This is a genomic window from Paenibacillus sp. FSL K6-1330, from assembly GCF_037976825.1.
Taxonomy (GTDB): Bacteria; Bacillota; Bacilli; order Paenibacillales; family Paenibacillaceae; genus Paenibacillus_AQ.
In genome coordinates, this window is record NZ_CP150269.1 from 721713 (window position 1) to 779383 (window position 57671).

General features: G+C 50.9%; 53 protein-coding genes, 1 pseudogene and 1 riboswitch (2 of these 55 cut by a window edge). Of the genes and pseudogenes, 23 read left to right on the plus strand and 31 right to left on the minus strand.

Translation table 11 applies throughout. The annotated features are described in order from the left end of the window. Positions 1–964: the beginning of a UvrD-helicase domain-containing protein gene (locus NYE54_RS03145; RefSeq protein ID WP_339269960.1), read on the minus strand. 1499 nt of this gene lie to the left of the window's left edge; 964 of the gene's 2463 nt are visible here — the first part of the coding sequence; it begins with the start codon at positions 962–964; the stop codon falls past the left edge of the window. A 290-nt stretch (positions 965–1254) separates the two neighbouring features. Between NYE54_RS03145 and NYE54_RS03150 the strand changes: the two genes are divergently transcribed. Further along, positions 1255–1449 (plus strand): hypothetical protein, encoded by a 195-nt coding sequence (locus NYE54_RS03150; RefSeq protein WP_339269961.1) that lies wholly within the window; start codon positions 1255–1257, stop codon positions 1447–1449. A 202-nt stretch (positions 1450–1651) separates the two neighbouring features. On the opposite strand, the gene NYE54_RS03155 is transcribed toward NYE54_RS03150, so the two are convergent. From NYE54_RS03155 to NYE54_RS03190, 8 genes are all read right to left on the minus strand, one after another. Continuing rightward, the gene (locus tag NYE54_RS03155) at positions 1652–2902 is read right to left on the minus strand and encodes an anti-sigma factor (RefSeq protein ID WP_339269962.1); all 1251 of its coding nucleotides are present in this window, start codon (positions 2900–2902) and stop codon (positions 1652–1654) included. Continuing rightward, positions 2899–3300, minus strand: a complete 402-nt coding sequence (locus tag NYE54_RS03160) for a sigma-70 family RNA polymerase sigma factor (protein ID WP_339273378.1) — start codon at positions 3298–3300, stop codon at positions 2899–2901. Before NYE54_RS03160 ends, NYE54_RS03155 begins: the two co-directional genes overlap by 4 nt. A gap of 303 nt (positions 3301–3603) precedes the next feature. After that, entirely contained in the window at positions 3604–4365 is a 762-nt protein-coding gene (locus tag NYE54_RS03165) for a stalk domain-containing protein (protein WP_339269963.1), read from the minus strand. 55 nt (positions 4366–4420) lie between these two features. After that, the gene (locus tag NYE54_RS03170; RefSeq protein WP_339269965.1) at positions 4421–5047 is read right to left on the minus strand and encodes a hypothetical protein; all 627 of its coding nucleotides are present in this window, start codon (positions 5045–5047) and stop codon (positions 4421–4423) included. Between the two features lie 170 nt (positions 5048–5217). Continuing rightward, entirely contained in the window at positions 5218–6345 is a 1128-nt protein-coding gene (locus NYE54_RS03175) for a glycosyltransferase family 39 protein (RefSeq protein WP_339269967.1), read from the minus strand. A 151-nt stretch (positions 6346–6496) separates the two neighbouring features. Further along, entirely contained in the window at positions 6497–6727 is a 231-nt protein-coding gene (locus tag NYE54_RS03180) for a hypothetical protein (protein ID WP_098741711.1), read from the minus strand. 99 nt (positions 6728–6826) lie between these two features. Then, positions 6827–8683, minus strand: coding sequence for a diguanylate cyclase (locus NYE54_RS03185; protein ID WP_339269969.1), 1857 nt, complete (start codon positions 8681–8683; stop codon positions 6827–6829). A 265-nt stretch (positions 8684–8948) separates the two neighbouring features. Next, complete coding sequence (locus NYE54_RS03190; RefSeq protein WP_076322309.1) at positions 8949–9566, minus strand: DUF5317 domain-containing protein; 618 nt, start codon at positions 9564–9566, stop codon at positions 8949–8951. A gap of 297 nt (positions 9567–9863) precedes the next feature. On the opposite strand from NYE54_RS03190, the gene NYE54_RS03195 reads away from it, so the two are divergent. Then, positions 9864–10067 (plus strand): cation transporter, encoded by a 204-nt coding sequence (locus NYE54_RS03195; RefSeq protein WP_076322308.1) that lies wholly within the window; start codon positions 9864–9866, stop codon positions 10065–10067. Between the two features lie 187 nt (positions 10068–10254). Then, positions 10255–10995, plus strand: coding sequence for an oxygen-insensitive NADPH nitroreductase (gene nfsA, locus NYE54_RS03200; protein WP_339269971.1), 741 nt, complete (start codon positions 10255–10257; stop codon positions 10993–10995). 102 nt (positions 10996–11097) lie between these two features. Here nfsA and NYE54_RS03205 read toward each other — a convergent pair whose 3' ends face one another. Together NYE54_RS03205 and NYE54_RS03210 are read right to left on the minus strand one after the other, a co-directional pair. Further along, complete coding sequence (locus tag NYE54_RS03205; protein WP_339269972.1) at positions 11098–11574, minus strand: hypothetical protein; 477 nt, start codon at positions 11572–11574, stop codon at positions 11098–11100. A 248-nt stretch (positions 11575–11822) separates the two neighbouring features. Further along, complete coding sequence (locus NYE54_RS03210) at positions 11823–14141, minus strand: helix-turn-helix domain-containing protein (RefSeq protein WP_339269974.1); 2319 nt, start codon at positions 14139–14141, stop codon at positions 11823–11825. 377 nt (positions 14142–14518) lie between these two features. On the opposite strand from NYE54_RS03210, the gene NYE54_RS03215 reads away from it, so the two are divergent. The 4 genes from NYE54_RS03215 to NYE54_RS03230 all read left to right on the plus strand — a co-directional run bounded on the left by NYE54_RS03215 (position 14519) and on the right by NYE54_RS03230 (position 18369). After that, positions 14519–15499 carry an ABC transporter permease subunit gene (locus NYE54_RS03215; RefSeq protein ID WP_339269976.1) on the plus strand — a complete coding sequence of 327 codons (981 nt, stop codon included), beginning with the start codon at positions 14519–14521 and terminating at the stop codon, positions 15497–15499. Between the two features lie 32 nt (positions 15500–15531). Then, positions 15532–16416, plus strand: a complete 885-nt coding sequence (locus tag NYE54_RS03220; protein WP_076322305.1) for a carbohydrate ABC transporter permease — start codon at positions 15532–15534, stop codon at positions 16414–16416. Positions 16417–16484: 68 nt separating this feature from the next. Beyond that, positions 16485–18035 (plus strand): extracellular solute-binding protein, encoded by a 1551-nt coding sequence (locus tag NYE54_RS03225; RefSeq protein WP_339269978.1) that lies wholly within the window; start codon positions 16485–16487, stop codon positions 18033–18035. A 157-nt stretch (positions 18036–18192) separates the two neighbouring features. Then, the gene (locus NYE54_RS03230) at positions 18193–18369 is read left to right on the plus strand and encodes an aspartyl-phosphate phosphatase Spo0E family protein (protein WP_076322303.1); all 177 of its coding nucleotides are present in this window, start codon (positions 18193–18195) and stop codon (positions 18367–18369) included. Positions 18370–18401: 32 nt separating this feature from the next. Here the strand turns inward: NYE54_RS03230 and NYE54_RS03235 are convergent, their stop codons facing one another. The 6 genes from NYE54_RS03235 to NYE54_RS03260 all read right to left on the minus strand — a co-directional run bounded on the left by NYE54_RS03235 (position 18402) and on the right by NYE54_RS03260 (position 23134). Continuing rightward, positions 18402–19217 (minus strand): TatD family hydrolase, encoded by an 816-nt coding sequence (locus NYE54_RS03235; RefSeq protein ID WP_339269980.1) that lies wholly within the window; start codon positions 19215–19217, stop codon positions 18402–18404. Positions 19218–19296: 79 nt separating this feature from the next. Next, positions 19297–20130 carry an ABC transporter ATP-binding protein gene (locus NYE54_RS03240; protein ID WP_339269982.1) on the minus strand — a complete coding sequence of 278 codons (834 nt, stop codon included), beginning with the start codon at positions 20128–20130 and terminating at the stop codon, positions 19297–19299. Positions 20131–20184: 54 nt separating this feature from the next. Continuing rightward, positions 20185–20940 carry an ABC transporter permease gene (locus NYE54_RS03245; protein ID WP_339269984.1) on the minus strand — a complete coding sequence of 252 codons (756 nt, stop codon included), beginning with the start codon at positions 20938–20940 and terminating at the stop codon, positions 20185–20187. Next, complete coding sequence (locus tag NYE54_RS03250; protein WP_339269986.1) at positions 20937–21230, minus strand: MTH1187 family thiamine-binding protein; 294 nt, start codon at positions 21228–21230, stop codon at positions 20937–20939. Before NYE54_RS03250 ends, NYE54_RS03245 begins: the two co-directional genes overlap by 4 nt. A gap of 91 nt (positions 21231–21321) precedes the next feature. Further along, the gene (locus tag NYE54_RS03255) at positions 21322–22353 is read right to left on the minus strand and encodes an ABC transporter substrate-binding protein (RefSeq protein WP_339269988.1); all 1032 of its coding nucleotides are present in this window, start codon (positions 22351–22353) and stop codon (positions 21322–21324) included. A gap of 114 nt (positions 22354–22467) precedes the next feature. After that, positions 22468–22579: riboswitch (TPP riboswitch) on the minus strand. Positions 22580–22750: 171 nt separating this feature from the next. Further along, the gene (locus NYE54_RS03260; RefSeq protein WP_076322297.1) at positions 22751–23134 is read right to left on the minus strand and encodes a VOC family protein; all 384 of its coding nucleotides are present in this window, start codon (positions 23132–23134) and stop codon (positions 22751–22753) included. Between the two features lie 236 nt (positions 23135–23370). Here NYE54_RS03260 and NYE54_RS03265 point away from each other — a divergent pair, with 236 nt between their 5' ends. Together NYE54_RS03265 and NYE54_RS03270 are read left to right on the plus strand one after the other, a co-directional pair. After that, positions 23371–24909, plus strand: a complete 1539-nt coding sequence (locus tag NYE54_RS03265; protein WP_339269990.1) for a GGDEF domain-containing protein — start codon at positions 23371–23373, stop codon at positions 24907–24909. Positions 24910–25114: 205 nt separating this feature from the next. Next, on the plus strand, positions 25115–26149 hold the full coding sequence (locus NYE54_RS03270) for an EAL domain-containing protein (protein ID WP_076322295.1): 1035 nt from the start codon (positions 25115–25117) through the stop codon (positions 26147–26149). A gap of 251 nt (positions 26150–26400) precedes the next feature. Here NYE54_RS03270 and NYE54_RS03275 read toward each other — a convergent pair whose 3' ends face one another. From NYE54_RS03275 to NYE54_RS03285, 3 genes are all read right to left on the minus strand, one after another. Next, entirely contained in the window at positions 26401–28704 is a 2304-nt protein-coding gene (locus NYE54_RS03275) for a glycoside hydrolase family 65 protein (RefSeq protein ID WP_339269993.1), read from the minus strand. Between the two features lie 90 nt (positions 28705–28794). After that, positions 28795–29445 carry a beta-phosphoglucomutase gene (gene pgmB, locus NYE54_RS03280; protein WP_339269995.1) on the minus strand — a complete coding sequence of 217 codons (651 nt, stop codon included), beginning with the start codon at positions 29443–29445 and terminating at the stop codon, positions 28795–28797. A gap of 149 nt (positions 29446–29594) precedes the next feature. Further along, positions 29595–30629 (minus strand): LacI family DNA-binding transcriptional regulator, encoded by a 1035-nt coding sequence (locus NYE54_RS03285; protein WP_076322293.1) that lies wholly within the window; start codon positions 30627–30629, stop codon positions 29595–29597. Between the two features lie 616 nt (positions 30630–31245). Here NYE54_RS03285 and NYE54_RS03290 point away from each other — a divergent pair. Then, positions 31246–32943 (plus strand): alpha-amylase family glycosyl hydrolase, encoded by a 1698-nt coding sequence (locus NYE54_RS03290; protein WP_339269997.1) that lies wholly within the window; start codon positions 31246–31248, stop codon positions 32941–32943. 120 nt (positions 32944–33063) lie between these two features. Here the strand turns inward: NYE54_RS03290 and NYE54_RS03295 are convergent, their stop codons facing one another. After that, positions 33064–35328: an excinuclease ABC subunit UvrA gene (locus NYE54_RS03295; protein WP_339269998.1), complete on the minus strand. Its 2265-nt coding sequence runs from the start codon at positions 35326–35328 to the stop codon at positions 33064–33066. 102 nt (positions 35329–35430) lie between these two features. Here NYE54_RS03295 and NYE54_RS03300 point away from each other — a divergent pair, with 102 nt between their 5' ends. From NYE54_RS03300 to NYE54_RS03325, 6 genes are all read left to right on the plus strand, one after another. After that, entirely contained in the window at positions 35431–36375 is a 945-nt protein-coding gene (locus NYE54_RS03300; protein WP_339270000.1) for a YafY family protein, read from the plus strand. Positions 36376–36618: 243 nt separating this feature from the next. After that, positions 36619–37293: a response regulator transcription factor gene (locus NYE54_RS03305; protein ID WP_339270002.1), complete on the plus strand. Its 675-nt coding sequence runs from the start codon at positions 36619–36621 to the stop codon at positions 37291–37293. Next, a complete protein-coding gene (locus tag NYE54_RS03310) occupies positions 37290–38678 on the plus strand; it encodes a HAMP domain-containing sensor histidine kinase (protein WP_339270004.1) in 1389 nt (462 codons plus the stop codon). The genes NYE54_RS03305 and NYE54_RS03310 overlap by 4 nt, the downstream gene beginning before the upstream one ends. Before the next feature lie 550 nt (positions 38679–39228). Beyond that, complete coding sequence (locus tag NYE54_RS03315; protein ID WP_339273380.1) at positions 39229–40143, plus strand: ABC transporter ATP-binding protein; 915 nt, start codon at positions 39229–39231, stop codon at positions 40141–40143. Beyond that, entirely contained in the window at positions 40140–40856 is a 717-nt protein-coding gene (locus NYE54_RS03320; protein ID WP_339270006.1) for an ABC transporter permease, read from the plus strand. Before NYE54_RS03315 ends, NYE54_RS03320 begins: the two co-directional genes overlap by 4 nt. A gap of 1 nt (position 40857) precedes the next feature. Further along, a complete protein-coding gene (locus NYE54_RS03325; RefSeq protein ID WP_339270008.1) occupies positions 40858–41592 on the plus strand; it encodes an ABC transporter permease in 735 nt (244 codons plus the stop codon). Positions 41593–41705: 113 nt separating this feature from the next. Here the strand turns inward: NYE54_RS03325 and NYE54_RS03330 are convergent, their stop codons facing one another. From NYE54_RS03330 to NYE54_RS03355, 6 genes and pseudogenes are all read right to left on the minus strand, one after another. Then, positions 41706–42545: a hypothetical protein gene (locus tag NYE54_RS03330; RefSeq protein WP_339270010.1), complete on the minus strand. Its 840-nt coding sequence runs from the start codon at positions 42543–42545 to the stop codon at positions 41706–41708. A gap of 34 nt (positions 42546–42579) precedes the next feature. Next, positions 42580–43662 carry a Gfo/Idh/MocA family oxidoreductase gene (locus NYE54_RS03335; protein ID WP_339270012.1) on the minus strand — a complete coding sequence of 361 codons (1083 nt, stop codon included), beginning with the start codon at positions 43660–43662 and terminating at the stop codon, positions 42580–42582. A 150-nt stretch (positions 43663–43812) separates the two neighbouring features. Continuing rightward, positions 43813–44760 (minus strand): AraC family transcriptional regulator, encoded by a 948-nt coding sequence (locus NYE54_RS03340; protein ID WP_339270014.1) that lies wholly within the window; start codon positions 44758–44760, stop codon positions 43813–43815. Positions 44761–45017: 257 nt separating this feature from the next. Then, positions 45018–45602, minus strand: coding sequence for a TetR/AcrR family transcriptional regulator (locus tag NYE54_RS03345; RefSeq protein ID WP_076322282.1), 585 nt, complete (start codon positions 45600–45602; stop codon positions 45018–45020). 7 nt (positions 45603–45609) lie between these two features. After that, complete coding sequence (locus NYE54_RS03350) at positions 45610–45996, minus strand: hypothetical protein (RefSeq protein WP_339270016.1); 387 nt, start codon at positions 45994–45996, stop codon at positions 45610–45612. A gap of 257 nt (positions 45997–46253) precedes the next feature. Next, positions 46254–46544, minus strand: a pseudogene (locus NYE54_RS03355) (alpha/beta hydrolase); the annotation flags it as partial. A 220-nt stretch (positions 46545–46764) separates the two neighbouring features. Between NYE54_RS03355 and NYE54_RS03360 the strand changes: the two are divergent. From NYE54_RS03360 to NYE54_RS03370, 3 genes are all read left to right on the plus strand, one after another. Beyond that, positions 46765–48744: a U32 family peptidase gene (locus NYE54_RS03360; protein ID WP_339270018.1), complete on the plus strand. Its 1980-nt coding sequence runs from the start codon at positions 46765–46767 to the stop codon at positions 48742–48744. Between the two features lie 110 nt (positions 48745–48854). After that, entirely contained in the window at positions 48855–50153 is a 1299-nt protein-coding gene (locus NYE54_RS03365; RefSeq protein WP_339270019.1) for an aspartate aminotransferase family protein, read from the plus strand. A gap of 18 nt (positions 50154–50171) precedes the next feature. Then, positions 50172–51047: a UbiA-like polyprenyltransferase gene (locus tag NYE54_RS03370; RefSeq protein ID WP_339270021.1), complete on the plus strand. Its 876-nt coding sequence runs from the start codon at positions 50172–50174 to the stop codon at positions 51045–51047. A gap of 65 nt (positions 51048–51112) precedes the next feature. Here the strand turns inward: NYE54_RS03370 and NYE54_RS03375 are convergent, their stop codons facing one another. Next, entirely contained in the window at positions 51113–52861 is a 1749-nt protein-coding gene (locus tag NYE54_RS03375) for an alpha-glycosidase (protein ID WP_339270023.1), read from the minus strand. Between the two features lie 344 nt (positions 52862–53205). Between NYE54_RS03375 and NYE54_RS03380 the strand changes: the two genes are divergently transcribed. Together NYE54_RS03380 and NYE54_RS03385 are read left to right on the plus strand one after the other, a co-directional pair. Next, positions 53206–53466, plus strand: coding sequence for a metal-sensitive transcriptional regulator (locus NYE54_RS03380; protein ID WP_076322276.1), 261 nt, complete (start codon positions 53206–53208; stop codon positions 53464–53466). A gap of 224 nt (positions 53467–53690) precedes the next feature. After that, positions 53691–54704 carry an NADP-dependent oxidoreductase gene (locus NYE54_RS03385; RefSeq protein WP_339270024.1) on the plus strand — a complete coding sequence of 338 codons (1014 nt, stop codon included), beginning with the start codon at positions 53691–53693 and terminating at the stop codon, positions 54702–54704. Positions 54705–54997: 293 nt separating this feature from the next. Here the strand turns inward: NYE54_RS03385 and NYE54_RS03390 are convergent, their stop codons facing one another. The 3 genes from NYE54_RS03390 to NYE54_RS03400 form a co-directional block, all read right to left on the minus strand. Beyond that, positions 54998–55489 (minus strand): cytochrome c biogenesis protein CcdC, encoded by a 492-nt coding sequence (locus tag NYE54_RS03390; RefSeq protein WP_076322275.1) that lies wholly within the window; start codon positions 55487–55489, stop codon positions 54998–55000. A 126-nt stretch (positions 55490–55615) separates the two neighbouring features. Next, positions 55616–56176, minus strand: coding sequence for a WHG domain-containing protein (locus tag NYE54_RS03395; RefSeq protein ID WP_339270026.1), 561 nt, complete (start codon positions 56174–56176; stop codon positions 55616–55618). After that, positions 56173–56892, minus strand: a complete 720-nt coding sequence (locus tag NYE54_RS03400) for an MBL fold metallo-hydrolase (RefSeq protein ID WP_339270028.1) — start codon at positions 56890–56892, stop codon at positions 56173–56175. Before NYE54_RS03400 ends, NYE54_RS03395 begins: the two co-directional genes overlap by 4 nt. Before the next feature lie 229 nt (positions 56893–57121). On the opposite strand from NYE54_RS03400, the gene NYE54_RS03405 reads away from it, so the two are divergent. After that, the gene (locus NYE54_RS03405; protein ID WP_076322272.1) at positions 57122–57313 is read left to right on the plus strand and encodes a hypothetical protein; all 192 of its coding nucleotides are present in this window, start codon (positions 57122–57124) and stop codon (positions 57311–57313) included. A gap of 137 nt (positions 57314–57450) precedes the next feature. Continuing rightward, a protein-coding gene (locus NYE54_RS03410; RefSeq protein WP_339270030.1) for a sigma-70 family RNA polymerase sigma factor crosses the window boundary here: on the plus strand, positions 57451–57671 show its 5' end (the start). 310 nt of this gene lie beyond the right edge of the window; the window shows 221 of its 531 coding nt (coding positions 1–221); the start codon lies at positions 57451–57453; its stop codon lies off the right edge, out of view.

Genomic DNA, 57671 nt, shown 5'->3' on the forward strand with positions numbered 1-57671 from the left:
AATTGATATCGAGCGTCACGACCTTAGCCCCGGGAAACGTCTGGTCGAATTCCAGGATGAATTCGTTGCGTGCCCCGTTGAAGCCGTAAATGGTCTGGTCATCGTCACCTACAACCATTAAATTGCGGTGCGGGGCGACGATTTTTTTGAGCAGCTCATAAGGCAGCAGTCCCGTATCCTGGAACTCGTCGACCATGACATAACGGTACCGCCTTTGTAGGGAGGCCAGCAAACCGGGATCTTGAGACAGCAGACGGTGGGACATGACCAGAATATCATCAAAATCCATCTGGCCATGGTCTTCCTTCCACGCTTCATAACGGGTAAAAATTTGCCTTTGCTCGACTTCTGCAGGTGTTTTGACAGGCAGCTCGTCAAGTCCGGTCATACTCATTCGATGGGCAGACCAGAGCGATAGCAACGTCTCAGCTTCGTAGCTATCCTGCAAGCCCATTTCCCGCAGGATCCGCTTCATAATAAATTGCTGATGTCTGGAATTGCTTAGGATTTCCTGCCTGTAGCCGCGGGTACGCAGCAAGTATAAGAAGAAGGAGTGGAAGGTTCTTGCCGTTACTTTGGCGGTTTCGCTAGCCCGTAAGCCGGGAAGCGCCATGATGCGTTCCTTCATCTCGGCTGCCGCCTTGGATGAGAAGGTGACAAGCAGGATGGAAGACGGATCGATCTTCTTGGCCGCAATGAGGTAGCCTGTCCGGCTGACCAGCACGGAGGTCTTCCCGGAGCCGGCGCCTGCAAGCGTAAGCAGCGGTCCTTGGGTATGTCGTACAGCTTGGATTTGGGCGCGGTTCAGCAGCATTCCCCGGGATTCCAAGCCGCGAAAAAAAGCCGCATCCGGCGCGTCATCGCTGATCAGGTCCTGGCTGTTCTCGAAGGAAGCCAGCTTGGCAAACGGAATATCCTGACGCTCTCCGCCGTATGGGCGTTTATAGAAGGGTATGGATGTCATGAAATTCACCAATCATTTCGTATTTCGATTATCGTCCTACCAGTTTACCGGATTCTCGGAAGTCTGGCAAAGCGCAGGATATGGATAAGAACCCCGGGATGCGAACACTTATGAATTCATGATGTGAATTTCAGAGGCGCACGCCAGAATTGCACTGATTTGCTCCGACACGTTTAGCCTACTAGACACGCGGATACGAACCAACTTTACCCCTGAGGAAAGTGTTATATTATTTGGGAATGTTTTTAGAAGAGCAAAGAAGAGAAGGACCATGTTCAAGGAGGAATCCCATGCTGGTTGTTATTGCTATTCTGCAGCTTATTATGATCGGCATTTTGCTGAACATCAACGGCAAGCTGAAGCCGCGAGACTATATTGCTGAAGCGATGGAGAGGGACCGCCGAATCCGGGAGGAGCGGGAGAGGAAGCGGCAAATGGAGCCATGGTCACATGAGGCAAGTGCTGACAGCGCAGATCATTCATGACCTGAATCATTTATATGAATAACAGCTATCCCGGGCTCAAAATAGGGGAGTCCGGGATAGCTGTTGCCCTTATGTGATTTTGAACATCGTGAGCATGGCTTCCTGTGGTGCACGGTGCGTAGTCCGGGGGAGGCCTGGATGGCTGTTGACATTATTCATGTCAGCAAGCCTGTTGAAGTATACGGCATTCGCCAAAAGACCATCACTCGGTCCAATTCCACAGCCGCACTTCTCCGACCCGCAGGTCGCGGACCCAGGATACCTCACGCAGGGTCAACAGCTCCTTAACGGGGCCGGTAATGACAGCACCATAGAGACGAACGCCGTTCTTTTCCACGTAAGCTAACGAAGCATCTACGTCAACAAACGGAGCCACCCGGTCGGCAATCAGGTCATACTCTTGCAGCAGCCGCAGCGATTTGATGAAGTGTTCATTCCGCAGTTTACCGTCCCCATAGGTGTCTATTGAAGGGTAATGTCCGCCGCTGGATACGATTTTGCCAAACCAACCGCGTTTTTCCTCCTTATAGGAGGTCACTGTCAAATCGTCATGATGCCAGACGGGATAAGAAGGAAAGCCGACAGGATGGGAGATTACACCGTCTCCGCGGCCGAATCGGTCATCCGGCCCGGTATCGACGGCAAACCAGACGGCCTCCATATCCCGGTTCTCGAACTGCTTCAGCAACTCGTCGGTCGAGAAGAAGCGGTTAAACGATACATAAGCCTCGGCCACGGTACCCTCTGGGAGTTTTTCAAGCCTGGACCAATCACCGCTCTTGGCGGAAGAGGTGCTAGCGTTCTGTTTTTTTGACTGTTCTTTGGGATCTTCGTCTTGATTCGAGGAAGAAGTCTCCAATGGGCTATTCGGCCGGTAGAAAATCCGTGATGGACTAGTGCGTTCGTTCCAGTCCATGTCGACGGACGGCAGCCCGAACAAGAAGTTCACGGTATATTCGCCGACGGTCACTCGTTCTTCCCCTACTTTCTTGTCTATATCCCCATACATCTCCTGCATGAAGAAGACTTTGCCCTGACTGTTGAGTCGAACGTCGATGTTAGGCTGGGATATCGAGATAGCGGAAGCGATGGCATCCCGATATTTATCGTTTCGGCTTGGGTCGCCGACACCGTAGAATAACGCTGTACCAATTGAGCTAAGGATGGATACAACTAGAAACACAGAAATAACCGTCAGCGTATTCGAGATTCGGGCCTTCCATTTGCCCCTGCGCACGATTCGCTTTTCTTTCTTGGGCGAGAGGCCGGTCTGATCGTCAGCGCGCTTGTGCATAGCGCTATTAGAAATAGAGCTTGTGTTATCCATCATTTCATCCAGGTAAGCCTGGTATTCCTCCAGCTTTTCCATTTCCCGCTCTACTTCGATTTTTTCCTCGTCACTCAAATTGCCATCTGCGTAATCCTTCAGCCGCTGTTTAAATTCTTCGCTCATAGTGTCCCTTCCTTTCGTTTCATTTCCCGCAGCCGTTGCCTGGCCCGAAATAACGTGATTTTGATATGGGATAAGGTGATGCCCATAATATCCGCCGCCTCCTGGTAGGAGAATTGATGGAAATCCACCAAGATAACCGCCTGCCGCTGCTTCTCCGGAACATCCGTCAGCATTTGCCCGATTTCTCTTTGGGCTTCTTGCTGAAGCAGGATGTTCTCCGGGGTATTGCGGTCGATCATCTGATCGAAAAAACCAGCGTCCCTCACGATGCTGCGGCTGGCCTTCCGCTGATAATCCACATAAGCGTTATGGGCAACCCGAAATAGCCATGGCTTGATTCGTTCTTCCTTCCAATCCTCGAGGTACAGATATGCCCGGTAAAAGGTTTCCTGTACCAGGTCTTCCGCCGTATGGTGATCCTATGAGAGGGAGTACAAGTAACGATAAACGTCTTTCACGTAATATTGATAAATCGATTCCAGACTGTTCAGTTTCATGTCCTCCCCTCTGTGTAACACACGTTTAGCCAGAGCATAAAGTTACACTTTCGGCTATAAAGAAATTGAGTTCAGCGATTTAACCCCTAAACCGCAAAAAACAAAGCCCGCTAGATGAGCGGGCTTCCGATAGAATATGAAGTGCTGTAGAAAAGGGGGTTACCGTAAACGGTGGGACTCACGCGCCTCTGCAGCATTCGGAAATCACTTGCTATTCTTGTCTATATAGGCCGTCAGCGTTTTGTATTGCTTGCTGTCTTTTTCGGCATAGTCCAGCGCTGTTTTTCCGGACGCGTCTTGGATGGAGGCATCCACTTTGTGCTGGTTCAGCAGCTTGTCGATGAAAAAGTCATTCTTGTGGATGACAGCCAGATGAAGCGGTGTCTGACCATCGAAATTTGGCAGGTTGTAATCAAGCTCACCAGCTTTTCCGTCCATCTGTACAAACGGGTCGTAGAGGGAGGAATCGCCGTTTAGAATCAAATAGTGCAGCAGGCCGTTGCCGGTTGCTTCGTCTTGGGAATACAACTTCGCTTCACCGGCAGCGATAACAATATAAATCTTTTGCATATTCAATTCGCCGTTCACTTCGATCAGCTTGCCAAGGTTTTTCACCAAATGGCGTTCTTGAGCAGGTGCTCCTTCGGACTCGGAAGGCGTAGTCGGGCCAACCGGGATTGCCTCTCCATTCGAGGATTTGGGAATAATCCCGATCTGATCGGCACCAACAGAGCCGACCTGATATCCAAGCGCTTCCGAGAAGTCCCGGACAGGGACATAGAGCTTGTTCTGAATGACAACGGGGGACTCGGACAGCTTGGCCTCCGAACCGTTGACCAGGATCTTGGAATGGGACGGTACGGCCTTCAGATAAACGGCAGCGCCAACAACCGTACCTACTGTCAGTGCCACGCCGACGATTGCGCCGAGTGCAAAAGCAGGAATAGAAGAGAAACGTTTTTTCATAATATCCTCCCATGGCGGTATATGGACTTTTACACCATTATATACCAATACAGCGTTACCTCAATTGAATACTCGGATCCAACACGATAATTCGCTGTTCATTTAGCGCGGTGTGTAGCAGATCATCCTTCAGTTGCTGCGTGCTGGTTATGACCTCAGGCTGGTTTGTCTTGATATCCGTTGTTAGTTTGTTCACTAATCGTTCGATCGATAGCATATCCCGATATTCTGGCGGGGAGTAGTCTTCCCAGTACTGATCTTCGCTGATGCCCATCGTATCCAGAATGCGCGAGTGCTGTTCTTGCACCTGCTGCGGCTGGGTCTGGAGCGTCTTCCGAAGATCCTTGGCCCTTTGAATTCCATCTTCCAGACTCGCCGCAACGCCTTGTTCATCGGCCAATTGAAGCATTAATTCCTTTGTTGCCATTTCTTTAAGAAGCGCAGAGTCATCAGGAAGGGGCGCGGTGCTATGCGCGAGGTTATTCTTATAGGTCGTTAAATGGGTATGTGTGATGTAGGTGGAACCAACTTGAATCAGCGCCTGTCCGTTCATGTTGTCGTTCATGCGATGATTCCGGCCCGAGCGATTCGAAGCATCCGTAAAGAAGAGTATGATGCTTACCGTCAGGACGCTTGCCACAGCGATGCTGAGAATGGTGATATACTTACGGTTTATTTTCATACCTGACACCTCTCTTGGCAGGGATATATGAAAACGAAGATATATTATAGACGTTTCGTCAGCCTGAAAGGTTCTAGAAAAATGCAAAAAAACGCCTAAAGGCACAAGGTATAAGTGTTTTCAGGCGCAGAAGTTGCATGATGATGGAATGACAGGCTTCACGTTGAAACTTACTTACGAAGCAGTCGGGTTTTATGTGCATAGATAATCGCTTTGTCCGCGAGAAAGGCAGCGTAGAGGAGCAGGAAGACCGAATAAGGAAATCCGGTACCGTCGAGGCTCGGAACCAACCATTCGGCGGCAATAAAGTACAGCAGGGTCAACAGCACCGGGAGCTGCCGTTTCAGGTGGTATTTCCAAACCGACCAGATGACACCGGCAGTCCCGGCAAACAGCATGAGGAGACGGACGGCGTCCAATGCGGATTGCACGACCTTTCGGGCTTCCTCATTTCCGATCGCAGCCGCATATTTGGAGGTGCGGCCAGCAAATATGCTCCGGAAGAGATGAACCAAAGGGTTGCCTTCGATGTATCTCGATTCGAGCCACAGCGAGGCAAGGTTCCACGGACCGGACATATACATCAAACGATTGAAAAGCGGGATATTCAGCCACCATGGGGACAAGATGAGTAAATAACCCGCGCTAATAAGAATGAGCCCGCCGGTTACAATTTTGACCGGACTGCGGTACTTGACCCAAAAGGCAATGAACAATACCGGGTACAGCAGCGCCTGAAGGTTGTAGCAAGCCATAAGCGCCGTAAGCGCGCCAGCAGCCGCGTACCAGCTAGCCTGCTTCAATTCAAGCGCTCCGATGACGGCGCAGACCAGAAGAAGCATTAGGGTCTGCATGGTCGTATCCGGCAGGATCAGCCGGACAGCGCCGTAAGCCGGCCAGAATAGAGCGTAGATCATGCATGACAGAAAAGCGATTCGCGTATTAAACATGTAGCGGGACAGCACAAAAACCAAGTAGACGGAAAATGCATGGAAGAGACATTGGAGCAGCTGGTAGGCGATCAGGGCAGCATCCATGCTTCCGAACAAGGCGGTAAGTCCGGCAATCATAAGCGGCACACCGGGCATGACGCTGGAGGCATGTTCTTCCAGGTCTCCACCGGGGTGGCTGATCATGGCCGCACTTTGGATATATCGTTCTTCGATTACGCTGCTTATGCTCGGGGAACGTTCATGAAGACCGGTAAGAACCAGCAGACATGACATAACCAGAACGGCAGCAATCAGTACCAGCAGCATCCTTCGCTGCACACGGTTTAACGTCCATATGGAAAACAAAGGGTCCACTCCACTCTGTATATAATCTCTAGGGTTCAAATCAGAATTTATACCCTTATATATTAAAGAATAAACGGTGAAATAAAAAGGCTCCGCCAAAACGGAGCCCATAAGTTCAAGTTACGCTGCAGCGACAAGATCTGTCCCACGATTAAAAGCCGCTGTGATACTTATCGTTACTGGATGAACGATCCTTTGACGTCCCGTCCCGCTGCTTCTCTTCCTGGCGCTCCAGCCTGGCGTCTTCCATCGGAATCGGGTCCACATGCTGTTCACTCTCAAACTTATCGAACAGGCTTTCTTGTTCCGTCGGGTATTGTTCAGGGTGATCCATGTTGCCGGGACCGTTGTGAAGCGGAAGATCCTTTTTCTTGTCAGCCACCGTTTCTCACCTCATTTTATCGTTGTGATACTACCTTTATACCTTATTTGGGGAAGTATCAAACATGAAGAGGCGATAAAGGGGAGGGGATTGGTTTCTTTAAGATGTCTCCGAACTGGCTGCAGGCTGCTGCTGCGCTTCTGCCTTAATTCTTAAATAACGGATAAACAGCTCAACAAGCTCCGGATCGAATTGCGTGCCCGAGCAGCGGAGCAATTCTTCAATTCCCTCCTCGAAGGATTTCGTTTGCTGGTAAGGCCGTTCCGTTGTCATCGCGTCAAACGAATCGATAATGGTCAGCATCCGGCACAGCTTGGGGATTTGGCTGCCCTTGAAGCCGTGCGGATACCCACCGCCATCATATCTTTCATGGTGCAATTCGATGTAAGGAACCAGTTCCTTGAACTTCTCGTTCGTTTCTGCAATGCGTTTCCCCCAGCTGACATGCCGTTTGACGGTTTCCCATTCGCCGGCCGTGAGCTTGTCCCGTTTGTTCAAGATCCCCCAAGGAATCTCAAGCTTGCCGATATCGTGAATGAGTGCGCCGAGTACGAAATTGCGTCGCTCCACACTATCAAGCTCGAGCACTTCGCTGATATCCATGGCATAGCGGAATACCCGTTTGGAGTGTTTGAACGTATCCACATCTTTATACAAGAACAGCTTCAACTGCTGCTCGATATCGCGGACGTCTTCCGCGAAGTCGATCTCGGATTCTTTTTCGGCGCCGCTCCCGTATACATGCACATTATTCTTACCCTGCTTCTTGGCATAGTACAGCGCCTGATCGGCAAGCTCGACGAGTTGTGACTTGTCATGGATGTCAATCCGATAGGACGCAACACCAGCAGAGAATGAGAGACACCCCGAGGGAAAAATCTCGACGCCGTCAAAATAGGTATCGTTCAGTTTTTTGCGAAGCCTGTTAATGAAGGAGCGTGCTTTGTTGTCATCGTAACCCGGCATGAGAATCGTGAATTCCTCGCCGCCGAAACGGGAGGCTACCACCTCGGCCATTTCGGATTCTACCTTGAGGTAATTGCCGAGAAATCCGAGCAGCATGTCGCCTTTCAGGTGTCCGAATTGATCGTTGTATTTTTTGAAATCATCAATATCGATCATGGCCAGTGACAATGGCGTCTCATTGGTCTTGGCTTTCTTGATCTCGTCTTCCAGCAAATTTTCGAAATAACTGTGATTGTACAATCCGGTTCGTTGATCCTTGATGGCTTTCTCTTGTACCTGTTTATACATCGTGAAGAGCTGCTTGAAGGAATAGGATAGCATCACGCTGAGACCTATAAACAAGGTTAGTCCGAATACGCCGTTATGTACGATGAGTATGGAGAGAACCAGCGAAAGAATGAGCGTGCTGAGGTAAACTAGCAGTGTATCTTTCATGAAGGTTTTCAAAATATCATATAACGATCCCTTGTATAGAAGGTAGTAGTAGAAACCGACAAGGAAGACGTTGATAACAAAATAAACAACCAACGCTGCAACATACGCGCCAAATTGATTATTGTGAATAGGGCCTGCTTGTCCGCCTGCCATTTTGAAAATGAAGGAGGATCCGACGATCATCACGGTATACACGGAGAAATTAACAAAATGCTTCCAAAAGGGGATTTTTCTGTCGTAAAGCGCCATGGCAAGGGAGACGAGCAGGATGACGGACAGCGCAAAAGGTGCCCCATAGATAAAGATGCATGCCAGGTAAACAGAGGAATCCATGGACTGTAAATTACCCTCTGGCGGCAGCTGGAAGGTGAAGTAATTTAAGATGAGGGCGGCGCCTAACATCGCATAGACCCATACCCACTGTGAAGGAGTATAATGGAGAATTTCCCCTTGATGCACCAGCAGGAAGATGGAACAGCCCAGAAGAGAAAGAAAAACAAAATACAGCTGTCCCGCAAAGCCTTGAGAGAACCTAGGACGCTTAAATATGGACATAAATGATTTCTCCTCAATAAAAATCAATGGTGTATTCTCCACATTTTAAGGTATATTGCGATGCAAAACAACGAAAAAGATGTAAAAAAACAGGCTGAATTTTCCAGCCTGTTTCTTATGGAAGTCTATTATCCGAATCTGTAACCGGAAGTCAGAGCGACAACAACAGAAGCAACGATGATGGCATTCAATACGATGCGGGAATACTTGATTTTATCAGTTTTCTTCACAGTTCTCCCTCCTTTCCAGGTGGTATGATGTATGATTAATTTTGTGGTTCCACACGTTCATTGGTATCGGATTTGCGTATTAAGGTTTGAACAGGGGTATTCTTCCCGGAAGTCATTAGATGGACGATGTAGAAGAATATACCGACATTCATGATGATATCTCCGATACTGATCACCTGTGTTCTTGGGTACGGCGGGGATAACGGTATAATGTCTCCCAGGAACGGCAGGCGGGTAGAGGCGTCCATCAGATAGTGTTTGGTGATGACGGTGCTGTTGCTCAGCATGTCCACGTAATAAGGATCCAGAACGGAAGTGGCGCTCATCGATACGGGCATTCTGCCACCGTTCACTGCCATGACAAGGAAATTCAGAAAGACACCTGCCAAGATGCTGCCAAAACCTTTCTGATCCCGGTTTATCCAGAGAAAGATCATACCGGCAACGTAGATGAACATAAAGACGTAGCCACTTGCGGCTGCCAACCAATCAGAGTTCACTTGAAAGCGGAATATCAGCAGCTGCACAATCAGGAGTATGGGGAAGATTAAGCCGCCCTTCAGACGGATCTTACTGAATTGCTGCAGTCCATGACGGAGTCCGCCACGTATCAGTCCGACAATTAATCCGAGTATAATGCCGTCAAATACCATGATAGAATTCCTACTTTCATAGTTCATTATCTCTGTAATTAATAGTTCGACAGCGAATTGGTAATTCCTTCAACAAAAATCAAATTTTATGAAAAAAATTAGAAGGTCGGATGAAAAGCTTGTCCCTTCCTGTATGAATCTAATGATTTATGTATATTATAGCAGATAAAAAGGATAAATCTTCCTACTTTTTTCGTGTTTCTGTTGCAGAAAAGAGCAAATTATCGAACTTTACATACCTATGGGGGGTATAGTAAAGTTAAATGGTACAATATTATATGATAGGAGGACGACAGCATGAAACAAGTGACATTGACAGTGGAAGGCATGTCCTGCAACCATTGCGTGAACTCGGTGGAAGGCGCGCTGAAGAATGCGGGAGCTTCTGGTAAAGTCGATCTTGCATCCAATACAGTGGCCGTCGAATACGACGAAACCAAGGTCAGCCTTGAAGCATTGAAAGAAGCGATTGAAGAGCAAGGCTACGATATCGTGTCCTAACGAAAGATTCCCTGGAACAATCCAAAGCCGCGAGCTTTGGCTAAAATAGGAGCCGGCTGCTGAAGCGATCGACAGCAAGCCGGTTTTTTTGCGCTGCCAATCACCTTCCGCGTGAACTTGCACTGCTCAAGCCGAAGTTTCATAATAGATGAAACAATTCTTTCAGAGCCTAAGGAGTGGAAACTCGATGAATGATACCCTATCACTTCTGATGAACCATCGATCGATTCGTAAATATTCGGATCAGCCCGTGTCCGAGGAGCAGCTTAGGGCAGTTGTGGCAGCAGGTCAGATGGCATCAACCTCAAGCAACGTCCAGGCATACAGCGTGATTGCCGTTACCGATCCAGAGAAGAAGCAGCGGTTGGCCGCTTTAGCGGGAAATCAGGCGTATATTGTGGAATGCCCGGTATTTCTTGTGTGGTGCGCGGATCTGTATCGTTTGAAAAAAAGCACAGAGTCGCACGTGGTTGATCAAGAGACGTATGAAGATTCGACCGAGAATTTCATCGTGGCCACGGTGGATGCCGCTTTGGCTGCGCAGAATGCCGCGATCGCCGCGGAATCGCTCGGTCTTGGCATCGTGTATATAGGCGGGGTCCGCAACTCCATTGCCGAGTTCTCCGAGGCTTTGGAACTGCCGGAACTGGTCTATCCGGTATTTGGCATGTGCCTGGGCTACCCGGATCAGGAGCCGGGGCTTCGCCCTCGGCTTCCGGTGGAGGCTGTTTTGCACCGCGACAGCTATCATCGCGCGGCTACAGAGGAAGTGAAGAATTACGATCGAACCTCTTCCGAATATTTGTCTAAGCGTACCCATGGCAAAAATAACACGCCGTGGTCGGCGCTTATGGCTAAACGCCTGGCAGAGCCGGTAAGGCTGCACATGAAGGACTTCCTGAAAGGGAAGGGTTTCATGGGGCGTTAGACATGAATAGAGAAAGCCGGTACGGCGCTCTCGTAAATCAATAGAGAGAGGCGGGTACGGCTGCTCTCGTGGGAATACTCTTCGAGGGTACGGTGCTAGGAACTAAGCTCGGCCGCCTAACCGAACCCGGCCGCGGAACCAAGCCCGCCTCGGAACCAATCCCACGCCAGCGGGCTTTCGGAACCAAGCTCGGCTGGCGTGGGATTGGTGGAGTCGGAGACGCAGTGCACCGTAAGTTTGCACCGTAGCTTCCAAGCCGTGCAGTGCACCGTAAGTTTGCCGTAGCTTCCAAGCCGAGTAGTGCACCGTAAGTTTGCCGTAGCTTCCAAGCCGCAAGCCGGAACGAGTTACGGCCCGCCCGGCAGTAGCAGTATCGGACAGCAGATCCGTTATTTTCGCTATGGGCTCGTTTTTGCCGGATCTATCGGACACACGTTCCGTTAAGTAGGGTATAAGCCGAAATATGAGAGCCTTATTCGGTGAATAACGGACCTCATGTCCGCTACCATTCGAAAAATGGCGCTTTTGATCAAAATAAGGTCCGCTGAGTCCGCTAAATTGTGCAACTATTTTGTACATCGTGCGCACTGCTCCCTGTGCGCGATGCGTTGTTCGGGGCATGCTTGGATGACTGGTCGGCGCTAAACGTGCCGCCATGTACGACGCTTGAACGTAAGCTATAACACAGAAACGGGGCTGTCCCAAAAGGTCATGAAATACGGACCAAGGGACAGCCCTTTTTCAGTAGTCTCCTTTTATATGGAGATTACTGATCAGGATCATGTGTTGGCAAATCCATCTTCTCCGCATGCTGAACCCAGTCTGATCTATTTGCCAATGCCCTGCTGACGGTATTGTCCGGGCGTGATCCCTTCAAGCTTCTTGAACATTCGATTGAAGTAGGGAGGCTGATATCCTGCAGCTTCCGCAATCTCGTGAATGCGAAGATCCGTGGTCAGCAGCAATTCTTTACAGCGGTTCATGCGCACGGTTGTCAGATAGTCTATATAATTCGTGCCCGTCATCTGCTTAAACGCTTTGCTCAGCTGGGATACGCTGACACCGGCTTCCATGGCCATGGTATCCAGGGACAGGTCTTGCATCCCGTTTTGCTCGATTTGCTCCAGTACGTTTTCGACCAGCGATTTCATGGAGCTGTTGAAATTTTTTGTTAACTGATCGAGGTAGGGTTCGATGATTTCTTTCTGGAACCAGGTCACGCAGGCCTTCGGATCCCGAAGCAGGGAAAGCTGCTCCTGCAGATTGGAGAAATTGTACACCTGATATGGATTTAAGCCAGCCTGCAGCATAGACCGGTGAACGCTTGTGATTAACCGCATGAGGCCATGGTGGACATGCCACTCCGAACCTCCCCCGGCCTGAAGCGCCGTTACGAAGCGGCTTAGGGAACGCAGCGCATCTCCCTGAAGCCCAAGATTCAAGGTGTGAATGAAATCCTGCTCCAATTCCAGCGGAAAGTCGATCCAGTCGTTTTTCTGGGAAAGCACGGTTTCTGCCTCCAGCAGCTGACTGCCTGCATCAAATGATCGGTAATGCAGCGCCCGCTTGGCCTGTTCGAGAATATGGGGAACATCCGTCCAGGTTGAGCTTGGTCCTCCCAATACGATGGTTGCCGACATGCGGAGCGTATCGCGCAAAGCCCGCATGATCTGATCGCACAGCTCCTTCATCAAAAGCGACTGTTCATCGGCTTGATGGGAAGCCGGAACGATCAAGATGACGCCGAATGAGCCGTCGAAGAAATTGATGGGATGCATATACGCGCTTATGTCCTCTGCCAGCTCCTGGATCACGTTCAGGGCGGCATAGGTGAGAAGATGCTGATCGTTTTCCGTCAGAGGCGTCCGATCCTCCCCGTGGGTATGCTGCTGAAGCACGATGGCCGAGAACTGTTTATGGGTAATGTCAAGATCCATCTCTTGCAGCTTGAGCACGTATTCGGGCTCCGTCAGGTGGGCGGCTTGTCCACTCAAAAATTGATTGATATAAGCCTCCCTGATCGCGGGCAAGGACCGCTTCCATTGGCTTTGCAGCGTATCGTGCGAGAATCGGTACTGCTTCCACTCGTGTTCAATAAAATCAAGCTCATTGTATCGCAAGCTCGGTTTGGCCTGATCACCGCCAATCATATTCAGCATCTTGCTTATAGGACGATACATGCTCTTAGAGGCAAACCAGCTCACAGCCAGCGATGCCGCAAGCGCAAAAGCAAAGCAAATCAGAATGATATGGGTGTACGGCTTCGTTGGAGCAATGATCTTGGATTGCGGCGTGCCTGAAACATAGGTCCAATTTTGTTGCATTTTTTCAAATTGAACGGTGTTCACCAGCAACACATCCTGGTCCACCGGAACCTTCAACCGCAAATGATTCGCACTTCGGGCATTCTCCGGAAGCTTTAGCTGTTCCTGAATCGCGTTCATCGCTTTCGGCATGCTGCGGCTCATTCCCGACTCCCCGATGACGTGACCATGGTCGTCCAGCAGGAACGAGAGATTCTCGCTATTGCGAATGACGTGCAGCTTCGACGGATCAATATAGATGACGATCGCGCCATAGGGCGTATGACCGTTGAAGGGAAGTCGCATGACGAGCGCGTGGGAAGATTTATCCTTGTTAAAAGGCCGCTCCAGGTCATGGACCCAGAACATGTCCGAATCTCCTTCCATGAGCTTGTTGAAGCTTATCGCATCCTGTTCCTGATCCAGCGTCCGCAGGCCGAGATCAGGCTCCATGATTTTGTTTTGCTTTTTGATATACAGATAGACCTGATCTACCAAGGGATCGGCATTCCCCACTAGGTTGAGCGTACTGAACAGCTCGTTTGTCTCCTCGATATTCGATACAAAGTCCATATCCGACAACGAAGGCTTGAAATGGGGTTTCACCACCATATTGAGGGCGTAGTGGACCAACTGGGTAAATTGCTCGTCTACTTGTCTCGCAGCGTCAACCAGGGCTTCTTCGTTCCGCTGCTGATATTGGTTAATCATATGCTGGTTGCCCACATAAAGGTAAACGGCCGTAATGGCCGAGATGGGGAGGCATGTTAACAACACGGCCAGCGCGATGCTTCTCCAATACATAATACCTTTGAAAACGGATTCAGGATTCTGTTGCCTCATTACTTTAACCCCCTGTTGGCATAGACAAATCAAAGGCTTAATCAAAGCGAGCCGGTAAATGATTACTTCCTATCATAGCGAATGAGTGGATGAGTTGAAAAGATCATATCTTCCCAATTGAGGTTGGGACAACGTTATCGATTAACCGAAGCGGACGTTCATTCGTCGTGGAAAAAAAGTGCAATACAAGGAAACGAAAGGGTCCTCAATACCTTAGAGACCAAGCATTTCCCTGCGTTGTGCAGGAAGATACGGGTTATTGGAAACGGCGGAAAAAAAGTGGAATTGCAGGGAATGTTGCAAGCGTTTACATTAGAACTACATTCCGTGAACGGTATGTTGAACAAGATGACAAGGCTGAAAGTGAGGGAGTATCGATGAAAGCACAAGAAACCGTTCAGTCGGCAAAAGGAAGCGGGATCCCCCCCATTCCCATGAGATCCAAAACGAAGTGGGGGCGGATATGGTCGGATGTTTCGCGCGACAAATATTTGTACGTGCTGGCCTTGCCGGGTCTGATCTTTTTTATCATTTTCAAATATATTCCGATTACGAATCTCGTAATTGCCTTCCAGGAGTATTCTCCATACTTTGGGGTGCTCGGAAGCCCCTGGGTAGGGTTTGAGCATTTCACCCGGTTTTTCTCCAACCATGATTTCTGGATGCTGCTGCGTAATACGCTGGCGATCAGTTTTCTGAGCTTGATTTTCTTTTTTCCGGCACCGATCATTTTATCTTTGATGCTGAATGAAGTGCGGAACTCCTTCTATAAGCGGACCATTCAATCCCTGGTGTATATCCCCCATTTTTTATCCTGGGTATTGATCTACGGTCTAACCTACCTCATGTTCTCGCAATCGGAGGGCTTGTTTAATAAGTGGCTCATCTACATGGATTGGGAGACAATCGATATTCTCTCCAACCCGAACTATTTCTGGGGTATGCTGACGGGACAATCCATCTGGAAGGAAGTCGGGTGGGGGACGATCATCTTTCTCGCGGCTATCGCTGGAGTAGACCCGCAATTATATGAAGCAGCCGTCATGGATGGCGCGGGCCGTATGAGACGGATGTGGCATATTACCCTGCCGGCGATGCGCAACGTGATCCTGATTCTGTTGATTCTCCGTCTGGGAACGATTCTGGATACGGGATTCGAACAGATTTATCTGATGATGAATGCACCTGTCACCAATGTAGCCGAAGTGTTCGATACCTATGTATACCGGGTGGGGATTCGGCAGGGTGAGTTCAGCTACAGTACGGCCATCGGATTGTTCAAATCGATTGTCGGCGTCATCCTGGTGGTCACGGCCAACCGGTTGGCGAGACGGTACGGTCAAGAAAGCTTGTACTAAAGGATTGGCGAAGAGACAAGGAGGAGTAAAACATGCATGAGAAAGGATGGAAAACCAGGCTGTTCGGTTTTGTGAATAACGGATTGCTGCTGATCATCGGTTTGGCAACGATATTTCCGATTTACTATACCGTTATTTTGTCGTTTACCGATCCGGTGGAATATTATCAACGAAGCTTGATATTATGGCCGCGGGTTTGGACGCTGGATGCTTACAAGCATTTACTGTCCAACGGATTGTTTGTCACCTCGATTTCCGTGAGCGTGTTCCTGGCTACGGTTGGCACGCTGCTCAGCCTGCTTGTTACCGGGGGCTTGGCTTATGCGGTGTCCCGTAAACGCCTTCGATTTCGCAAGGCCATCATGATTATGATCCTAATCACCTTTCTCTTTACGCCGGGATTGGTGCCGCTGTATTTGGTCGTCCGCAATGTGGGACTCATTGACAGCGTCTGGTCGCTGATCCTGCCGAGCTTGACCAGCGCATGGTATGTGCTGCTCATGAAGGGATTCTTCGACAGCATTCCGGAAAGTCTGGAGGAAGCCGCGATGATCGACGGCTCGAATGATATCGGCGTATTCTGGCGAATCATTCTGCCGTTGTCGCTGCCGGCGTTGGTGGCGTTTGGATTGTTCTTTGCCGTCGGCTATTGGAATACGTACTTCAACGCACTGATGTTTATTAACGACCAGAAGATGTGGCCGCTGCAAGTATTGCTGCAAAATATGCTTGTGGACCCAACAACGATGGGATCGGGGAGCGGCGGCGGATTCGCCTTCCAAGTGAACCGTCCCGTCCCAACAGAAACGTTGAAGATGGCGGCGGTCGTGATTGCAACCGTTCCGATCATGTTAGTGTATCCATTCCTGCAGAAACACTTCGCCAAAGGGGCGATGGTAGGCTCTGTCAAGGAATGATCCGATATACGGTCTAACTGCCATCATGATCAGTCAGACGAGATGTAAATTAAAAGGGAGGTCTAATGATGAAAAAAAAGGAAACCAAGCCGGGCAAGTCGTTTTTAAAAATGTCGGGGGTGCTGCTCTTGGCAAGCTCACTCTTGCTTAGCGCATGCGGCAGCCGAGACGGAAGTGCACCGAGCGATAACGGAAGCGGAACAGACAGCAGTGAACCAACCAGCATTACGATACAGACCCTGAATTATGCCACCGAATTCATAGATAACACCAATGTACTATGGAAAGAGCTCGAGAAACGCACCAATACCAAGCTGAATATTACGTGGCTGTCGCCGTCCACGGCCGAAGAGAAGATCAATGTCATGCTTGCATCCGGCGATCTTCCGGAGGTTACTTTCGTGGAAACGATGCAGAACCCGCAGCTGCAGAAAATGCTGAAGCAGGGCGTCTTCTGGGATCTGACGCCGTTTCTTAAAGACTATCCGAATTTGAACCGCGAAGAACTGAAGGAAATGTGGGAAATCACCAAGGTGGATGGCAAGAACATCGTCATTCCTCGTTATTATCCTAGCTATGGCGGCGGAGTGTTCCCGATGATCCGCAAGGACTGGCTGGATGCCCTTAAGCTGGAAACGCCCAAAACGCTGGATGAGTTCCATAACGTGTTAAAGGCTTTTAAGGAACAGGATCCGAATGGTAATGGACAGGCCGATGAGATTCCATATGCCGCAAATCCGGGGGCTCTCGCTTATATTTACAATATATTTAATGAAACGCAAGGGTCCTGGAAGCTTCAACCCGATAATACCCTGACTCCGATTATGACGTCGGACGAGTCAAGGGAGGCCATGCTGTGGATCAAACAGGCTTATGACGAGGGCTTGTTCCCCAAAGACTTCGCGATCATGAAGTTCTCGCAGGTGATGGATACGATGCGAAGTGCCAAGGCAGGGGTAGGGGGCATGTCCATGAACCATGCCTGGGTGACCGGCGAAGCCGTGAAAGGCGTTGACCCCAAGGCGGATCTAATGCCGCTTGCTTACTTGGAGAATGCAAACGGGGTGAAGTATACGCCTTCAGGATCGCCGTACTATGGAGTGTACCTGATTCCGAAGAAAGTGCCGGAGGCGAAAGTGAAGAAAATCCTCGAGTTTTTCGATTACGGTTATAGTCAAGAAGGCAATGAGATGCTGACCTACGGAATCGAAGGTGTCCATTATAATGTGGAGAACGGGAAGAAGGTTGCAACGCCGCAGGCCGCCGTGGATAAGACGGGTGACGGCAACTTAAACAATATGATTCACCTCGTCAGCGACGATATGGCCATCAGCGCGGTAGGGATGCCGGATGAAGTTTATGAGCGAAACGTAGAGATTGTCACAGAGCGCAAGACGGTCAAGGTTCCGAATCCTTCAGGAGAGCTGTATTCGGAAGCCTATAACAAATACTATCCCGAGATTTCCAAGAAGGTGGAGGATATGCGGGTCATGGTCATCACGGGCAAAGAACCGGTTGAATCGTACGATAAACTGATCGAAACGATCAAGAGTGATCCGAAGATGAAGGAAATTACAGACGAGATGTCAAAGGCGTATCAGGAGAAGTACGTTAAATAATGGAATCCAATACCACAATGCTGCAACTTGCATTGTGGTTTTTTGGCGTGAATAACAGGAATAGCTCCTCCATGTTATATTTCTGATGTCTAATATTAAACATCCTATAATTTTACATTAAAGCATAAAATATTACATGAGGGGAGGATATAAAGTCATGGAAACGAAGGAAGGCATAAAGTTTAATATCGAGCAAGAACGGCATAAGCTTCATAAGATGAAGCAGCGGTATCGTGATTTTAATCATCCTAAAGTCCTCGGTCAATCGATCGTGCTTGATGAGTTGATTAATCAATATAACCGATTTCTTAAAGAAAACAAGCCGATTGCGTAAACAACCGACTTAAAGCTGAATGAAGATTCTTTTTATAGATCGTAAAGTCTCGCGGCGTTCTCATAAAAAATCCTGCGAGCCTCGGATATGGACAGCCCCTGAAGCTCCGCCCATGCCGCAGCCACAGCAGCCGTCATCCGAGGATGGGTCATCTGTCCGGTGAACGGACCTTCGAACGGCCAAGGACCATCGGTTTCGGTCATGACGAGATGATCCGGATACCTACATGCCATATCCCGAATTTCTTCCTCATAGAGGATGTCAGGCGTGAAGGAAATATAGTATCCGTTACCGGCCATCCGCTGCAAGGTGTCACGGGAGCCCTTGAACCAATGGAAATGGGCACGAGTGACGCCGTATTTTTCGAGCAAATCACATGCGATATCCGCATCTTCATATACAGCGTGCAGAATCACCGGTTTATGATGCTTTTTAGCAAATGCTATAAATTGCTCCAATAGATAGGCGTAAGGGCGGTTATCCCAAGGTCGGCCCTTCGATTCAGCCTCCAGCCTGGCGTAATAGGGGAGACCCACCTCTCCTACGGCGACCATCTCATCGGCATGCTCTGCCATCCAATCCAGCAGCTCTTCGGTTTCGTTCGTGGAAGGGAGGTGCTGCTCCGGATGATAACCGAAAGCCGGCCGCACCATCGGTCCGTACTGCCTGGCCAGCTCCAGGTTTCGCTTGCAGGAAGCCAGATGCATGGAGACGGAGATAACGGATTGAACCTCATGATGACGGATATCCGCGAGAATCGCTTGTTGATCGGATAACGAATAGCTGTCCAGATGAATATGAGTGTCCAACAGTGGTAAATTGGCTTCACTTTGCGTGAATGATTTCATCGTTACATAACCTCGCTTGTAAGCTTCCACGAAGCGCTTGGCTAATCATGGATGTATGTATTCCGCTGGCCTTAATCGGTCAGCGCTTATGCTGTTCTTCCCGCATGATGGCGGAAATTTCGGTTTTTAATGCGATGAAGGACGGATCCATCAGGATGTTTTCCCGGCGCGGGCGGGAGAAAGGGACTTCTACCCGTTTCAAGATGGTTCCGGGCCGGGCTGACAGGATATAGATGCTGTCCGAAAGGAGCAGTGCCTCCTCGATATGATGGGTAATCATCAGCACCGAACGGCGCGTATCCTCCCAGATATCGAGCAGCCAGCGCTGCATATCGCTGCGCGTCAGCGCATCCAATGCGCTGAACGGTTCATCCAGGCACATGACTTCCTGGGGACTCATTAGTGCGCGCAGAAAAGCCGCCCGCTGCTGCATTCCGCCTGAAAGGGTGTGCGGATACGCCTTCTCGAAGCCGGTGAGGCCGGCCCGTTCCATCCAGCTGCGGGCATGTTCCCTGGCAGCGGCTTTCGTGGTGCCTCTCAGCTCCTCGGGAAGGAGCACATTGTCCTCCACCGTACGCCAAGGGAACAGGGCTGGCTGTTGAGGCATATAGGCGATGCGGCCTTTTTCCCCGGTCACGTCCTGACCATCCATGAGGACCGAACCCGTATCCGGAGCGGTTAATCCCCCGATGATATGGAAGAGTGTGCTCTTTCCGCTGCCTGAAGGACCGATCAAGGAGACGAATTCCCCGGGTTGTACCTGAAGCGAAAGGCCATCCAGTACATGCACTTCGCTGCGCCGGTCGCGGAAGGTTTTCCGAAGGCTGCGAACCTCGAGGGCAGGTGCTGATGAGACCGACGCAGTGGACGGGTAAGCCCCGTCCTGCACAGGCAGGGATACTTGAGGTGTCATATCGATAAATGGCCTCTTTTCATATAAGATTCGAAATGTCTATTCACAAGGGGCTCAACCTTTTCGATTCCAGCGGATGAGCCGCTTCTCCAGCAGGGTGATCAGCAGCACCATCAGCAGGCTGAGCAAGACGATGACCAGGATGGCAACAAATACCCGATCCGTGCGGTAGCCGGATTTTTGCAGCATCATGTAGTAGCCGATTCCCCGGTCCGAGCCGATCCATTCCCCGATAACCGCCCCCATCACCGAATAGGTGGCCGCAATTCGAATCCCGGAGAAGATGGAGGGAAGGGCATGCGGCAGCTCCAGCTTGGTGAAAATTTGCCACGAGGTAGCCCCCGCCATCTGCATATAATTCATCATGGTGCGGTCGGTACGTGCGAGTCCATCCAGGGCCGCAACAGCGACAGGGAAGAAGCAGACCAGCGTAATCACGATAACCTTGGGCAGCATGCCGAAGCCGAACCAAATCATGAGAAGCGGGGCTAGGGCGATTGTCGGCACATTTTGGCTAAGAATAAGAAGCGGATAAAGGGCGGTTTTGAGAAAAGGCACCATGTGCAGTGCCAGCGAGATGATTAGACCGATTGCCGTACCGATTATAAAGCCGATCAGGGTTAATTGCAGGGTGGCCGCTGTATGCTGGAAGAGACCGGAAGCTCCAGTAACGGCCTCATGCCCGATGGCCGTCGGTGCAGGCAAAATAAAGGGTTCAATGTCGAACACGGATACTGCCGCCTGCCATACCACCAAAAAGAAGAGAACCGCCACAACGGGCGGCCAAACAGAACTCCACCAGCTTCTCATGGACGGTATTTCTCAGTCAGCTTATCCATGCTGATGCCGCTTGGATGATGCGCGATTTTGACCTGGGATATGATGCTGGGACTGCCCGCATTCACCAGCGCCTCGTGCATGCGCTCAACGATCCTGAGCAGCTCGGAGAGCTCTCCTTCCATGGTCGTTTCGAGTGCATGAACCTCGTATTTCACGCCTGATTCCTGAATAACCTTGATCGCTTCATCTACATAAGGGATGCTGTCGGTCCCGTTTGGCGTTCTCGGTATTACTTGAATGCTCAAGAGAGTATTCGCCATATAAACTCATCCTTTCGTGCAAGCTGTATTGTAATGGAAGAGAGGCGGCCTGCTGCAAAGGCCGTCTCTCTTCTTTAATATAGAAATAACCTTATGGCTTCTCCGGTAAAAATTCATTGGTAAATGCGCTGTCAGCGTCAAGCTCCTTCTCCAGCAGCTTGCGCTCAAACATCCAGTCTGCGTACCCCGACCATACTTCGGCTTTCTGTTCGCCCCAGCGGGATGCATCATCCTGATAACGGGGGCTCAGCCATTTCTGGCTGGCGAGAACCAGTTCGGCATCCAGGTCGGGAACAGCCTTCGTCAGCAGGGCTGCCGCATCTTCGGGATGTTGAATCGCATAGTCGTATCCTTTTGAAGTCGCCCGCATGAACGCTTTGACAAGCTCAGGGTCTTCCTGGATCTGCTTCTCGTTCGTTACGATCACCGGTGTGTAATAATCAAGCTGCTTGGAGTAGTCCTTCACATAAATCATGTCAAGCGGCTCATTGCGAAGCTCGGCTTCAATACCCGTCCAAGCATAGAAAATCCAGGCGAAATCAATGTCGCGTTTGACGGCCGTAAAATAATCGGCATCGCCCATATTGACCATATTCACCTTGCTGACATCGGCACCATCGATCTCCATGATGGACTTCATAACCGCTTCCTCCACAGGCGAACCCCAGCCGCCATAGGATTTCCCTTCAAAATCGCCTGCCTTCAAGATGCCTTTATCCTTGGGAGCCGCAAAGCCGGATGTATTATGCTGAATGATCGCTGCGATGGAAACGAGCGGCAATCCTTGGGTTCTGGCCAGCGTTACGCCTTCCTGATAGCTGATGCCAAACGGCACATTTCCGGATGCGACCAGCGTATCCGTTCCGCCTGCTCCCGGCTGGACGATCTGGACATTAAGCCCTTCTTCCTCATAATACCCAAGCTCCTTCGCTGCATACAGGCCGGTGTGATTCGTATTGGCAGACCAATCGAGCATCAGCTGTACGTCACGGAGCTTCCCGGAAGTCTGACTGTCCTCACCTGCGGCGCCTGTCTTCTTGTTCTCTCCGCTTGTACCGCATCCGGACGCAACCATCAGCAGGACGCAAGCGAGAAGCAGCGGAATCCATCTTCCCTTCTTCATCGTTTCTTCTCTCCTTTAAGTTCTCTTTCTATTACCTCGCAACTCCACAAAAAAAACGCCCTGATGATATCAGGACGCATGACGGCGTAAGTGTATACCACGGCAAATAAATAGCTGCCGCAAACATGGGCTTCCTACGCTGGCATTACCCAGATCAGGTGTAAGGGTCAGTATCATATCGGATACACTCTCAGCCGGCCAAATTCCAGCTCCCCCGGTATTTATGAAGTTTCGATCATTACATCCGCTATTATAGTCCTAACACAGCAGACCTGTCTAGTTCGAAGAGGCGCGAACGTGACAGGTCTTTGTTAGAACACTAATGCAATGGGAGAATTAATTGATGCTATGAACCTTTCACAAGGTAAAGTGTTTGAATACGGCTTCTACGCAGAGATTAGCGCTGGAAGAACTCAATCCATTCTCCTTCGGGACCGTGCACGAAGAAATAGCGGTACCCGTTCGGAAGCGTCACGATTTCCTCGTCCAAGTGAGGAACGTCAAGTCCCTGCACACGGGCATATTCCTCTTCAATGTTATCCGTGCTGACTGCAAAATGATGTACCGTTCCTTCCGAAGGCAGCGTGTCGCTGTATCCCTGAATAAGCTCGACTTCCGTCTCGTTGCTGCCGTTAAATCCTAGGAACGCCAGCTGGATGACGCCATTAGTATGGGTCAGGCGGTCCTTCAGCTCAAGTCCGACTACGGATGTATAGAAGGCGATTGTAGCTTCAAGGTCCCGGACAACAATACCAACATGATCCAATCGTTTCTGTGACATGGTTCAACACCCCTTCCGATTCATATAAGATATGACTGAAATATTATCATATAATTCCTATACGTCAAGTGGGTGTTATGTTGTTTGTGCACAGACTAATAAGATGATTTTTCTTTCATTTCCTCATCTTTACTTTTGGGTGGGCAAAAAGTATCATGAGAAATAGATATGTTAATTCAAAAGACCTAACACACTTAAAGTGAACCAGCGTACCTTTTGGCCGAGGAGGAATGCTTATGAGTCCAACTCCAGCAGATCATCTGTGGATTCGACTCGCCATAATATATGCATTCATTCAGATAATGATCGCTCTGTGGATGCCTGATGCTTTATCGCTTCAGCGTGTACTAGTCATTATTTCTCCTGCAGCCGCTTCCGTTTATTTAATGCGGATCCGTCGGCGTTTTGAGGTTCATCTTCGCAGGTTTTGGCTTATTGTGAGTCTCGGATTGATGGGGGAGGCAGTGGCCCGAACCCTCCACGCATGCAATATCTGGTTTGGAAAAGAGAACGCTTTCCTGCCAGTTCTAACCCATTTGTTCTGGGGGCTCGAACTTATCCTGTTCGCAAGTTCTCTCATTTATTTATTCCGGCATGTTCAGGGTTCGTTTCGGGGGCTGCGGTTTATGCTGGATATCCTGATTGTTGGCATAGCGGTCATGACGGTAGGATGGGAATATTTCATCAAGCCTGAGCTTCAGGGTCTGGTCCATGAGGCAGTATGGGGAAACCTTTGGGTGGACATGCTGTATCCACTGTGCGCAATGGTACTTATTTTTTTTACACTGGTGTTGTATTTTAATACCGGACAGTTAAGGAAATGGGCGGCCATCCTGTTATGTCTTGGCGGAAGTACATTTATTGCCGGAGATGTTCTGTACATCTATCTCGTTGATCTTTTGGATATCGAGGTTCGCTCCTACCTGTATCCACTCTATACGTTATCGGTATTTTTCATTAGTTTCGCAGGCGGACAGTCCGCTCCTGAAACCCGTAATCCATCTGTTGGCGAGCGGGAGCCTCGTTCAACCGGAAACCTGATCGTAAGGTACCTGCTTCCCTACAGCGTGCTCGGCGGGATGTTTGCCCTTATGGCGCAGCATTTTGGAGGGTGGACTGGACTGTTTACCGGCCTTTCCCTGTGCGTTATCCTGATCTTGTTCAGGCAGATTTTGATCCAGTTCGAGAACGACCGCTTGTTGGACCGACTGCATGAAAGTCTGATGCAGAGTGAATCCCTGGCACATCGCGATGATCTTACGGGGCTGTATAATCGTCGTTATTTTAATGCAAGGCTGTCAAGTTCGCTGAAGGAGGCGGACCGCACAGGTTCCCGTGTAGGCTTGCTGTATATGGATATGAATCGTTTCAAACGAGTCAATGACCGATACGGCCACCGTGCCGGCGATTTGTTGATACGAAAGGTTGCAGACCGGCTTCAATCACTCGAATCCAAGGGAGTTTTGGTTTCCCGTTTAGGAGGAGACGAATTCACAGTCATGATCCATCCGGCCGGTGATGATCAGGAGCTGATCTGGATGGCGGAGGAGATCTGGACGATGCTTAGTGAGCCGTACGAGCTGGAAGGGCATGAGGTCCGAACCACGCCGAGTATCGGTATTGCGGTTTATCCAGATCATGCCAGAAATGACCAGGAGCTGATTGGTCGTGCGGATGCAGCGATGTATGCGGCGAAGGAACGGAACGCCCCCTGGCATTTTGATGTAGAGCGGACGATGCTGCTGCAGCTTTTGGATCAAAAGGTGAGTAGATGAATGTATGACCATAGTATCGACAACAGGTTGTTAAAAGCAATATAAGTCGATTTTTGTAGAATTTGATGCAATCATTGCACGAATCTTGCGCATTTCTCTTAAAATAGGTCATAACTTCGATATAAAATCCATAAAATGCAAAGAAATCATATTCAAAATGCCGATAAGAAGCATAGTGAGAGCTAGCTTGCCAAGGAGGACGAACATGATTTGCGACAATTGCAGCACCTTTGAACCGATTGAGGACCAGGGGACCATTCATATGAAGCCTGCAAGTGGTGAGCTTATTCAGTTGCTGGCAGTGAACGGCTACACGGTACAAGAGAACAATGAGGGTTGTGCTGTGAACTACAAGGTACGTGCGGACCTGATCTCTATGATGAAGTGTCTGCAGCCCCTTCCGCTGAAGATTCGTCAAGAGCTGTCCTTCTGTGTTACCGGTGGAGAAGCTCCGCAAATCCGGCATTCGTGGACCCCTATGCAGAAGTTCGAACTGCAGATGGAGCATTACGATATGGTGAGTATCATTTTACATAAGCAGTTTACGAGCTACATGCAGCCCATCGTGGATACATCCGAGCAGATCGTGGCCTACGAATTTCTCCTTCGTCCGGTAGAGTGGGGAGCCAGATTCCAGCCGTATGAGCTGTTTGAGACAGCCCGTAAAACCGGATTGCATGCATTTCTGGACCGGGCAGCACGAACCAGTGCCATTGAGACCAGTGCCGAGTGGCTTCCTATCGGCGTGAAGCGATTCGTGAACTTCCTGCCATCCTCCATATATGATGCGGAGATGTGTCTAAGCCACACCTTTAATACCATAGACAGGCTCCATCTGGATCCGAGGGATTTCGTATTTGAGGTCGTGGAAACCGAGAAGATTGATGATGTTAAGCATTTGCAATCGATTTTCGAGGTTTATCGCAGTCATGGAATCTCGGTAGCCATGGATGACGTCGGCGCAGGGTATTCCACATTGGAACAGATGATTAAGCTTAAGCCGGATTATGTAAAGATCGACCGGAGTCTGATCGACCATTGCGATCGTAATCCCGCCCAGCAGAAGCAGCTCAAAATGATCACCAACATGGCTCATGATTTTGGGGCCATGGTGCTGGCTGAAGGCATTGAGAGACGGGAGGAGTTTCATTTTTGCCGAGAAATCGGGATCGAGCTCTCGCAGGGGTATTTGTTTGGGAAGCCATCTGAACGGCCTCCGCGTGACCTCATTCTCAACTAATCTATTCATAGCATACATAATCGGCAATTCCCCCGCCATCTTGATGCGGAGCTTTGGCATCTGATTGCCGCAGCCTTTGGCTGAGTTCAGACAATACAGATGCTTGGCATGGATGAAGACGGGTCCTTCAAGAAGGAGTAATGATGATGTCTGAAGGCCCGTTTTCTGTAAAAACAAGAGCCCTGGAGTGTTCTCCAGGGCTCTTGTTTTTATATAGTTCGGGGTAGCCATTGATTGAACAAGTTTGCTTGTTATCTTGCGGCTGTTACCTCTCCAAATCCGTTGATACTGTATTCCTTGCCATTCACGTTCAGGACAGCCGGCGTATCCGTTTCGTTCACGATGATGGTTTCCTTGCCTTTGACGTTGACCTTCAGGCGGGACCCGCGGAACATCACTTTGAAGGAGAAGGAAGACCAGTGGCCTGGAATGAATGGATTCAAATGCAATACACCATCCTTCACACGCAAGCCGCCGAAGCCATGCACAACGGACATCCAGGTTCCCGCCATGCTGGTTGTATGACAGCCGTCCTCGGTATCGTTGTTGTAGTTGTCCAGATCCAGGCGAGATGTACGGAGGTACATCTCGTACGCCTTCTCCTGGTACCCAAGCTCGCACGCGAGAATGGAGTGTACGCATGGCGAGAGGGAGGACTCATGTACCGTGAACGGTTCATAGAAGTCGAAGTTGCGTTTTTTCGTAGCCAAGTCGTACTGATCGCCAAGGAAGAACAATCCTTGCAGCACGTCAGCCTGCTTAATGTATACCGAACGCAGAATGCGGTCCCAGGACCAGTTCTGATTCAGGGGCAGGTGGGCTGGGTCCAATTGCTTCACCGGAACAAGCTCCTTGTTGAGGAATCCGTCCTGCTGCAGGAATACGCCGAGCTCCTCATCTATCGGGTAGTACATTTTGCTGATGATATCCTGCCATTTGGTTGTCTCGACATCCTGCAGCGCAAGCTTCGCCGTAAGCTCGGCATAGCGGGAATTCTCGTTCTCTTTCAAATATTCGAGCACGTCGAGCGTGTATTCCATCGTCCAGCTGGCAATCCGGTTTGTGTACCAGTTGTTGTTCACGTTGTTCTCATACTCGTTCGGACCGGTAACGCCGAGCATCATATACTGATCCTTCGCTGGCACGTAATTCACGCGCTCTTCCCAGAAACGGGAGATTTCCACGAGCACTTCCAGACCGTATTGGCCGAGGTAAGAGAAGTCGCCGGTATAGTTGACATAGTTGTAGATGGCATAGGCAATCGCCCCGTTACGGTGAATTTCCTCAAAGGTAATCTCCCACTCGTTATGACACTCTTCGCCGTTCATCGTCACCATAGGATAGAGAGCGCCTTTGGTAAAGCCGAGCTTCTTGGCGTTTTCCTTCGCTTTTTCCAGGTGCTTATAACGATAAATCAGCAAGTTGCGCGAGATGCTGGCATCCGCGGTGCTCAAGTAGAACGGCAGGCAATACGCCTCGGTATCCCAGTAGGTACTGCCGCCGTATTTTTCCCCGGTGAAGCCCTTCGGCCCGATATTCAGGCGGTCGTCTTCGCCGCTGTAGGTTTGGTTCAGTTGGAAGATGTTAAAGCGGATCGCTTGTTGGGCTGCTACATCGCCTTCAATGACGATATCACTTTCCTTCCATTTATCGCCCCATGCATCGGCCTGCTCCTTCAGCAGCAACTCAAATCCGGTCCGGGCCGCCGGCTCCAGCACAGCACGTGCAGCATCCACCAATTCGCCGAATCCATGATTGCGGGAAGTAACATTAGCCACATATTTATAGATGGCGATGACTTCACCTTCAGACACGGGTATGCCTACGCGGTTCCCCGCATATTTCTCTTTCTCCACCAGTTCCGCTTGAAGTTCCAGCTTCTCGCCGTTCTTTAAAATCGCATAAGACATGACGGAGGTTACATGGAAATCGAGCTTCTTGGTTTTTACAGTCAATGCGGCCGAACCTTGCGCAGCTTCCTTGAATACTTCAAGCCAGAATTTCTCGTCATAGTTGGAGTCCTTGTTCTTCACATCGCCATCGAGATAAGGGGTAATCGTAATCTCACCACTGAAATTGAGTGGGGTAACTGCATAACGGATGGCACCAATCTCATGGCGTACGATGCTGACAAAACGAACAGCTTCAACCTTGAGTTCTTTGCCGTCTTCCATGACAGCGGTGAAACTGCGGGAAAGGAAGCCTTCCTTCATGTTCAGCTCACGCACAAAATCCTTCACCGTGCTCTTGGCTAGATCAAGCGGCGCGCCGTCGATTTCAATGCCGATGCCAATCCAGTTAGTGCTGTTCAGCACTTTGGCGAAATATTCAGGATAACCGTTCTTCCACCAGCCTACACGGGTTTTATCCGGGTAATACACGCCGGCCATATAACTGCCTTGCAGGGAGGAGCCGCTGTAGGATTCCTCGAAGTTGGCGCGCTGGCCCATAAATCCATTCCCGATACTGAAGATACTCTCCGAGATCTCATGCGTGTGAGGATCAAAGCCCTCCTCAATAATTGACCATTCATCAAGCTTTAAATATTGTTTCACAATCATCGGCTCCTTTGTTTTTAGGAAAAATGGTTGCAGATCTATATGGGATGAAACTACCAGATGCCGTAAGCATGTGTACGCATTCGCTTACAACTCCTGTAGACGATCCACTGTGAATCCTTCCAGTGAGGGAAGAACGATGTTGGCCCGCCCTAAGGTTTCAGGGGAACCGATGCCGACGCTGCGCATTCCCGCGCGCGTGGCAGCTTCGATACCGGCTTCAGCATCCTCGAATACGACGCAGGCGTCAGGCCGGGCGCCAAGCTCATGAGCGCCCATCGTAAATACCTCTGGATCTGGTTTCGCTTGGGCAGTCTTCGTTCCATCGATAATGGCGTCGAAGTAAGGCGTGAGGCCGGTATTGTTCAGGATCAGCATGGCGTTTTTGCTGGCGGAGCCCAGCGCAACCTTGATGCCGCGGTCCTTCAGCGCTTGGATAAATTCGAGGGCTCCAGGTAAAATCTCGGATTCATCCATGTTGGAAATATACTCGACATACCAGGCGTTCTTCTTCTCGGCCAGTGCCAGCTTGGCGGCCTCATCCAGCTTCACTCCGCCAACCTCGAGCAGAATATCGAGGGAGGCCATGCGGCTTACTCCCTTCAGCCGTTCATTGTCCTGCTCCGTGAATTCAAAGCCGAGTTCCCCGGCAAGACGCTTCCAGGCAATGTAGTGATACTTGGCGGTATCCACCAGAACGCCGTCAAGATCAAATAAACAAGCGGATATGGATGACATGAACATCCTCCTTAACGAATTAGTGCAAACGTTTGAACCAAGCTGCAAAAATAAAGGAAGCATCACGATGCTTCTTTATTTTGAAATACTTCGTGTATCTTTCGCATTTTGGAAACACATTGTGTATCTTCCGCGATTCGATCCGGACCTTAAGATTTCGGCAGCGAAAACATCGAGGATTCGCGGATCATCAACCGGTGCGGAATGATATAACGGTGCGGCAGTATCGTGTTGTCATCGTTTCGAATGGTCTGGATCAGCGCTTGGGAAGCGGTATAACCCAGGTTATAAATCCCGATGTCCACACTGCTCAGCGGCGGGGTCGATAGTTCGGTCAAAGAGATATTGTTGAAACTGATAATGGATACATCTTCGGGTACCTTATACCCCAGCTCGTGCAGTCCCCGAAGCACGCCGAAAGATACAATATCATCAACAATGACAAGCGCCGTCGGACGTTCAGGCAGGTTCATGAAAAAGGACATGGCGCGATAGCCGCTCTCCTGAAGGAACTCGCCTTCCACAATCCACTCTTTTCTCATCTCCAGACCCGCATCGGCAAGCGCTTTGCCATAGCCTTTCATCCGGTCCTGAGATACGATCAGGTTTGGCGGGCCGCTGACAAAGCCAATCCGTTGATGTCCAAGGGAGATTAGATGCTTGGTTGCATCATAGGCAGCCTGCACATTATCGGTATCGACGGATAACAGATCCGGGTATTTCTCGCTCCGGCCGACAAGCACGAACGGATAGTTGTTGGACTTGAGAAAATCAACCACCTTATCGTCCTGCCTGGAGTATAGCAAAATGGCGCCGTCGACGCGGCGACCGTTAAGCAGCCGGGATACGGCTTCGACCTCTTCCTTCTCGTTGCCGCCCGAACTGAGAACGACGTCGTATCCGGAGCGGTTCGCTTGGGTGACGATACCGCGGATCAGTTCCATGAAGAATAAGTTGAGGAACAATTCCTCCGCAGGTTTCGGCAGAATGACACATATGCTTTCCGTCGTTTTGGAAACAAGGCTCTTGGCCATAATATTGGGATGGTAGCCCATTTCCTCCATGATCTCTTTCACCTTACGCGAGGTTTCGCGGCTGATTCTAGGATGATTGGAAAGCACCCGCGAGACGGTGGAGGGGGATACGCCCGCTCGTTTTGCGACATCTTTAATCGTTACAGACATAATAGGACCTCCAGTGGAACCGTTTGCGTTTTTTTGAAAATAAGAAAGCGACTACTGGAGTTCTCTCTTGCTTCAGAAGAGTAACTTCCGCTAATCGCGGACCGTTCTGCTTTATTTAATTGTGGGTCTGTCAGGCCCTGAGTATACATGATACCTATTGATCTAAAGCCATATTGATCCTGTAAGTTAAACGGTTTCACACTGCTATATTAACGTTAATCGATAGGCTTGTAAATACGTATCCAAGTCAGTCCAGCGCAATTATTTCACAAATGCATCAAAAAAGAAGCAAGGGTTAGAAAACTGGAGAAAGGCCGGTATTATGGCCAGAAAAGTCCGGAAAACAACTTAAAACGGCATTGTGCAAACGATTTAACAAAACAAAGAAGTGAGTTATGATATGGATGGATAAAAATGGGCCACCTATCGGAAGAACAAGATGGAATTCAAGTTGTACCACGAAATGTAACCGTTTTACTGGAAAACACTAGTGGCTTTAAATACAAACGTTTGCGCTTTCTCGGAATGCTGTAGAGATATGAAGAGATACATTTGAATACATAAATGCAGTAACTGGATGAACTTCTGCTGCTGCAGCGAACAGGAGGTAAATAATGTGATACGTTTTACATGGGGAAAACGCAGAGCTCTGCCTATATGGCTTGCCGCCATTACGCTTACCGGAAGTCTGCTGGCAGGCTGTAGCGGTACAGCGGCTCCACCGCAAGAGGAGGCCAAGCCGCCAGCGGCGCCGGAAACGAAAGAGTCGGATCCGAAAGCGCCTGCAACAGTGGAGACAGGGGAGGTGGATGAGCAGCCCTCCGACGTCTATTATGAAATTTTCGTGCGCTCATTCTATGATTCCGATGGGGATGGGATCGGTGATTTACAAGGCGTCATTGAGAAGCTGGATTATCTAAATGACGGAAATCCGGACACTACTGACGATCTTGGCGTGACGGGGATTTGGTTGATGCCGATCAATCCTTCGCCAAGCTATCACGGCTATGACGTGACCGACTATCGTTCCATCCATCCGGAGTACGGGACGCTTGATGACTTCAAGACGCTGCTTGCTGAAGCGGATAAGCGCGGGATCAAAATTATTATGGATTTGGTAGTCAATCACACAAGCACGGAGCATGCCTGGTTTAAGCAGGCTGCGAAAGACAAAGCTTCGGCGACCCGCGATTGGTACATCTGGGCCGAGGATCGAGGGAAGACCCCTTCGGGGGCCAGCGCGGCCGGCAGCGGCTCGCCTTGGCATGAGATGAACGGTGCCCATTACATGGGCACGTTCTGGGGGGGAATGCCCGATCTAAACTTCGATCATCCCAAGGTCCGCGAGGAGATGAAGGATATCGGGAAGTTCTGGCTGGAGCTCGGTGTCGATGGATTCCGGATCGATGCAGCCAAACATATTTATGAGGATCTGATGTCCGATAAGGGCGAGGCAACCACGGCCAAGAATACGGCCTGGTGGCAGGAATTCCGCGCCAGCATGAATGAGGTGAACCCGGACGCTTATATCGTAGGTGAGATTTGGGATAATTCCGCAGCGGTCATTGCCCCGTATCTCGATAAAGCGTTTGATTCCGGGTTCAATTTTAGCCTGGGCGAGAGCATCATCGGTGCTGCGATGAACGAGACGGATAACAACCTGGCCTTCACCCTGGAGCGGACTTATGGTTTGTTCAGCCAGGTATCAGGCGGCCAGTTTACGGATGCCGCATTCTTGACGAATCATGACATGAACCGTGTCATGTCGCAGCTGAAGGGCGATGAGAACCACGCCAAGATGGCCGCCGGCATTCTGTTGACCATGCCGGGCAATCCATTTATCTATTACGGAGAAGAGATCGGGATGAAGGGAGCGAAGCCGGACGAACAAATCCGCGAGCCGATGATCTGGTCCAATACGGGCAGCGATAAGGGTCAGGCGACCTGGGAGCCGCTTAAGCATAACCGGGGCGATCAGGTACAGGGCGTGGAGCAACAGACGGGCGACCCGGATTCTCTGTTATCCCGGTACCGCACGTTGATCCGCTGGCGGAATGATATGCCTGCGCTGAACAGCGGCACGATCGAATCCTATGCTTCCGGCAATGGGCAGGTGATGGCTTATATCCGCCGTACCCAGGACAACAAAGCCCTTGTTGTCCATAACCTGTCAGGCGAAGAGCAGACGGTCGATTTGGCGGCAAAGAGCGGGGAATCGCCATTCCAATCCTTGTCGAAAACAACGGATGATAGAGCGACAATAAACGGCAGCAGCTTAACGTTGCCGCCTTATACGACCGTCATATTGGAGTAGGTCGCAGCTTGTCTATTGCAGTGGAACACCCAAAGACCCCGAGCCCCTTGGAAGGAGGTGTGCTCGGGGTCTTTTTGACCGTTAGGATGCCCTCCGCATGAGCCTGGAAGGCGTAAATGTCTAGGCTTGAAACTGCCGTAAATATCTGGCTGTTAGGGAATTCGGGTTCTTCAGCAGATCGTCCGGTTTGCCAGAGAACAGGATATTCCCGCCGTCTTGCCCCGCGCCGGGTCCCATGTCAATAATCCAATCGGCCTGGCTGATGATATCCAGATTATGCTCGATCACAATGACCGTGCTGTTCAGACGGACAAGGCGGTTGATGATGGACATTAGCCGCTCGCAATCGGACAGATGGAGCCCGGTCGAGGGTTCGTCCAGTACATAAATTTCACCTTTCTTATCAAGCTCGGCCGCCAGCTTCACCCGCTGCCGTTCCCCTCCCGATAGCGTGCTTAAGGGCTGACCGAGCGTCAAGTAGCCCAGTCCAACATGCTGAATGCGCTGAAGCGCGGCCACGATTCCTTGTTCCGTGAAATAATCCAGCGCTTCGTCGGTGGTCATGGCGAGCACGTCATTGATGTTTTTACCGCGAAGTTGATAGCGCAGAACGTCATCATGAAAGCGGCGGCCTCGGCAGGCTTCGCAAACGGTAACCAGGCTGTCCATAAAAGCCAGATCCATCGTAATCGTGCCGGAGCCGTTGCACACCGGACAAGCCCCCTTGGCATTAAAGCTGAACAGGGATGGGCTTACCTGATTCTCGTCGGCGAACAGCTTGCGAATGGCATCAAAAATGCCGGTAAACGTAGCGATATTGGAGCGGTTGGATGCCTGAATCATGTCCTGATTAATAATGATGGCCTCCGGATAAACGTTTGGCAGCACCTGGTTAATGAGCGTGCTTTTGCCTGACCCGGCAACGCCTGTTACCACCGTCAGCACCCCGGCTGGAATGCTCACAGACACCTGCTTCAGATTGTGAAGGGAGGCGTCCTCAATGTGCAGCCATCCGGCCGGCTCCCGGACCGAGGACTTTAACCGGGCGCGTTGACTGAGATATTTACCTGTCAGTGTGTTGGCGTGCTGCAACCCTTCCGGATCCCCCTCATACACGATCGTACCGCCAGCGGAGCCGGCTCGGGGTCCCATATCTACAATATGATCCGCAATCCGGATGACGTCGGGATCATGCTCCACGATGATGACCGTGTTTCCCTTATCCCGAAGCTGTCGCAGCAGGCGGTTCATGTTGTGCACATCGTGCGGATGCAGGCCGATGCTGGGCTCGTCAAAAATATACGTTAAATCCGTCAAGCTGCTCCCCAGCTGGCGGACCATTTTGATGCGCTGGGACTCGCCGCCGGACAGGGTTGCGGTTTCCCGGTCCATCGTCAGGTAGCCGATCCCGACCAGAAGCAGCTGCTCCAGCCGAGTTATGCAGGTTTCCACGATGGTTGCTGCCGCCGGATCCTGGATTGTGTGCAAAAAGGCGATCAACTCATTGACCTGCATCCGTGCACAGTCGGCGATGGAGGTTCCGTTGATTTTGCAGGAGAGCACCTCCTGATTCAGTCTTCCGCCGTGGCATAACGGGCAGGCGGTCTCGGCCACCACTTGATCGATGGCTTCCCTATATGTCCTCGCATCCCGTGAATCCTTACTCAGGAATGTCCGCTCGAATCGGGGGATAATGCCTTCATAATACGAGGTGGGCGGCCATTCCTCCGTCGGGTTCGGCGGTTTAAAGCCGGTTTTGTACAGCAGCGTGTCCCATTCTTCCTCGGTGTAATCCTTCAGCTTCTTATCATTATCAAATAGGCCTGTGGCGACATAACGCTTCCAGCGGAACTCCCCCGGACGGAATGTCGGGAACCGGATGGGGCCTTCGTTCAGCGATTTCTCCTTATCGATCAAGTTCTCGATCCGAAAGCTGTTCACTTTGCCCAGTCCCTCGCAATGAGGGCACATGCCTTGCGGGTTGTTAAAGGAAAATACGTCCGAATATCCGACGAAGGGCCGGCCGATCCGGGAGAATAACAAGCGCAGCAAGGAATGGATATCGGTGATGGTTCCAACGGTTGAACGGGCATTGCCGCCGATTCTTTTCTGATTGACGACGATGGCCACCGACAGGTTCTCAACCGAATCGACCTCCGGCTGCCCATAATGCGGGAGGCGATGACGGATAAAACTGGAATACGTCTCATTCAACTGACGCTGGGATTCCGCGGCAATCGTATCGAAAACCATGGCGGATTTGCCGGAACCGGACACGCCGGTGAATACCGTGATTTGTTTTTTGGGAATGGTCAGGCTCACGTTACGCAGGTTTTTGTTTCGGGCACCGTTTACCTTGATGAACTGTTCCATGTGGTTGCTCATCATGAGGGCTCCTTTCTTGTATCGTTTTGACCTGGACACAGCAATAGCATATCTTATAAACATGACAATTCTTGTCTAGTTATTGCTTGTGAGGTGGGTATTATGTCAAAAGCGAAACAGCTTATGGATGTCATCATGTATGCCAATGCCAAAAGGAGTTTTACCGCTCAGGAAGTGGCCGATGAATTCGGCGTTTCCGTTCGCACGGCGCACCGATATCTTACCGAAATCAGCGATATGGGCGTTCCCTTATATACGGAGCAAGGTCGGCACGGGGGATACCGTACATTGAAAAGTCGCGTTCTTCCGCCGATCTTATTCGATGAAGATGAAGTGTTTGCTATATTTTTTGCCTTTCAAGCCTTGAAGCGTTATACCTCGTTACCGTTTGAGCTGAATATCGACTCCGCCTCCCGCAAGCTGCTGGCCGGATTTCCGGAGGATACCAAAATGATGATCAGCCGTCTGGAATCGGTGCTGACGTTCTGGAGTCCAAGCAGAACCGCAGGGTCCCCTTATCTAAAAGATGTCATTGAAGCCGCTCTTCATCAGCGGGCTGTACGGATCAGCTATCGTTCCAAATCGGGCACGAGCGACCGGGAAGTGCTGCCGATCGGCGTTTATGCCCAGGATGGTTTATGGTATATGCCCGCGGTGGAGCACCAGAAGAAGGGTGTGCGTGTGTTCCGCATGGACCGGATGGAGTCTTTAGCCCTGACCGATCACACCTATGAGGTGGACTTTAGCATGCAAGAATGGCTCGAGGACTATCCCATTCGGGAGCCGGTTCGATTATATGCCGAGCTGACAAGAGAAGGGGCGAGACAGTGCGAGAGCATTCCGTGGCTGGAGAACGAGGTGGTCATGCAAGATGAGCACCGGGGCATTGTGGACACCATCGTAGATCGCAATGATTTTGAATATGTCGCTCAGGTCTTCCTGCGTTTGGGTATGGAGGCGAAAGTCATTGAACCTCAGGAGATCGTGGATATGCTGAGGGAGAAGGCAAGGAAGCTGAGCCTGCATTACGGAGTGGCGGATACATAGGTGCCAGGGTCACCTAAGGGCAGTAAGATCAAGTGGCGTGAAATGTTTGGAGTGAGATTCAGAGAAGGTTGATCAAGGATCAAGGTAGGTTAGCGAATCAGATGCCTGCACGCTTGGTATCCCATGATACAATGACAAATGATGTATCAATATATACATAAATTGATACAGTTTCCCTTACAAGGATCTAGGGAAGCCCTTCACAGGGGATATGAATATTGGCACGAGAAAGGAAGATGGATCATGAGCGCATGCATTCTATATATCGAGGACGACCGGGAGATCGGCGGGTGGGTCAGTGAATTTCTCAGGGATAAGGGCTATGAGGTGCGGTGGCTGCTAACTGGAGAAAAGGCCGTAGAGGAAGCGGCTCCGTGTGCGGTCGTTGTTCTGGATGTCATGCTCCCGGGGCTTGACGGTTTTACAATAGGGCAGCGCCTCAAAAAAGCCTATCCTGGACTGCCTATCCTGATGCTGTCGGCCCGCACCTCTATTGACGATAAGCTGCAGGGGCTTGAGTTTGCCGATGATTACTTAACGAAGCCTTTTCACCCGGACGAGCTGGCTGCCCGTCTGGAGGTGCTTCTGCGCCGGTCTGTCGTGAAATCAGCGGAGCCCATGAGAGTAAAGCATTTATCCGTATATGAAGCCGAGAATCGGATCGTGAACGAAGATACCGGCGAGGAGACGCTGCTGACCGGCAAGCAGTATCAAATCTTTATGTACCTGCTCCAGCACCAGGGGCGTGTCATGACCAAGGAGCAAATTTACGAATCGGTTTGGGGAGAGTCTTATATCGAGGGGGACAAGACGCTCATGGTCCATATCCGGTATCTGCGCGAGAAGCTGGAACGGGATCCCGCCAACCCGGAGATTATTGAGACGGTTCGCGGGCTTGGTTATCGGGTGAGGGCATGAGATGGAGAAGGAAGCAGGGCAGGTTCCGCAATTCGTTGACCAATCGTTATCTGCTGTTAATCTCAATGGCGATGATCTTCATGCCGATCATGTTTCCGTTAGCGTCGATTTTTTACTGGTTCGTGAATGATACGTTCTCGGATCGGCCGCCGGCCCCTGTCGGAAAGTATACCAGCGGTGCCGTGTTAGAGAAAATGTGGCATGCGGAAGCAGCCGGATTAAGCGGAGCCTCACCGAAGGTTATTGAGCAGAAGCTGAATTCGATACGGCAGGAGTATCCGGAAATCTCCATGTTCTGGGTGGACGGCAGCAATGAGACCAGGCTGCAGCTGCCTGTACAGTCTAACATTCCCGAGGTATGGAGCGCGCCCTATACCGTGCAGTTTATGAAAAACTCCCTGGATAGCGACCCGTTCACATCCGTCGCTTTTATCGGGGAAGAGGGATCGGGAGAAGGCTTTATGGTCATGCAGCTGCCGAGAAAATATATCAGCGTCCAGCAGCCCATTGCCAGTGAAACGGCGCTGTACGGCCTGTTCATGGCCTTGATGTCCGGCCTGTTCATTCTGGTCTCCTGGCTGTTCTTTGTGCGTATCCGCAAGCGGCTGCTGCGACTTCGCTTTGCCATGACGTCACCTCATACGGTGACAGGCATTCCGCAGCCGGTTACCTTAACCAAGCATGACGAGATTGGGCAGCTGGAGGCGGGCTATAACGATATGGTCATCCAATTAGAGGAAGGTCAGCGCCGCCAGCGCGAGGAAGAGGAGCTGCGCAAGTCGCTGATTGCCAATCTATCTCATGATCTAAGAACCCCCTTGACGGTGATTCGAAGCCATATTTTCTCCATGGAGCGGGAGCCGCTGAGCGAGAAGGGGAAGGCATCGTTGTCCCTCATCGAATCGAAAATTGCGGATTTAGGCGGTCTGATCGACAACCTGTTGTCCTACAACCTGCTCACCAGCGGCAGAGTGCAGCTGAACATGGAGCCGACCGACGTTCTGCGAATCGTCAAGGAAAGCGCAGCGGCCTGGTACCCCGTATGGGAGAAGGCGGGGATCGAACCCGATATCCAGGTGCGTGACGAACCGCTGAGTTGGAACGTAGACGTGCTGTGGTTCCGAAGACTTCTTGATAATCTGTTCCAAAATGTCGTCCGCCATGCCAAATCCGGGAAGTACATCGGAATACACACCGAGGAGAGAGAAGGGCTAAGGGGCGTGCTTGTCATTTCGGATCACGGACCGGGAATCGAAAGCGACTCCGGCAACAAAGGAACAGGCATCGGCCTGGCCATCGTGGATCACCTGACAAGGGAAATGGGACTTGGATGCCAAGTGGAAAGCTCGGATGAGGGAACGAGGATCCGCATCTGGAAGCGGTGAAGAATCAAGGGCTGGGCTATCAAGCATTATCTCTGGGATGGTTGAGGTCTAGATCGAATATATAAAAAGAGGAACCGGCATTTATAACGGTTCCTCTTTTTTGCTGTCTATAACAGAGACGGGGCACCTTCCCTGTAGGGCGTCCTCATACAATTGTTTTGCTCGAGTTTCACGAGCTCGTCAGTGAACCGGGTTCATAAGCAAGGCAGGCTACAGCTGCTAGGCTGCCTCTTGCACTCATGCAGATACACCAGCGGAGGGGACGGAATCGTTGCTGGAGAAGCGAAGCGTTCGCCTTTAAAACCGGGAAACCACCGCTGGGCAAATTCCAGTTTCTCGGTTTTAACAGCGATCGGAAGAACGATCCGGCCACGCAGCGCCTTAGCTGCACGAACTCACTCTTAGCTTCATGATCTGTAGAACTTCTCCAATGAAACAGACGTTTCAAAGAGACTTCGATAGCCGCATAGTTTTTTTAAAGAAAATTTAAACTTGAGGTCGACCGGCATTTAACCTTGGACATGTAGGATTTATACCTGAGGTGATGAACGTGACGGAACTCGTCATTCAAACGAAAGGCTTATATAAAATATACAAAAAGCGCGCAGCCGTTGTGGATTTGAATCTGGAGATCGCCCGCGGTGACATTTATGGCTTCCTCGGACCGAACGGTGCCGGGAAAACAACGACCATCCGCATGCTGCTCGGACTTATTCAACCAACGCGTGGCGCGATTCATTTGTTCGGCAAGGATTTGAAAAGCGAAAAAATGGACATTTTGCGCCGGACCGGATCGCTCGTGGAATACCCATCCTATTACGGCCATTTAACGGCCATAGAGAATCTGGAAGCCATTCGCCGGATTACCGGCGGGCCGAAGTCCCGCATCTCGGAAGTGCTGGAGATCGTCTCCTTGACGAAGGAAGCCAAGCGTCCGGTCAAGGGGTACTCCCTTGGGATGAAGCAGCGGCTTGGCATTGCAGCCGCCTTGCTGAACAATCCGGAGCTGCTCATTCTGGACGAGCCGACCAACGGTCTGGATCCATCCGGGATTCATGAAATCCGGGAGCTGATCAAGAATATGCCGCGCCAATACGGAATAACCGTGCTGGTATCCAGTCACCTGCTGGGTGAGGTTGAGCAGATGGCCGATAAAGTCGGCATCATCCGTGAGGGACGCATGGTGTTCCAGGATACGATCAGCAACCTGGTATCCACGGCGTCCAGCGGCTTCCGTCTATCGGTGTCCGAGCCGGAGTTAGCGCTCGGATTGGCGCTGGACCTGGGCTGTGAAGGAGTTCTGCGGAACCAGATGCTGGAGCTGGAAAGCATGCAGGACGCCAAGATCGCGCTGCTCGTGAAGCGGCTGGTGGAGAATCAGCATGCGGTGTACCGAGTGGAAGAACAGCGGAAGTCGCTCGAGGATATCTTCATGCAGATCGTAGGGGAGGGAAGCCGGGTATGATGTTCCGTGCGCTTTCCGCCGATTGGCTGAAAATCCGGGGCAAAGGCATTTGGTTTCTAGCTGCGCTCGGTCCCATCGGGCTGGCAGCGATGCAAGGGCTGAACTTCGGACTTCGCTATGATTACCTGATGAAATCCTACGCGGCCGATCCATGGGGCGGGCTGCTGGAGAACGTACTGTTTTTCGTGCCGATTGCCCTCTTTCTTGGGATCACGCTGGTCTGCTCGCTGATGGCCAACGTGGAGCATCAGCTGAGCTCGTGGAAACAGCTGCTCGCATTGCCTATTTCCAGAACGGCGGTATTCAGTGCCAAGTTCGTTCAGGCCTTCCTGATTCTATGCGTATCCTGTCTTCTTCTGTCGATCAGTACCGCCGTGCTCGGCATTATACTGGGGATGGGCGCAGATCAAATGCCGTATCTAGATCTGCTGCGCATCGGTTTTATGCAATTAATTGCTGCGCTTCCCATGCTGGCCTTTCAGCTGTGGCTATCATTGACGCTCAAGAACCAGGGGATCGCTGTCGGAATAGGTGTTACCGCCTCCGTTGTATCGATGTTTGCCCTGCAATTCCCCGATTGGATGCCGCTAAAGTGGCCGCTTCTGGCTTATTTGGGGCCGGGGGAAGTCAAGGTCATCGGAGCAGGTTTGCTGCTGGGCGCGGTGATAACATGCCTTGGCCTGATTCATTTTAACCGAAAGGATGTGGACTAAGATGGCATCCTGTATAAGAGCGGTGTCCGCAGAGTGGCTTAAGCTGTCAAAATCCAAATTGTGGCCGCAGATTTTCCTGTGTGCGATCCTGGTCATGCTGGTGGGCATATTAAATGGAAAGCCTGAGGAGCTGGCGCCATGGGAGCATTTAATCAGCATTATGATCATCCTGCATGCGATGCTGCTGCTCCCGATTCTGACGGGGATTTTTAGTGCCATGGTGTGCCGGTATGAGCATACGGGCGGGGGGTGGAAGCAGCTGCTCGTCCTGCCGGTTTCACGCGGCGCCGTCTATTTTGCGAAATTCTCGGTGGTAGCCATGCTGCTTGCCGTGGTGCAGTTATTATTCATGGGAGCCGTCCTGGGAGCAGGTTTGATCCATAAGGTGGAAACTCCAATTCCGTGGGAAATGCTGCTGCGCTGCGTGCTGGGCGGATGGGTTGCCTGTTTGCCGCTGGCCGCGCTGCAGCTTGGAGTCTCCACAGCCTGGAGCAGCTTTGCTGCTCCGCTGGCATTGAATGTGGTCTTTACCATACCGAACATGCTGATAGCCAACTCGCAGACATATGCCCCTTACTATCCGTGGACACAGCCGTTTCTTGCGATGATGCCGGCGGGTCAAGCCGATTTCGGTGCATTCAACCTGCCGTTTCAGAGTCTCATGACCGTCGTGGTTGGCGGGTTTCTTCTGTTCTTTCTCGCGGGCTTCATCTATTTTCAGCGGAAAGAAGTGTAACCCAGAACGAGAAAATCCGTGTTTTCATGTAAAAAAAGCTGCCCCGGGCCTTAAGGCCTTCTGGAGCAGCTCTTTTTCTGTGTTTTCTTAAGTGTGACGAACCCGTGGTTACGTTACTGAGGCAATTCTACCCACGTATATGGCGTGTCGGCTGCCTTTAATCCATACTCGATAATCGTGATGACAGCAATAGTTTCCGCTGAGTTGACGGCTGGCTTGCCCGATTCGAAGAAGTTCACCAGATTCTCAATGAACAAGGCGAAGAAATTCGAATTGGCGGTGACCTGCTTGAACCCCCCGGCGTCATTCTTTATCCCTAAGGTAAACGGGCAGTTCTCCCCAAGATGATTCACGGTGGCTTGACGCCCATCCCCAAAATCGATCAGCAGTGCGGGGGAGTCAGGCGTTCCGATGTACATCACCCGCTTCGGGCTGGCCCCCATCAGGCTAACGATCGGCTCGATCTGGTGGATCGAGTAATTGGCGAATCCACCGGGGCCCCAGCTGCTGATGGTTTGGATATCGCTCCGGTCCAGCTCCGTATATTCGCTCGCAAAACGAAGGGCCGACGTTGAATACATCGGCGTTCCATGCTGTGCCGCCAGATCGAACAGGCGGATAGCCGTGTCCCGGTCAGACGCGAACGTTTTATCAATATAGGTTGGTTTGCCGGATTGCAGCGGAAGCTTGGACAGCTCCTCATGGAATTCCGGGTTATCCGGGGACAGCACGATCAGGTAATCGCTGCGCTCCACCACGTCTTCGATCGTGGGCAGCAGCTCAATTCCATTCTCCTTGCTCCAGGCTTCGTTAGTGAGCCCGTTCTCTTTGTCTCTTTTGCCGTAGGCGTATACGACCTTCATGGCACTTTCCGTAGCCTGTTCAATCCAGCCAGGATATTTATTCGCATGGAATTGGTCCAGATGCAGGTCGATGAATCCGATTTTTTTCATGATAAAAGGTCCTCCCTGGCGTTCAAACTATAGGTTAAAGGCTGTTCTGGGCAACGGGCTGCAGCGAAACTTCCGAGCCTTGGTCGGACGAGTCGTAAATCGCCTGGATGATCTGGGAGGAGAGGATGACCGTATCGATATGCGAAGGCTGCTTCTCCCCGGTTTGAATGCAGCGGATGAATCCGTCGATTTCATTCTGGAACATGCTGCCGAGATTAAATTTCGGCGTGGTTTCGATCAATGCGCCGTCCTCCGTAGTGTAGAAGGTGAAGTCTGAGCCGTACTTCAGCCGGATGCCGCCTTTGTCGCCGAGGAAGTCGATGAACATTTCTTCGGCGCCGATATTTTGCGCCCATGCACCGTTCAGGGAAATGGTCGGGCCTTCGGTGCGGACGAGAGCCGTGACAAAATCATCGACGTCATATGTGCCGTCATATTTCGGTGGACCTGCCCACATGTTGAGGAAGGTGTAATTCTCCATATCTTTGCCCAGCTTGCAGTAGGCCTGCCCGGAGACGGTCTTCGGTTTCGGATCGCCCGTGCAGTACATCACAACATCGAGGAAGTGAACGCCCCAATCGATCAGCGCGCCGCCGCCGGCGATGGCCTTGGTCGTGAAGGCGCCGCCGAGTCCCGGGATCGAGCGGTGGGAACGGAAGCTGGCATATACGTGATACAGCTCGCCAAGATCGCCGTTTTGGATCATTTTTCTGATTCTGTTTACGCTTTCATTGTAGCGGTTGACCACCCCGATATTAAGCGTCTTGCCCGTTTCGTGTTGAACCTTCTGCATTTCCAGCGCTTCCGGGTAGGTGCGGGCGGCCGGCTTTTCGCATAATACATGCTTGCCTGCGCGTAAACAATCGATGGCGATGGAGGCATGGACGTCATTCGGCGTACAGATGGATACGGCATCGACCCCAGGATCATTCAGAATTTGTTGGTAATCCTCAATGGCTTGACCGCATTCGTATTTGGCGACGGCGGTTTCGGCCCGGTCCTTGACGATATCGCAAAAGTATTTGATCTCGGCGTCTTCGTTGGCCATATAGGCGGGAATATGGGCACTGTTCGCAATCGTGCCGCAGCCAATCACGGCAATTGTAATTTTGTTCATCGGTTCTCCTCCAAAGTCGTGGATTGATGATGCAGGGATTACATGAGCCTGACACTTGATTCTTCGTTATTGCTTGCCCCGAGTATAGCATGGGAACGATCGCTTCGATTTCACTATCGTGTTTATTTATTGGATTATCGTACCGGGGTGTTAGTCCACCGTTTTAAAAGCATTCTTTTTATAGTATGCGGGAGTCGTCCCCGTATATTTCTTAAAAATGCGGCAGAAGTAGGGAAGCTCGTTAAATCCGACCTTGAAGCACACGTCGGTTACCGTGAGTTCAGGCTCCGTGAGCAGCCGCATGGCCATCCGTATCCGGTAGTTGGCCAAGTATTGGCTGAAAGTCCGGCCTGTAACCTCCTTGAATCGGCGGCAAAAATTAGTCCGGGACATCATCGTCCGGGCACACAGATTCTCCAGCCATAGGGGCTGGTCGTAATGGTCATGAATATACTGGACTGATTCCAGGATGGGCTCCCGGTACTGGTCGCTACCGGCGGTGATCGATGTATGCTTCCCTTGCTCGGCATACTCGCGGTTCACGATCGCCAGCAGCTTCAGCAGATTGGCTTTCAGCAAAATATCAAAGAATGGGCCCCGGCTTCCGTATTCGGCCAGCATTTCGGTTAGGAGCTCCTTCACGGCGAGGTCGCTGCTGCCGGTCAAGGTAATTTTGAACGGTACGTTATCCTCGGTCGTAACAAAAGACTTGATGAAGGAAAGGTCGAACAGCTGCGTCTCGGTCGGCGTCTCATTCAGTCGTTCATTAATGAAGGCCGGCATGAATTCGCACCCCAGCACCTCCAGCTCTTTGCCCGGTATCATCTCCACGCGATGGACGCTATAGGGAGGAAGCACGAATATGTTGCCTTGGACCATCCGGTATTTTTGACCATAGAGCGTATGGATGAATTCACCTTTGCTGACATACCAGATCTGAAGATAATCGTGCATATGGTCGGACAAACTCCCGAACTTTTCGGTAATTCGGTACACTTTGCAGGGCAGGCCATTCGTCATTTCCAGCTCCGATGTAAAGTAGGCGATTCCTCTTCGGGTACACTCGGCGATATCCGGTGCCAACCAGTGAATAGCCATGATTCATTACCTCCTCATGCGCGTGTTGATCCTGTTATTAACAGCATAACTGATTAAGGACATGAAGGAAGTGAAAAATTGAAAAAGTTAATCGAATTCAAGGCGTTCAGGGAGAGAGACGGGAGGGGACGGTACGTTGTATTAGGCTAGGCTCATTTCTAAAGATCAAATCCTCTTTCGCGTGCGAAGATCAAGTTTCGTGTTGCAAAGAGCCGAGGCGTCCTGAAACACAGGTGCACAACCTCGGCTCTTTTTTGTTACGGGCAAAACTCCTTCAGCATCTGCTCCTTCACTTCATCAATGGGGAAGTGCTGGGGATACGTGGATATCATCAGCATAATCCCCTGCAGAGTAGAAGAAAAGTACAAGGAGCGCTTGTGCGGCTCGGGAACTCCGAGGCTTTCGAATATACGGCATTGAATCTCAAACTGTCGTGCAGCCTCTTCCACAAGACGCCTGCTGTAGGGGAACAACTCTTGATCCGCTTCGGGTTGGGTTTGAAGATGCAAGTAAAACCGGAATACTTCCGGCTGCTGATAGACGTTGTCGATGGCTTGCTCCAGAATAAATTTCAGCTGCTCTGCAGGTGCTTGGAGTGAAGCGGCATTCTCTATGACTTCCGCAACGCCTGCGATTCGCTCCTCAACCATGGCGGCCAGTAGCCCTTCCTTGCCTGAAAAATAGTTATAAAGCAGCCCTTTGGATATCCCGGCTTGCTTGGCTACATCACTAATGGAAGTGGCATGGTAGCCCTGATGGATAAACAAATCCATGGCGGCTTCTAAAATTTTGTCTTTTGCTATCTGGCGTATGCGCTCGTTCTCGCTGGGTGTGCGTGGCATGAAATCTTCATTCCTTCACAAATTTAGTGATATGGCGGGATAACTCCTCCGGATGCGTTAATGTGACCATGTGATCCGCTCCCGCGATGGTGGCAAAATCAATGCTCGGAACCCTCCGAAATTGTTCTCCTACCTGCTGGTTATCAGGCAGTTCATGATCTCCTATGATAAACAGCGTTTTGGCCGAGATATCCTGTAATCGCTCCATCGCCGGCGGCTCCGGCCAAATCGAGTCAAAGGTAGACCAGGTAAACGTGCGTTCAAAATGGTGCCGAAGCATATGGATCATAAGCTCCCGCTCGGGACGGTTTCTTGTAATTTCATAAGAGGGCGGCTCTATGCACAGCTCGATCATTTTCTCGATGTCAGGGGCAGCAGCGCTTACCCGGTGCATGTAAGTTTGCATTTCCTCAGAATAAGGAAAACCGGACAGGGCTGATGCAATGACAATCAGTTCCGATACTCTTTCAGAGGTTGTTCAAAAAGTCCGCTTTTGATCACGAAGAGAATCAGGAAGCAGCTCGGCATCGAATCTTGAATTCAGCCGGGCCTTCCGGTGCTCACGTACCCAAAACGTACGCTCCGCTCCTGACGTCCCTAGTTTCATCCAACCTTCTCGGTGCTGAAAACCGACCTTTTTGAACACGCATTTTCAGGATAATGGATCGCGAACTCCGTGGCAATCCGGCCGCCCATAGAATGTCCGATAACCGCAGCTTGCGAAATATTCAGATAATCAAGAAGAGACAACAGATCTTCAACATAGTTTGGCGGCTGAACGGGAGAGGGAGATCGTCCGGCTCCGCGGCCGTCAAAGGCAATCACGTAAAAGTTCTCGGATAAGAGAGGGACAAGATAGCCCCAATCCCGCATATCCGCTCCACCGCTGTGAACAAGTACGACAGGCTTACCGTTGCCGTGAACTTCGTAGTGCAGATCCAATTGAAAACCTCCATTCGATATCCAAGCATTTTGCATGGGTTGATGAGTTCATTTTAATATTCAATGAACGATCGGTCAATGAAAAGGTAAGGTCGAATCTTGAGATGCTTTTCGGAGCTGGGATCGTACGTGAATTTCGCTGTGAATTAATTCACTAATGTTAATTGTGAATTATGTTACAATCAAAAAAATAAACTTAGCGGATTAGGAGGAACGGACAATGGCTCGTTATTTTAACGGTAAAGAAGTGGAACTGTTGGCTCCTGCCGGAACATTCGAGATATTCAAAACCGTCATTGACGCAAACTGCGATGCCGTATATTTCGGGGGACCATCGCTAAATATGCGCATGATGCGCAAGGGCTATAACTTAAGTTATGAGGAAGTCAGAGAAGCTGTTCAATTGGCCCATGAGCGCGGTAAACGCGCCTACATTACAGTGAACAACCTGATGGATGAAGAGGACCTGGAGGAAGCGAAGCGTTACTTCGCCTTTTTGAACGAGGTTGGCCCGGATGCTATTATTGCGCAGGATCTGGCCGTGTTTCCCCTGATTCAAGAGATGAACTATACGAATATTCCGGTTCACTCCTCGGTCATGATGAACGTGCACAATCTGGAGATGATTGAAGCCGTCAAAGCATTGGGCGTTTCCCGTATCGTGGCTTCCCGCGAGATGGACCTGAAAACGGCGGAGGTGCTGCACGCTAAGAGCGGCATGGAGTTCGAGTACTTCGTGCACGGCGATATGTGCACCGTTCACGGTGCGAACTGCCTGTACAGCTCCATGCTGTTTGGCAACAGCTCGAACCGGGGACGATGCATGAAGCCTTGCCGCTGGGATTATCGGGTGAAAAAAGATGGATACCTCTATCCTACCGAGTACCCGCTTGCTGCAAAAGATATGTATATGTACGAGCATATTCCGGAGCTGGTCAAGTCCGGCATTACCAGCTTCAAAATTGAAGGACGCATGAGAGATACCGAATTTTTGCTGATGGTTGTTAATGCTTACGGAGATGCGATCGATCGTTACATTGCGGATCCGATAGGCTTTAACCGCGAAGCCGGGGCAGATACGCTGCATAAAAACCGGAAACGTGATTTCACGACAGCTTATGCTTTTGGCAAGCCGGGACTGGATTTCATCAATCACCGTTATGAAGGAACAGGCAAGTTTTACAGTACGGGAAAGGTGTTCAGCACACCTACCGCGGAACGCGAGATGAAGGAGGAACGGGTGCTTCAGGTGAAGGAATCGCTGCATCAAGCGAAGCGGGAGCAGCCGATCACGTCGATTCCGCAAATTACGGTCCATGTCAACACGGTAGAGCAGGCCCGTGCGGCAATCGAAGAAGGGGCGAACGTCATCTACCTGACAGGTGACGTGTTCCAACCGGATCTTCCATTCGGCCGTGAAGATATCGAAGCTTTGACGGCGGATAAAGGGAACACCGAAATTATTCTTGGCATGCCCCGCATGATGAATGAGCTTCATATGGAGCAGTATTATCAATTCCTCAGCGCAGGCAAGAAGCATAACCATTATGGTCTGGACGGCTTGCTTGCATCCAACATCGGTGCCATGCACAAGTTTCAATCCCTAGGGCTGCCGATGATTGCCGATTTCAGCCTGAATATATACAACCATATGGCGGCTTCGTTCTATCAGAAGCATTTTGGCATATCCAGAATCAATCCGTCGCTTGAGCTTCAGCTCCATGATTTAACGAAATTGCTGCGTCATCCGGAAATTCCAATCGAGTTCATCGTTCATGGCTCGCCAATCGTCATGTATCTTGAGCATGACTTATACGCCAATGCGGCCGAGTTCGAGCCTATTGCGGAAGAGGATAACAAGTTTGTGGATAACCGTCATCTCGTGCTGCTGACGGACAAAGGGGAGAACCCCGTATACCGGGATGCCTCGGGGCGTAACCACTTGGCACTGTCGAAAGAGCTGTGCAATATGCCGTTCTTGAAGGAGCTGCACGAAGCTGGCGTGAATCATTTCCGCATTGAAGGAAAGACGTATACGACGGAGCAGCTTCGCGGCCTGGTGCGGATATATCGCCAAGCTGCCCTGAATCTGGATTCATGCAGCAGGCTGTATGCAGACATGACACCGATCTATGCCGGTTATACACTGGGTTCGCTCCAATTCGGCCATGCCTTGCAGCTTGAACTCACGGAAGTATGAGATGAGCCTCGGAATCGAACATGAAGATTAACCTGGTGTGAGACTCAATTCATCTTGATATATTTCACAGTACATGGGAGAACGAGAACAATCTGAAGAGGTGAACATTTATGACGCATGAAGATCAAGCGTATATCGGCCCGGAGGCCATCGTGGCAAAACGACGGCAGTACGGCTACCCCTGCACGGCTAATTTCTACAAAGAGCCGCCTCAGATCGTCAGCGGAAAGATGCATAAACTTTACGGCCATGATGGCAAAGCGTATGTCGACTTCTTCACGGGGGTGTCGGTTGTCGCTTGCGGTCACTGTAATGAAGCCATTACTGCAAGAACAATTGAACAGTTGCAGAAGCTGCAGCATACGTCAACCATTTACCTTACCCAGCCGATGACGGATCTGGCGGAGCGGTTGGCAAACGGCGTTTTGCCTGGCAATCTAAAGCGTTCGTTCTTCGTGAACAGCGGCTCCGAAGCGAATGAAGGCGCACTCCTTCTCGCGCGTCTGCACACGAAACGTCGCAACTTTCTGGCGCTGGAACACGGCCTTCATGGCCGCACCTTCCTGACCATGAACGTGACCGGCATTCCGATGTGGCGTGCCGATGATTTCCTGGACCAGGAGGTGACTACGTTTATTCCGCGTCCTTATGATCCTGCCATGGATCAGGATGCTGCCGCTCGCCGCTCCCTGGATGCGTTGGCGAGTGTGCTCGCTGCGAAAGGAGACACCTTCGCCGCAATGATCGTAGAGCCGATCCAAGGCAACGGGGGAATGATCGTACCGCCGGATTGGTATTTCCATGAGCTGAAGATGATGCTGGAGGAGCATGGGATTCTTCTGATTGTCGATGAAATCCAGACAGGCTGCGGCCGTACAGGACGCATGTTCGCGATCGAGCATTACGGGATCGTGCCCGACATTCTGACCATGGCGAAGGCACTAGGCAATGGCGTGCCCATCGGCGCTTTCTCCACGACTGATGAGATTGCCGCCAGTCTAAACCGACCATCCGCCTCCACTTTCGGCGGCAACCCGGTGTCATCGGCCACGGCGCTTGCCGTATTGGATTACATCGAGCAGGAAGGTTTGGTCGAACGTTCTCTGCGTGTCGGCGGACGGCTCATCGATGGTTTGAGGGAGCTGCAGGGCCGATACGAGCTGATCGCCGATGTCCGAGGCAAGGGCTTTATGGCCGGGGCCGAAATCCGGGGAGCGACAGACGAGGAAAGCGCAGCATGGACGGATATCATTCTGGAGCGCATGAAGGAAGAAGGATTCATTATCGGCAAAAATGGCATCGGCCGAAACGTGCTGGCGTTCCAGCCGGCCATGATGATTCCGGAGGAAGAGATTGAAGCGATGCTCCGCGCCTTGGATAAGGTGCTGGCAGGGTTATCCCAAACGTAAACGAATGAGGTTGGATCCATGCAGATGATTTATAAAGTCGTTCATAAGACCAAAATGTTCGGAGAACTCGTGATGTTCTCCCACACGCTGTTCTCGCTGCCCTTTGCGATCATTTCCATGATCTGGGCCGCGGGCGGCGTACCGTCATGGCATGTCATGCTGTGGTCGTTGATTGCGCTGGTTGCCGCACGCAATGGGGCCAATGCCTTCAACCGGATCGTCGATATGAAGTTCGACGCCGCGAATCCGCGAACGGCGAACCGCCATATGCCGAGAAAGCTTCTGCTGCCTCGTGAAGTGTACGTGTTTGTCATCGTTAACTTTGCCATCTTCATTCTCGCGGCAGGGATGCTGAACCAGCTCTGCTTATGGCTCTCACCGGCAGCGATTATACTGATCTGCTCGTACTCGTACACGAAGCGCTTCACCTGGCTGTGCCATCTGTACCTGGGCTTCACGATTGCTTCGGCTCCGATCGGGGCTTGGTTTGCCGTAACGGGGCAATTTGCCTTCATTCCGTTTATCATCGGTACCGTTGTGATGCTGTGGATCGCGGGCTTTGATATCATTTACGCAACACAGGATATCGAATTCGATCGCAGCACCGGCTTGTGGAGCATTCCCCGCACGTTTGGGTTAGAGGGCGGACTGCTCATTTCCAGAATGCTGCACGGGATTATGGTCATCCTGCTGGTTTCCCTTTACTTTATCCAAGGCTTGGGCTGGCTCTACTTGACGGGAATTGCTGTCTCCGTGATACTGCTTGCCGTGGAGCATCGCATCATCAAGCCTTCCAGCCGCAGGCGGATGCATCTGGCATCCTATAACCTGAATCAGGTGATTAGTTTGACGATTCTGCTCTTTACCTTGGCCGACCAATTTTTGCTCGGATAAAAAAACTCCCTTCGACTGCCAGCCCGCATACACGGGCCATATGGCACTCAAAGGGAGTTTGATTTTTATTGACCGGCCTTTAAGATGGCAAAGCCATAGGCGGGCAGCTTCACGGTCAACTGGCCTTGCTTCGCACTAAGGCCTTCGCCGTTCCACAGGTTCGTCCACTGATGATCCAGCACAGGGACGGTCATTGTGTTGCCCGCCTTGTCGTTGTTGACGGCAATGAGGATCGTTTCGTTGTCGTCCTCGCGCAGGTACGCGATTTTACCGCCGTTCTTCTCGGCCTTCAAGAATTTGAAGGTTCCCGTACGGAGAGCGGAATGCTCTTTGCGGAGCTTAATCAGCGTTTGATAGAAATGGAACAGGTCCTTATCATGCTTGGACTCATCCCATTCCATGCATTTGCGGCAGCCCGGATCGTGCCCGCCGTCCATGCCGATTTCGTCGCCGTAATAGATACAAGGCGTGCCGAAATACGTGAACTGGAACATCGCGGCAAGTTTCATCAAGCGTTTGTCGCCGTTCGCCTGCGTTAACAGTCTTGCAGTGTCATGGCTGTCCAGCAGGTTGAACATCACTTCGCTGGCTTGTCTTGGGTAACCGGCAAGCTGTTTGCCAAGCATGAAGGAGAATTTCTCGGCATCGGCGGTACGATTGATGAAGAAGTCCAGTACGGCATTCGTGAACGGGTAGTTCATGACAGCGTCAAACTGGTCGCCTTCCAGCCAGATGGAGGATTCATGCCACACCTCGCCAAGGATGTAAGCATCCGGGTTGGCTTTTTTCACGACTTGACGGAATTCGCGCCAGAAGCTGTGCCCTACCTCGTTGGCTACATCCAAGCGCCAACCGTCGATACCCGTTTCCTTGATCCAGTACTCGGCTGCCTTGAGCAAGTAAGCTCGAACTTCCGGGTTCTCCGTGTTCAGTTTCGGCATCAGCGGCTCGAATGCAAAGGTATCGTAAGTTGGGATGCCATCCACCACTTCCAGCGGCAGGGAGCGAACGTAGAACCAATCCTTATATTTGGAGTTCATACCGTTCTTCTGCACGTCAACGAACGGCGCAAACGTTCTGCCGGAATGATTGAAGACTGCATCCAGCAAGACGCGGATTCCGCGTGCATGGCACAGATCGACGAGTTTCTTCAGCGTGTCCTTGTCGCCGAACTGCGGATCGATTTCCATATAGTCTTCGGTATCGTATTTATGGTTTGTTGTTGCCGTGAACAGCGGAGTGAAATAAATCGCGTTAACGCCGAGCTCGCTTAGATAATCGAGATGGTCGATAACCCCCTGAAGATCACCGCCGAAGAAGTTTTTCGGCGTCGGTTCGGCACTGCCCCAAGGCAAAGCGCCTTCCGGGTCGTTGCTTGTATCCCCATTCGCGAAGCGTTCCGGGAAGATTTGATAGAAGATCGCATCTTTGACCCATGCAGGCGGGTGAAAAACGTCATCCGGATTGATGAACGGGTATTCGAACAGGCGGTCCGGATTGGCCGGCGGCTCCGTCAGGAAGTCATATTCGGTCATCCAGCGTTTCTCGTCGCCCTGCTGGAGCAGGAAGCCGTATTTCAAGCGGCGGTAAGGAGGGGTTGCCTCGCACTCCCAATAATCGAACATTTCATCCGAGGACAGCTTGGTCATCGGAATGTATTCCATCGTCTGATCCCACAGGTACTTGTCGCCTGCGAGGGCGTACACCTCGGTAATGTCGCCTTTTTTGGTGCGGATTCTGAGATGGATGGTCGTACCGTTATAGGCATAGGACCAGTTTTTACGCGGACGGTGATAGATGGCTTCCAAGAACATCGATAATTCCTCCTTAAGTAAGTGAAATTAAAAAAAGGCACAGCCAGGACTATGAATAGCCGAGGTTGTACCTTTGTAAGATAACATTGCCTTTAAATTATGAGGTTTGGATCTGGATGACTATGAATTCATTCGTTATTTAAAAATATACCATGCGCTCTTGGCGTATACAAGCCCTATATCGAAGTTGCTAATGCTATGCAGCAGCCAGCAGCAGGATGCAGATTTTCAAGCGGGATTCTGCCGGCGGGGCAGGTCGTAAGGAAAGAGCGGGCGTTTGTTGTATAATATAAGGACAAGGATAAGCCTGACAGTGCAGATACGTATTATAGGAGGACAGTCACATGCAATACGACGATCAGATGAAAAACCGGATCAAGCGGATTGAAGGACAGCTTCGCGGCATTTTGAAGATGATGGAAGAGAACAAGGACTGCAGGGAGGTCATCACGCAATTATCCGCTTCGCGTACGGCGATCGACCGGACCATTGGCGTTGTTGTCAGCTCCAACCTGGTGGATTGTGTACGGCAGGCCGAAGCGAACGGTGAGGATACGGAGAAGCTTGTGCAGGATGCCGTTAATCTGCTCGTGAAGAGCAGGTAAACGTTTGAATAGCAGGCAGGGTGAAGGTCTGGATGAACCGCTCCCCTCAGGTATCCGACTCATGATGGAACCGCTTGAATTTAGCGGAACCCTCGAAATTGAACATGCACCTGAACGCGAAAGGATCACCTGCCGTTAAGGGGTCTGGCAAGGGCTGGGAAATTTGTAAACGGACAAAATGGGTAAAGATAAGATGATGGTTTTTCTTAAAGGAGGGTACTCAGATGTCTGTGAACGAACAAATTATACTAGCCAAAAGGCCGCAAGGCATGCCGGATGAGTCGGATTTTACCTTTGAGGAGCAGCCTTTGCCCGTTCCGCAAGCTGGAGAAGTCCTGGTACGGACCGTATACTTGTCGGTGGATCCGTATATGCGGGGCAGAATGAGTGATGCCAAAAGTTACGCGAAGCCCTACGAGGTAGGACAGGTTATCGCTGGAGGCGCAGTAGGGCAGGTGATGGAATCGACGGACCCGACCTATCGGGAAGGCGATTTTGTTGCAGGAACATGGGGCTGGCAGCGCTTTGCCGCCGTGCGGACCGGAACACTGCGTAAGGTCAACCCGGATCTGGCACCCGTATCGACCGCCTTGGGTGTGCTGGGGATGACCGGTTTGACTGCCTATTTCGGACTGCTGGATATCGGTCAGCCGAAGGAAGGCGAGACGGTGGTGATATCGGGTGCCGCAGGCGCCGTAGGCATGATTGTCGGGCAGATTGCCAAGATCAAAGGAACCCGGGTGATCGGTATTGCCGGTTCTGAAGAGAAAACCAAGTACCTGACGGAGAAGCTGGGGTTTGATGCAGCGATCAATTACCGGACCGAAGATCTGGCATCGGCTTTAGCGGAAGCTTGCCCGAATGGGGTGGACGTCTATTTTGACAATGTCGGCGGTGAGGTTTCCGATGCGGTGCTGCGTCTTATCAACAAAAATGCACGGATTCCGATTTGCGGCCAAATTGCACTCTATAACCTGGAGAAACCCGATACGGGTCCGAGAATCCAGAGCCTGCTGCTGACCAATACGGCACTGATGAAGGGCTTCCTGGTCGGCGACTACGCCAGTCGGTACAATGAGGCATTGCATGAACTGGCCGAATGGCTGAGGGATGGTAAAATTCAGTACGCCGAACATATCGTCGACGGTTTCGAGAAGACCATTGAGGCGTTTCTGGGGCTCTTCTCCGGGGAGAATCTCGGGAAGCAGCTGGTGAAGGTAAGCGAAGAGCAAAGCTAGTCTTTTGACAGACAAAAAATAAAAGAGTGTCGAATTTACGCACTTCGCAAGCCTCCGCATACGGGAGCTCTGCGAGCGGAAGGGTCATAGCCTTCCGGCTTGCGTGATCATCGGCACTCTTTTTTTGCGCAGAAACGAAGTGGTCGCCTTTGCCCCCGGATTTTTAACCATGATATGAATGTATCGAAGAAATCTGGGGGCAACAGCGATCGGAAGAATAATCCGCATTCGTAATGATGCTTAGGCTAAGAATCTTTAGTTCAACTTATATAGTTAACGATGGAACATGTCCGCTATATAGCCGCTTCTGGTGTCGTAAATTGCTGATACTGGCGATACATCGAAATGCGCCAGTGGACAATCATGCCGTAAGCCAGCATGAAGAACAACGCCGCGGTCTGCGGGATGGAAATATGCTGCTCGATATATCCGTGGAGCAGAAGCCGGATTGCCAGCAGGCCGAGCAGAATGTAAATAAAGCTTTTCGATTTCTGCATGAAAATCTGGCCATCGACCTTCTCGAATTTGGTGCTGCGAATCAGTGGATAGGAGAAGATGAACCAGCCTACCAGAAAGGCAATACCCGCCCACCATATGGGGATGCGTACTTGCGGCTCAACGAACATCAGAAACCCGGTGCTCATGGCAACGGGAGGGATGATGATCTTCTTGACGGTGACGGGGCGGTGACTCGCTTTCATTCGAATGAAAATAACGGTCAGTGCCATAACCAGCATCACAATCGTAGAGCCTATCTGAAGAATTGGGGAATCGAAATTAACCACAATTCAGAACCTCTTTCCATAAATAAAATGACATGACAATGTGCTGCCTTCTGATTATAGCACATTCTGATGCCAGGCAAAATCAGGCAGGTGCGGGAGGAGCAGCGCTATTAGCACCAGCTGTCTTTAAGGCTGGAGTCCATCGATGAAAATCCGGATCATAAAATCCAAGCTTTCATCTACATCCAAATCCATGGCGAATTGACCCCCACGTTCCAGAGATGAGAAGCCATGGCACAGGCTGCGAAGTGTCCGCACAGCATGCAGCGCCTCCGGCTCACTGAGCTGGTAAGGAGCTAAGATTTGGAGCAGAAGCTCGACAATCTGATTGCCTACTTGCTGCGTCTCCTGCTGTTCCGGACGGAGAGGCTGCAATGCGGCTTCGTATAATCCGGGGTGAGATCTGGCAAAGTCAACATAGGTAAGGCATACAAAACGCAGGGCATCTTCGCCTGACCGGCCGGCGACAGCCTTCAGCAGCCGATCATGCAATGTCTGGAGGCCATACAGCATAAGGGCGGCATGCAGACCGGGCAGTCCGTCTACGTGGTTATACAGGGAAGGCGACCGAACGCCCAGCTTACCTGCAAGTGCGACCAAGGTTACGGTATGAAGCCCATCCTGATCCGCTAGTTCGGCAGCGGTTTGAAGCAGTTGAAGCCGGTCAATTCCGGGTCTCGGACTCATTTTGCATTCCTCCTCATAATAGATTCCGCATGCGCAACGGCCTGCTGCATGGGAGCCGCCGGATTCTTTAGCATCCGTCCATGGCCGACAGCCAGAACGGCGGGCTTCCGTGCGGTTAGCATTTTGGCGCTTTCCAGAGCCAGATCCTTGCTCCAGGTTGCCAGGGCAGGGAAGGGAAACCAGGGCTTGAACACACCGGATACGGCTAATCCGCCCCGTGTCTGCCAAGCATCGCCGGCAATCAGGATACCGCTGCGCTCATCAAGGAATGCCATATGCCCCGGCGTATGTCCGGGAGTGGCGATGGCCTTGAGCGAACCAACGGATTCCCCGTCACCCAGAAGCACATCCGGAACGGTGGTTATGTTCTTGGGAATATCTCCGCGAATCGGAGTTTGCAGCTCTCCAGGTTGGAGCTCGGCATTTCCCTTTAGCAGCAGTGCATCACGCCGCGAGATGTAAACCGAAGCATGCGGAAGCTCTTTCTTTAACCCGTCGAGCGCCCCGACATGGTCGCCGTGAGCATGGGTCAGCACGATCCGGGTGATGGGCTTTCCTATAGCGGAGGCCGCTTGAAGAATTCCCTTTTGGGAAAATGACATGCCTGTATCAATCAGCGTAACCCCGTCGTTTTCTTCTACAAGATAGACATTTACCGGGAAAAGACGAGGAAGAAAAGAAATTTGAGTTACGTGTTCAATCGTTGTTATTAACATAATACAATTCCCCTCTCATTCAAAACTAATCATATTAGTATAATAACTAATGATATTAGTTTTATCAAGCCTGAATTTTAACATTTTCATGAATAGGCTTGTTTACCCCCTAAAATTTTTATAAATTTACCAAATTTTGAGTGCAATTTTCATCATTTTGAGTTACCATAAAGATAGATATACGGAAAAAATTGTAGATTATTGAGATAAAGGGTGAGGGGCGGACGACATGGATATTTTCAAACGCATCGTACTTCTGATGGTGATGTATGCCTTCTCCGCGGTACTTCTGTATGTAGCCAGTCAGCACACGCCATATCTGCTTCCTGTCATCTGGCTTTCTGCGCTTATGCTGCTGTTATGCGGCATCGGATATCTAGGATACCATTACTTTTTTAAAGGACGCAGAAAACGAAGTTAATCGAGAGATACGTTCAAGTCTGCCTGCCAGGGCGGACTTTTTTTGTGTGGAAAATAAAAAAACCGTTTGAATCGCTTCGCAGTCTTATATACAGAGATGAATACAAACGAGGTAGGTCGGAGGGGAAGGGTAATCGGATGATGGAAAATAAAGAGCTTGCGGCTGCCGCCTGCAGAGGGGACGAGGAAGCGTTCTATGCACTCGTTACGGAGCACCGAAGGCGCCTATACGGAATTGCGTACAGTTATTTGCATAACGAGAGTGACGCACTGGAGGTATTGCAGGAGACGGTATGCCGGGCTTGGATGAAGTGCCGGAAGCTGAAGCATCCGGAGGCATTTGTTCCTTGGCTCATTCG

What these genes read in the sequence shown, in the direction of transcription:
- NYE54_RS03150 (WP_339269961.1), top strand. Translation starts at nt 1,255, where the DNA reads ATGCTGGTTGTTATTGCTATTCTGCAGCTTATTATGATCGGCATTTTG.
- NYE54_RS03155 (WP_339269962.1), bottom strand. Translation starts at nt 2,902, where the DNA reads ATGAGCGAAGAATTTAAACAGCGGCTGAAGGATTACGCAGATGGCAAT.
- NYE54_RS03165 (WP_339269963.1), bottom strand. Translation starts at nt 4,365, where the DNA reads ATGAAAAAACGTTTCTCTTCTATTCCTGCTTTTGCACTCGGCGCAATC.
- NYE54_RS03170 (WP_339269965.1), bottom strand. Translation starts at nt 5,047, where the DNA reads ATGAAAATAAACCGTAAGTATATCACCATTCTCAGCATCGCTGTGGCA.
- NYE54_RS03185 (WP_339269969.1), bottom strand. Translation starts at nt 8,683, where the DNA reads ATGTCCATATTTAAGCGTCCTAGGTTCTCTCAAGGCTTTGCGGGACAG.
- NYE54_RS03190 (WP_076322309.1), bottom strand. Translation starts at nt 9,566, where the DNA reads ATGGTATTTGACGGCATTATACTCGGATTAATTGTCGGACTGATACGT.
- NYE54_RS03195 (WP_076322308.1), top strand. Translation starts at nt 9,864, where the DNA reads ATGAAACAAGTGACATTGACAGTGGAAGGCATGTCCTGCAACCATTGC.
- nfsA (WP_339269971.1), top strand. Translation starts at nt 10,255, where the DNA reads ATGAATGATACCCTATCACTTCTGATGAACCATCGATCGATTCGTAAA.
- NYE54_RS03205 (WP_339269972.1), bottom strand. Translation starts at nt 11,574, where the DNA reads ATGTACAAAATAGTTGCACAATTTAGCGGACTCAGCGGACCTTATTTT.
- NYE54_RS03210 (WP_339269974.1), bottom strand. Translation starts at nt 14,141, where the DNA reads ATGAGGCAACAGAATCCTGAATCCGTTTTCAAAGGTATTATGTATTGG.
- NYE54_RS03215 (WP_339269976.1), top strand. Translation starts at nt 14,519, where the DNA reads ATGAAAGCACAAGAAACCGTTCAGTCGGCAAAAGGAAGCGGGATCCCC.
- NYE54_RS03220 (WP_076322305.1), top strand. Translation starts at nt 15,532, where the DNA reads ATGCATGAGAAAGGATGGAAAACCAGGCTGTTCGGTTTTGTGAATAAC.
- NYE54_RS03225 (WP_339269978.1), top strand. Translation starts at nt 16,485, where the DNA reads ATGAAAAAAAAGGAAACCAAGCCGGGCAAGTCGTTTTTAAAAATGTCG.
- NYE54_RS03230 (WP_076322303.1), top strand. Translation starts at nt 18,193, where the DNA reads ATGGAAACGAAGGAAGGCATAAAGTTTAATATCGAGCAAGAACGGCAT.
- NYE54_RS03235 (WP_339269980.1), bottom strand. Translation starts at nt 19,217, where the DNA reads ATGAAATCATTCACGCAAAGTGAAGCCAATTTACCACTGTTGGACACT.
- NYE54_RS03240 (WP_339269982.1), bottom strand. Translation starts at nt 20,130, where the DNA reads ATGACACCTCAAGTATCCCTGCCTGTGCAGGACGGGGCTTACCCGTCC.
- NYE54_RS03245 (WP_339269984.1), bottom strand. Translation starts at nt 20,940, where the DNA reads ATGAGAAGCTGGTGGAGTTCTGTTTGGCCGCCCGTTGTGGCGGTTCTC.
- NYE54_RS03250 (WP_339269986.1), bottom strand. Translation starts at nt 21,230, where the DNA reads ATGGCGAATACTCTCTTGAGCATTCAAGTAATACCGAGAACGCCAAAC.
- NYE54_RS03255 (WP_339269988.1), bottom strand. Translation starts at nt 22,353, where the DNA reads ATGAAGAAGGGAAGATGGATTCCGCTGCTTCTCGCTTGCGTCCTGCTG.
- NYE54_RS03260 (WP_076322297.1), bottom strand. Translation starts at nt 23,134, where the DNA reads ATGTCACAGAAACGATTGGATCATGTTGGTATTGTTGTCCGGGACCTT.
- NYE54_RS03265 (WP_339269990.1), top strand. Translation starts at nt 23,371, where the DNA reads ATGAGTCCAACTCCAGCAGATCATCTGTGGATTCGACTCGCCATAATA.
- NYE54_RS03270 (WP_076322295.1), top strand. Translation starts at nt 25,115, where the DNA reads ATGATTTGCGACAATTGCAGCACCTTTGAACCGATTGAGGACCAGGGG.
- pgmB (WP_339269995.1), bottom strand. Translation starts at nt 29,445, where the DNA reads ATGTCATCCATATCCGCTTGTTTATTTGATCTTGACGGCGTTCTGGTG.
- NYE54_RS03285 (WP_076322293.1), bottom strand. Translation starts at nt 30,629, where the DNA reads ATGTCTGTAACGATTAAAGATGTCGCAAAACGAGCGGGCGTATCCCCC.
- NYE54_RS03295 (WP_339269998.1), bottom strand. Translation starts at nt 35,328, where the DNA reads ATGAGCAACCACATGGAACAGTTCATCAAGGTAAACGGTGCCCGAAAC.
- NYE54_RS03300 (WP_339270000.1), top strand. Translation starts at nt 35,431, where the DNA reads ATGTCAAAAGCGAAACAGCTTATGGATGTCATCATGTATGCCAATGCC.
- NYE54_RS03305 (WP_339270002.1), top strand. Translation starts at nt 36,619, where the DNA reads ATGAGCGCATGCATTCTATATATCGAGGACGACCGGGAGATCGGCGGG.
- NYE54_RS03310 (WP_339270004.1), top strand. Translation starts at nt 37,290, where the DNA reads ATGAGATGGAGAAGGAAGCAGGGCAGGTTCCGCAATTCGTTGACCAAT.
- NYE54_RS03320 (WP_339270006.1), top strand. Translation starts at nt 40,140, where the DNA reads ATGATGTTCCGTGCGCTTTCCGCCGATTGGCTGAAAATCCGGGGCAAA.
- NYE54_RS03325 (WP_339270008.1), top strand. Translation starts at nt 40,858, where the DNA reads ATGGCATCCTGTATAAGAGCGGTGTCCGCAGAGTGGCTTAAGCTGTCA.
- NYE54_RS03330 (WP_339270010.1), bottom strand. Translation starts at nt 42,545, where the DNA reads ATGAAAAAAATCGGATTCATCGACCTGCATCTGGACCAATTCCATGCG.
- NYE54_RS03335 (WP_339270012.1), bottom strand. Translation starts at nt 43,662, where the DNA reads ATGAACAAAATTACAATTGCCGTGATTGGCTGCGGCACGATTGCGAAC.
- NYE54_RS03340 (WP_339270014.1), bottom strand. Translation starts at nt 44,760, where the DNA reads ATGGCTATTCACTGGTTGGCACCGGATATCGCCGAGTGTACCCGAAGA.
- NYE54_RS03345 (WP_076322282.1), bottom strand. Translation starts at nt 45,602, where the DNA reads ATGCCACGCACACCCAGCGAGAACGAGCGCATACGCCAGATAGCAAAA.
- NYE54_RS03350 (WP_339270016.1), bottom strand. Translation starts at nt 45,996, where the DNA reads ATGCACCGGGTAAGCGCTGCTGCCCCTGACATCGAGAAAATGATCGAG.
- NYE54_RS03360 (WP_339270018.1), top strand. Translation starts at nt 46,765, where the DNA reads ATGGCTCGTTATTTTAACGGTAAAGAAGTGGAACTGTTGGCTCCTGCC.
- NYE54_RS03365 (WP_339270019.1), top strand. Translation starts at nt 48,855, where the DNA reads ATGACGCATGAAGATCAAGCGTATATCGGCCCGGAGGCCATCGTGGCA.
- NYE54_RS03370 (WP_339270021.1), top strand. Translation starts at nt 50,172, where the DNA reads ATGCAGATGATTTATAAAGTCGTTCATAAGACCAAAATGTTCGGAGAA.
- NYE54_RS03375 (WP_339270023.1), bottom strand. Translation starts at nt 52,861, where the DNA reads ATGTTCTTGGAAGCCATCTATCACCGTCCGCGTAAAAACTGGTCCTAT.
- NYE54_RS03380 (WP_076322276.1), top strand. Translation starts at nt 53,206, where the DNA reads ATGCAATACGACGATCAGATGAAAAACCGGATCAAGCGGATTGAAGGA.
- NYE54_RS03385 (WP_339270024.1), top strand. Translation starts at nt 53,691, where the DNA reads ATGTCTGTGAACGAACAAATTATACTAGCCAAAAGGCCGCAAGGCATG.
- NYE54_RS03395 (WP_339270026.1), bottom strand. Translation starts at nt 56,176, where the DNA reads ATGAGTCCGAGACCCGGAATTGACCGGCTTCAACTGCTTCAAACCGCT.
- NYE54_RS03400 (WP_339270028.1), bottom strand. Translation starts at nt 56,892, where the DNA reads ATGTTAATAACAACGATTGAACACGTAACTCAAATTTCTTTTCTTCCT.
- NYE54_RS03405 (WP_076322272.1), top strand. Translation starts at nt 57,122, where the DNA reads ATGGATATTTTCAAACGCATCGTACTTCTGATGGTGATGTATGCCTTC.